We start from the raw sequence: 50,935 nt of genomic DNA, 5'->3' as shown, positions 1-50,935 counted from the left end.
GTATACCGATTCACTATTGACTTTACGAAGTAAAAATTGACCATTGACGGCACTAATGGTGAATGGTGAATAGTCAATTCGCTTCGCTTGTGAATTTTTATAAGTATACCGATTCATCATTGACTTTGCGCTGCAAAAATTGACCATTGACGGCACTAATGGTGAATGGTGAATAGTCAATTCGCTTCGCTTTTGAATTTTTATGAGTATACCGATTCATCATTGACTTTGCGCAGCAAAAATTGACTATTGACGGCACTGATGGTAAAATGTCATATCATATTTGAACTGAAATTCCTGTCTGTCGTGTAAATTTGTCTAACAAATTGAAGGACAATGATACAGATAGCCGTTTTTAGTGATGTGCATGGAAACCTTCCTGCACTGGAAGTTGTACTGAATGATATTGAGAAGAGGGGAATCCGGCAGAAATTCTGTTTGGGGGACCTGGTGGATTTTGCACCCTGGGGAAATGAAGTGATAGAAAAAATCAGAAGCCTGAACATTCCCTGTCTGATGGGAAATCATGATGAAAGGATTGCTTTTGATATTCCTGTAGTTCCTTTATCCAAGCATTCAGAAGAAGAAACCAATGCCAGATTTGTTGCGATAGATCACTCTAAAAAACACATTTCAGAACCGAATAAAAAATTTCTTGCTGAACTTCCTTTTCATTTAAAATTAAACTATAAAACAGGGAATAAGCACTGGAATATTCAATTGGTTCATTCCAGTCTTGAAAGCAATGATACTTACTTATACGAATCAGAAAATGATGAGGTTTTTAACGCAATGCTGGAAAGGGCAGATGCTGATCTGATGGTAATGGGACATACTCATTTATCTTTTAAAAAACAGTTTGAAAATGATACCTGGGCTGTCAATTGTGGTTCCGTAGGCCGTTCTAAAGAAGAAAACAGATTGGCTTCTTATTTAGTATTGACTTTAGACGAAGAAAAAATTACCCCAGAAATTGTCCAATTATCCTATCCGATTGATGAAACTGTCCGCCAGATAAAGGAAAGCGGGATTCCGGATTATTATGCTTCCTTTCTGAAGAATGAAAATGTATTAATATTATAATTATTTTGTAATTTTGCATTATAATATTAATAATTAAGTCATGGTTAATTTAGAATGGTATCGTACTTTTAAGGCGATCTATAAAACCGGGACATTGACAGGTGCTGCGGATGCTTTATTCATATCACAGCCGGGTGTAAGCCTTCATTTAAGCTCATTGGAAGCTTATGTAGGTTATAAGCTGTTCGACAGAACCGGTAGAAAAATGATTCCGACAGAACGAGGAAAAGTATTGTTTAATGCAGTAGCTGAACCAATCACCAAGCTGGAAGATGTAGAAAAGAATTTTCAGAAGTCTACTGAGAAACATACTCCGACAATCAGCGTGGGTATGTGTTTTGAGACTTTTCAGACCACCCTGGAACAATATGTTTCTTCCTTACCCTTTAATCTGATTATCAGTTTTGGAGAATATCCTGAAATGCTGGATCAACTGGATAAAGGAATTCTTGATCTTATTATTACCCCGAAAAAAGGGTCTTCACCTAATATTGAACATGAAGCGTTCTCTTCAGAACAAATTATTCTGGTAGGAGGGAAAGATGTGGATAAAGCAGCTTTCAATAAGGTTTTAAAAACAAAAAATGCCAAACAGATAGAGGAATGGCTGAAAAATGAAAAATGGTACGGAACCACGGGAGACATGGAACATCTTTTCCAGTACTGGATATTGAATTTTGGTCATAAACCCAATTTCCGTCCTAATTATATTGTTCCTAACATGAACTCAATCATCCGCTGCCTCAAAGGTGGAACAGGATTAGCTGTTGTTCCTGATTTTCTATGCAGAAATGATATTGAAAACGGTGATATCCAGTTGATTTGGGAAGGAAAGAAGAAATTTGAAAATACGCTTTACTTCGGTTGTCGCAAGAAAACCAATTATCAAACTGAAATAGAACATATTAAAGGATTATTTCGCAAGGTGATGGCTTAATAAAACCATATCTATCATCTGTAAACCGTTTTCATAGATGGGTGCTGGATAATTTTCAATAAAGAAATCCTTCAGAATTCCACTTTTAATGAAACCGTTTTTCTCATAAAATCTGATCTGTTGGAAGCCGGTATCCGAAGTTCCAACAGTCAGTGTTTTATAATGATTTTCTTTCGCAATTTCTTTTGCCTTATCTATCAGGATCGTTCCAATACCTTTATTCCTGTAGCTTTCAATGACGGCAATGTTTTTAATTTCCAGTTCAGTATGGGTCTTCTTGTACAACGCCATTACAGCAATGTTTTCAATACCGTCATGTAAAAGATAGATCTCAGAACTAAAAATATATTGATTGATAGCTTCTTGTGTTTCATCAGCCAGAAGCAGTAAATGATAAGGGATTTCTGAATCCGAATTTAGCTTGTTGAAGGTGAAATTTTCCATTTACAGGCTCATATGGATAATTGGATACTCTTTTCCTGAACCATCTTTTTCCGATCTTCCGATCTTTTTAAAGCCCATTTTTTCATAAAACCCGATCGCCTGAGGATTTTGCTCATTCACATCTACTTTGGTCAATCCCGTTTTCTCTTTCATGAACTGATAAAGTGTTTTTCCATAGCCTTTTCCACGAGTGTCATTGTGAATGAAAAGCATTTCCAGATTGCCCTCTGCTACGGAGGCAAATCCTTCAGCTTCGTTGTCTTCAGTAAGTAAATAGACTTCCAGGTTAGGAAGATAATCTCTTGGAATAACCTCTTTGAAATAATTGAAATCCTCTTCAGCAAGAAAATCATGAGTTGCTTTTACTGCCGATTCCCATATTTCCATAATTCGAGGATAATCCTCTGCATTCGCCAGTCTGATGTGTTGTGACATGATGTTTAATTTAAACAAAAATAAAGAAAATAGCGATGGTATACCAGCAGGAACATAATTTTGCAACCAGCAACCAGCAACCAACAACCAGCAACAAGTAACCAGCAACCAACAACCAGCAACCAACAACCAGCAACTCAAAATTTTTTAACAGGAACAGTAAAATTGGTAGGCAGAATTTCCGATTTTTTATTGCAAATTTGTTTATCACTTTATATTAATCATTAAAATAAAGACTTATGCAAAAGAAAACCTATACAGGACAACCTGTGGTAACCTTAAATAATGGAGTGGATATTCCGGCTTTAGGCTTTGGAGTATGGCAGATGGAAGATCTGAAAGAATGTGAAAATGCAGTAATCAAAGCTATTGAAACAGGATATAGAATGATAGATACTGCTGCTATTTATCAGAATGAAACAGCGGTAGGTGCTGCCGTTAAAAATAGCGGTGTAAACAGAGATGAATTGTTTATCACATCAAAAGTATGGGTTCAGGATCATGGATATGAAAAGGCAAAAAGTGCTTTTCAGAGAACATTAGACAGATTACAGATGGATTATCTTGATATGTATCTAATCCACTGGCCGTATGGAGATTTTCTGGGAACATGGAAAGCGTTGGAAGAGTTATATCATGAAGGGAAAATTAAAGCCATTGGGGTGTGTAATTTTACCGTCGAGAAACTTGAGGAATTAAAGGCTAATTCAACCGTTTTACCAGTGATCAATCAGATTGAACTGCATCCTGTATTCCAGCAGAAAGAATTACAGGTGTATGACAGAGAAAATAATATTGTAACTCAGCCCTGGAGCCCGCTAGGAAATGGTAATGCCAACCTTTTAAGCAATCCTGATCTGAAAGCGATTGCTGAAAAATATGGCAAAACTGTAGCTCAGGTCATTCTGAGATGGCACTTACAGGAAGGTTTTGCTGTAATTCCGAAATCTGTGACCCCTTCAAGAATCGAAGAAAACTTTAATGTATTTGATTTTGTGCTGACAGAGGATGAAATGAATGTTGTACGTTCTTTAGATACCGGAAAAAGATTGTTCTTTGATCCTAAAGATCCGGAATGGGAGCAAAAAATGCTAAATTCTGTAGCGGATATTTAATAGAAATAAAGAGTAAGAATATACCCACGGATCTCACAAATTACACAGGTTTTAATCCATATAATTTGTGAGAACTGTGGGCTTTTTAAATCAATAATAACCCATGACTGCAAAAGAATTCATAGAAACACTCTTGTTATTCAAGAATGAAAAAGAACTCAATAAAGCTGAGAAGTTTTTCAAAGGAAATGATGGAGTTACCAAGAGTTTCGGAGTGAAATTCGGGGATGTCTTTACTACGGCTAAAGAATTTTCGATGATGCCTCTGGATGAAATCAATAAGCTCCTTGATAGTGATTTTTATGAAGTAAGAATGGGGGCAGTAAGCATCATGGATTTCCAGGCAAGAAGTAAAAAAGTATCTGAAAATCATAAGAAAGAGCTTTTTAATCTGTATCTCAACCGCCATAACCGTTTGAATAACTGGGATTTTGTAGACAGAGCAGCCTGCCATGTTATTGGAGAATATCTCATTGATAAATCCAGGGATATTCTGCACAAGCTTGCTTATTCCGATAGTCCATGGGAAAGAAGAACTGCCATTGTAAGCACGCATGCATTTATCAGAAAAAATGATGTAGAAGATACTTTTGCTATTGCAGAAATCCTTGTTCATGACCCGAATGAGCTGGTGAATAAAGCAGTGGGAAGCTGGATCCGAGAAGCAGGAAAAAAAGACAAAAAGAAATTACATGATTTTCTCAGTACCTACGTGAAAACAATGCCTGCTGTTACATTTTCTTATGCCACAGAAAAGCTTGATCCTGAATCAAAATTACACTATAAAGAACTCAGGAAAGCAAAATAAATCCTGCTTTGTTCCATATACAATAGATGTTTATCAACAACTCTAAACCTTAAACCTTTAACTTTAAGTCTTATTCTGAGCAATATCATATCATTGAATAAGAGGTATTGCCTGATTCTTCGTACATTTTAATAAAAATAATTCTTATGTTTTGGCCGGATACAATCAGTAAAAAACTAGGGATACAATATCCTGTTATTCAGGCTCCGATGTTTGGAGTGAGCACCGTTCAGATGGCTGTTGCAGCTGCAAAAGCAGGCTGTATCGGATCACTGGCACTGGCTGACCTTTCTGCAGATCAGTCTGTTGAATTGATCAGAGAGGCGAAAAAATTGACAGATAAACCTTTTGCTGCCAATATATTTGTTCATCACATTCCGGAAATAACTGATGCCTTAAAAGAAAAGTATGGTAAAACCAAGCTTTTTATTGAGCAGCTGGCAAAGGAAAATGCGATTGAAGTACATCTCCCGGATCTTGAAGAAATCAGTGTAAACGGCTACCATGATCAGGTGGATGCCATCATTCAGGAAGACTGTAAAATTTTAAGTTTTACTTTTGGAAATCTGGATGATCCGAGTATTCAGAAATTAAAAGAAAACGGAGTTACCCTTATCGGAACCTGTACTTCTGTGAGAGAAGCCTTATTACTTGAAAATTCCGGTATTGATATCATCTGCGTTCAGGGAATAGAGGCTGGAGGGCACAGAGGAAGTTTTGAAGCAGAAAATATTCCGCAGATCGGAGGATTATCTTTGCTGTCACAGATCTATGAACAGGTAAAAGTTCCTTTGATTTATGCTGGAGGGATTTATGGAGCGAAGACATTGCAGGCTGTTAAAGATTTAGGAGCACAGGGTTTTCAGGTGGGCAACCTTTTACTGGCTTCTCAGGAAAGTGCTTTGCAGCCTTTTGAAAAAGAAAGATTGAAAAAGGTAAGAGAAGAAGAAGTTGTTCTGACGAAGAGTTTTTCCGGAAGATATGCCAGAGGCGTGAAAAATCAATTTATAGAAACAGTTGAAAATTCAGAATATATTTTACCTTATCCTTACCAGAACAAACTGACCAATGCCTTACGTAAAGCAGCAAAATCTTTGCAAAATCCGGAGTTTGTAGGAATTTGGGTAGGGCAGTCTATCCACCCATATAGCGAACTTTCTACAGAAGAAATTCTGAAAAAACTGATCAAAGAATGTGAAAGATAAATCTGTATGTTTTAATTTGATGATAATTTTATATTTTCGTACATCAATATCATTGATCTGCCCCAATATAAAACTAAAACCAATAAAAAACATCCATGAAATATTCAGAAGGAATTAAGAGATCACTTCCATTCGGGTATCTTTTTCTCGTTATAATGGGAATTTTAAAAGAAAGTGTCTTCTACTATCAGATCAATATTAATATTCTAAAATATTCAACAATAATGGATATTCTGATAAGCCCGATTGCTACTTTAACGGCTCATCCGGTTATCCTGATTGCCCTGATTGTTATCGTCGTATTTTCATTTGCTTTTCCCTCTTTTTTATCCAAACAGGCCAATAAAAATAAACGTTGGGCATTCCAGATGGCATCTCTCAAAGGACATGAAAATATGAGCAAAGAGGCTATTGAGAATCATTTTACCAATATGTTTGTGAAATTTCTCGCCATGATGCTACTGTCTTTCTTTGTGGGAATAGGTTGGGGTGAAGGACTTGGGCTCACCAGAAAGATAAGGGAGAACAAGCTTAAATATGACTATAAATTAAACTATGGGGATGATAGCTTTGAGCAGGTGCATCTGATAGGATCGAACAGCATGTATTATATTTATCTGGCAAAAGGAAATAAAACGATAAAAATAGCACCGTTGGGCTCCATAAAGAGTATTGAGCTGACCAATAATAAAAAATTAAGCGACAATTAGAAAGCATACTTCATAAAAAAAGCTTCAGAAATAGAATCTGAAGCTTTTTATTTATTTTGTTAAATCAAGACCGCCGAAATTTCCGGAACTCATCATTAAATAAACACCGTTTGTTTTATCTAATGTATTCCAGTAGGCGTGAAGATCTTCAGCATTTGTGAAAACTCTTAATTTTTCATTTTTGAATTTTTCCTTGATAAACTCAGGAGAAATAGGTTCTATTCTCTTGATCTTCAAAGCATCTTCAGAATAGAAAACAATGGCTTCTTCCAGACCATCCATGGCGTGGTCATATTGTTCAAGGAAAGCCGGATTTAAGCTGGAATAGGTATGAAGTTCCAGAAATCCATATTTCTTATCATTTTTAAATTGCTCTGCAAATGCTTTTACAGCAGCCTTTACCTTGCTTGGTGCATGCGCAAAGTCTTTGTATAATATTCCTTTATCTTCTCTTTCTACTTTTTCAAGACGTTTCGATGCTCCTTTGAAACTCATAATCGCCTCATAGAAATCTTCATCCATAATGCCAAGCTGTCGGCAGATATGTCTTGCTCCTTCAAGGTTCAATAGGTTGTGGGCTCCAAAAACAGAAAGCGGAACATCTCCCATTTCGGTTTTTAAATATACTTTACCATTATTGATTTCGTATTCAGGAGTTTTATAAGGGATTTTTCTGAAATAGTTCTCTGCATTTTCCACTACTTTTACTACTTCCGGATCTTCTTCGTTGTATACCAAAACTCCTCCGGCAGTAATACTTGCCACAAACTTTCTGAACTGATCGATATAATCATCAAAGGTTTTGAATACATTGATATGATCCCATGCGATGCCGCTCATTAAAGCGATGTTCGGCTGATACAGTAAAAATTTTGAACGAAGATCGATAGGAGAAGAAAGGTATTCATCACCTTCCAATACCATGAAATCATTATCCTGAGTCAGTTTTACCATACAGTCGAATCCTTCAAGCTGAGCTCCTACCATGAAATCCACATCTTTCTGATGGAAATTCAACACGTGAAGAATCATTGAAGTAATGGTAGTTTTACCATGTGATCCTGCAATGACTACTCTTGTTTTGTTTTTAGACTGTTCGTACAGAAATTCAGGATAAGAATATATTTTCAGTCCCAGTTCTTTTGCTCTTGCCAACTCTGGATTATCCTGATGGGCATGCATTCCAAGAATAACTGCATCAATATCCTGAGTGATTTTTTCCGGGAACCAGCCCATTTCCTGAGGCAGAATTCCTTTCTTTTCCAATCGGGATTTCGAAGGTTCAAAAATAGCGTCATCAGAACCTGTCACCTGATATCCTTTGTCTTTTAATGCAATCGCAAGATTATGCATGGCGCTTCCGCCAATGGCAATGAAGTGGGTTTTCAATTGTATTTACTGTTTTTTAACATTAGTAGTAATGATCTGCTGGAAAGCCTCAATAATATTGTTCCAGTTGGTCTGGTAATTCGGAATAATCATACTGGCATCCGTTTTACTGCCTTCATTAGGACCTTTCTTGATATTGATGGACGTGGAAATATTGTCGTACAATTTTTTGCGGTCTTCCTGTATCCTTCTGAAATTATTCTGAGAAAGAACCTGATCCAGTTTCTTTAAATCTTCATCAGAAATTTTAAAATCCTGTTTGTATTTCTTTCCCTGTCCTTCAAAAGAGTAGTGTACAGTATTCCCTTTTATAAGCAGGTTTTCATAAACTGGAGCATAGCCTCCGCTTTTCGAATAGCTGATATCAAAATCCGAATATATCTTTTGGCTGTTGCATGAAACTAATACTATGATTGCGAATAAGATTCCAAGTATTTTGTTCATAATTTTTAATTTACTTTAATTATTTGAGTCCTTTTGTTCTAATTTTTTAGCTTTAAGTTCTTCATCATAACTGTGTAATACATTGAAGTCTTCTGTCTGCTCAATGGCAGTCATAATCTTCAATAAAATTTCCGGTGCTTTTTCATTATCATAATCAATATCCAAAGGCGCTTTAAATTCCATCGTAGGTTTTACACCGGTTACCTTTACGCGGAGTCCTTTTTTATCAAAAGCTCTTCTGAAGCCATTTATTTTGATTGGAATCACAATGGGGCGTTGGTTTTTTACCAGTTTGGCAGTTCCTCTTCGTCCCTGTGCAAAAGCCGATGTAGTTCCTTGAGGGAAAGTCGCTACCCAGCCATTGTCCAATGCTTTCATAATATTATCTACCTCACTCATATCTACCATTCTGTTGACATTCTTCCCTTCAGCTCTCCATGTTCTTTTTACCGTTACAGCGCCTGCAATTTTGAATATCTTGGGAAGAATACCTTTGTTCATGGTTTCTTCAGCCGCTACATAGTAAAAATCAATCTTTGGATTCAGTAGATAGATCGGGTTTTTTATCGTATTTAAATATCCGTTATTTACAGCACAGAAGGCATGATACATGGCCGCCACATCTGCAAAATAGGTCTGATGGTTGGATACAAAAAGTACGTTAGAGTCCGGAAGATCCACAAGGTGTTCTGTACCGGTTATTTTTAACTTATTAAAGCCGTTGAATCTTCTGTATGATACAACTCCTAAAATAAAAATAATAAACCTTTTCAAAAAATAAGGGGTTCCGAATGCATCGGTGAAAATATTTTTTTTCGCCATCTCTCAATTAAACACGGTAGTGCAAAGTTACATTTTTTTCAGCAACTGACTGAATTCACTTAATATCATTGCTGTAGCACCCCAGATGATGTATCCGTTGAAATTAATCACCGGAACGTCATGTCCGCCTGCACTGGGCAGAGCCATAATTTCCGGGGTATCCGACAGGTTTAAAAAGGAAGTGATGGGAAATTCTATGGTTTCCACAGCTTCCGTCTGCTGAAGAACAAAGGCCGGGTTCTTTTTTGTATAAGAAATGTAGGGATATACATAGAAATTGCTTGGCGGAATATAAATAGGAGACATTTCTCTGATGATCCTTACATAATGTTTATCTATTCCGATTTCTTCAGAGGTTTCCCGAACCGCCGTTTCAGCAAAATCACTGTCCATCTCCTCACGCTTCCCCCCAGGCAGGGATATCTGCCCGCTGTGTCTGTCGTGTTCATTAATGGTTCTTTGAATCAAGGGAAAATACCACTCGTTGTCTTTCAGATATAAAACAATATTGACAGCTGCAAATTTGGGATTTTTTGACAATACTTCATCATAAGTGAAAACGGGACGGTAGGGAGGCGAGAATACTCCATGTGCGTGCTCACCGGGAAGTTCCACGCTTTTTATTTTTCTCAATAAATCTTTTCCAAAATTTTCCATAGCTCAAATTTAGCAATATATCTTGAAGAAATAAGTGCCTTAACATTAATTAACCTATGGGAAAGACTGCATTGTAAGCGGAAATTTTTGCTTCTTAAACCCAATGATATATCGTTAATGATAAAACAGAACATATTTCAACTTTTAAGCGTTAATTTTTAATTCAAAATTGATTTTCGGTTGTGTAAATAAATTTGAGCAATAGTTTCTACCAAAAGCTTAAAACCCTGTACTGTGATGTTTTAAAAATATAAAATCCCGGATTTATTCAGAAAAAATCATCATTGAAGAAAAATCAATATTCACTACTGATAGATTTGATTGAAAATCAACAAGTTGTGATGGGGTTTTCCCGTAACGGTAAATAATGACCTGTCGAACTGGAAACCGTGATTTTCAAAATTTACACTTTGATGGTGGTTTTTCATTTTGTCGGGGAAGCTACCTTTGCCTTACTATTAACCAATTAATTTTTACTAAGATGAAAAATTTACTTACAGGTGTACTTACACTATTCGCAATGAGTTTCGGATTCGCACAATTCAATATTGATGTGACTACTCAAACAGGAAACTTAAATGTTGCTACAGTAGACCAGACAGGTCTTTTGAACATCAATTCTCTAACACAAACAGGGAATCGTAATATGGCAGATATTGACCAGGTAGGAATTTTAAATGTCAATAATGCACAAAGTATCGGAAACAGAAACTCTATAGATGTGGATCAGGTGGGTATTGGAAACTCAAATGAAGTGATGCAGTTAGGAAACAGAAACTCTGCTTCAACATGGCAGCTTGGAGTACTTAACTCTACAGAACAAACTCAGATCGGAAGAAGAAATGAAGCTTCTTCGGTACAGGTTGGATTAGGTAACTCTGTCCTTCAATATCAGGATGGAAGAAGAAATGACGCTTCTGCTATCCAGGTAGGTATTGGGAATGATGCTTATCAAATTCAGCTGGGAAGAAGAAATGATGCCAGCGCCCTTCAGATAGGTGCTAATAATGTTCTTGTTCAGTATCAGGATGGTAATGATAACAGCGCTACTCATGCTCAAGCCGGAACAGGTAATATTGCCGCTTCAGTTCAGGTAGGAGATGATAACACCTCTGTAGGATTACAGGTAGGTAATGCCAACCAACTTTATCAATTCCAGATAGGAGATTCTAACACTGCTATTGACCTTCAGATGGGTAACGGTAACTTTACCTGGGTAGCACAAAGCGGTGATGGCCATATCCATGTTGGAACTCAGATGGGTAATGGAAACTCTATGATTGTGAATCAGTCGAATTAAGCCCTATAACAAAATACTGTAAATCTTAGAAATTGTAAAGGAGAAACTGCAGTGTTTCTCCTTTTTCACCTTCGATTTTCTCCGATTTGTTATTCATGTAATTTTAATAAAATAGGCTATGTTTAACTTGAGATGGAGTGTTTTGGCTCTTTTCACAATGTTGCCACTACATGCACAGGAAATAGACTGGGATAAGGTAAACAGCAATACAATCTTTAATCTTATAGCCAGACAGCAGACTGATCAGAGTTCTTATGGATCCGATATCATTCAGATAGGAGATTATAACAATGCCGAACTTTCCCTTAACGCCCGAACGAATATTTTAGTAAAACAGCTGGGAGATTTCAATACCCTATATTTTATCAATTCATTTACAGATAAAGAAACAAAAGCTGCTATTACTGCACAGGGAAACAATAATATTATTGATGTTACAGGAAGCAACAGTATTTCGGATGGAATTCAGATTAATGTAAAGGGAGATAATAAAACAGTCTTCATGAGAAATTATTAAAACACAGATGATGAAACTTTTATATTCCCTTAGCTTGGGTACTTTTTTTAGCTTCCTGTCTGTATGGACATATGGACAGGAAGATAAGAAAGTAAACGCCAGGATAGAGAGCAGTCTCCTTGAAAACCAGGTCAGGTTAAAAGCAGTTGTAGTTAATAACACTGCAGTGTATAAAGAACTGAATTACCTTTTGGTTTCTATTAAAAAAGGAAATGGTGGAAATCTCTCCAACAACCAGCAGAGTGGTAAATTTTCCGTCAATCCCAATGAAGTAAAGGTATTATCGGAAATCAATGTGAATCTCGAATCAAAAGATGCTCTTAAAGCCTTCCTTTATATCAGGGATGAAGAAACCCAGAAGCTGATTGCCAAAGACAGTCTGGAACTGAACAGCGACCTTTTTAAAAAAAAAACAGCTAAGATAGAAGAAGATGCTGCTTACGAGCTCAGAGGACTTACTATTGATGAGACGAAAACCAAGGTGGGAAAAGACTTTTATGACATGTTTTACATGCAGTACAGTCAGCTTCCTGATAAGAGCAGCAGCGTTATTACCATTACAGAGCTCCCTCTTCGTGGAACAAGTGGTCAGATTACTATTCAGATGGAAGATAAAATTATTTACAGTTTTATAACCAATCCGTCAGAAGATTATTTAAAAGAACAGTTGAGCTACAGCTTAAAATATATCAAAGAATTTAATGCCAAGAAAAATCTTATAAAAAATGAATTCATCTATTAAAAATGTCCGCCATGAAAACCTTTATCATTATTTTGACCTTTATTGCGGGTATTTTCTACGGAAAATCTCAGCAGCTCGTCTATAAGCCGGTAAATCCAGCTTTTGGAGGAGATACATTCAATTACCAGTGGCTTTTAAGCTCTGCTAATGCACAAAACCCATTTGATGAAAAAAATGATTACAGCGACTTGCTGGATCGTGTGAATTCCCTTGATAGTTTTACCCAGAGTCTTAACAGACAGATCCTCAGTGAGCTTTCAAGAAAACTGTTTGATGAACAGTTTGGTGATGGAAACATAAAACCCGGAAATTACCTCTTCGGATCCCTTTATCTACAAATTACCAATACTAATCAGGGACTTTTAATCAATATTTTGGATACCAGTAATGGCGATCAGTCCGAGATCGTAATTCCGAAATAGGAAATAACTAAAAATAAACTTACCATGACAACCTACACTTATACCAGAATCTTTTTCTGCACCTTCCTGCTATGCATTCTGCAGGCCTGTAGTTCAATATTTGGTTTACCTTCGGATCCCGAAAAACCAACAATGGGAGAGGTTACTTCTTCCACCGCAGAATTAAAAAATCTTCCCCTTCCCAAAGAGAAGATTGTAATAGGAGTCTACAAATTCAGAGACCAGACCGGCCAGTATAAACCATCTGAAAATGGAAATAACTGGAGTACGGCAGTTCCTCAGGGAACCACTACCATTCTCATAAAAGCCTTAGAAGACAGCCGCTGGTTTATTCCTATTGAAAGGGAAAATATCGCGAATCTTCTCAATGAAAGACAGATCATCCGTTCCACCAGACAGGAATATATCAAGGATGCAGACAAAAACAATCAATCACTTCCTCCTCTTTTATACGCTGGGATTCTTCTCGAAGGCGGCGTTATTTCTTATGACAGCAATATTCTGACCGGAGGACTTGGAGCAAGATATTTCGGTATCGGGGCTTCCACACAGTACCGCCAGGACAGAATTACCATCTACCTTCGCGCTGTCTCTACGCTTAACGGAGAAATTCTTAAAACGGTTTATACTTCTAAAACCATTCTCTCAACCAGTGTTAACGGAAGTTTTTTCAGATATATTGATACGGAAAGACTACTGGAGGCTGAAGTAGGGCTTACTCAAAATGAACCCGTTCAGCTCGCTGTAACAGAAGCTATCGAAAAAGCTGTAAAAGCCCTCATTGTAGAAGGAATCAGAGACAAAATATGGGGGAAAGCAATAGATGACAATGGCGGCTATCAAAGTTTAATCAATGAATACAACAGAGAACAGGAGCAAAATAACGGCAGAGTTGTTGGAGGCAGATATCCGCAGGATTACAGACAAAAAGTATCCGTATTTGCGAATGTTGAAGGACAGAAAGTGAAAGATGACTATGTAGGTCCTAAAATGAATGTGGGAGGAAAAATAGGATTCAAATACTTCCTTACTCCTTATCTGAATATGGAACTGAATGCAAGTTATTTTACCCTTGAAAACTCAAATATTGTGAAAAGAAACTACTTCGGTCCTGAAGTGAATCTGGAATACATACTTTTCCCGAAATACAGATTCAGTCCCTTCTTATATGGAGGAGCAGGAGCGATGTATTCAAAATATAAACCCCAATATAAAGCACAATTCGGTGGTGGTCTGGAATATATGATCAGCAAGAATTTCTCACTGAGAGCCTCTGCCCAATATGATCTTGGCTTCAAAGACGACTGGGAAGGCCTTGTAAATGGAAAAAGGAAAGATCAGGCTTTGCGCTTTGGAATAGGAATCAACTTTTACTTCGGAAACAAATAAAAACACGAACTATGAAAACTATAATTAAAATACTCAGCATATTCATCTTTGCTTTTTGTCTGTTTTCATGTAATGAAGACCTTGTAGAACAGGCTCAAACAGGAATGTTAAAAGGAAAAGTCGTAAAAAGAGGTAGCAATGTGCCGCTTTCTAATGTGAAGATATTTACCAATCCTACGACACAAACGGTGTTCAGCGGTACAGATGGTTCATTTGAAATCGCTGCCATGCCGGTAGGGAATTATTCTCTAAAAGCAGAACTTTCAGGATATATTACAAGCTTTCAGTCAGTCAATATACAAAATCAAAATCAGGTAGTAACGGTAGTTTTTGAGATGGATGATGATACTTCATTGAATTCTCCTCCCGCTACACCACAGTTGCTAAGTCCGATAGATAACGCAGTAAATCAACCTTTGAGCGTCGAATTAACCTGGAGCGCAACAGATCCCGATACAGCAGATGTATTAAGATACAGTCTGACAATTAAAAATAATCTTGACACTAATGTGATTCAGGTTAATGATTTGACAGCAAACCACTATACGCTTTCAAATCTGAAGTTTGGTGTAAGTTACTTCTGGCAGGTGTCTGTTTCGGACGGCATTCACCAGCCAGTTTTAAGCTCTATCAGTAAATTTACCACCAATACAGTTCCCGCTAACAGGTATCATTATACTCAAAAACAAAATGGAAACTTTGTGATCATTTCCAGTGATGACCAGGGAAATAACTTCCAGTTTACCAATTCTTCCTACAACAGCTGGCGACCCCGCAAAAACAATAATGCAGGTCTCATTGCATTCCTTCGTACAGAAGGTGGAAGTACCCATATTTATACCGCAAATCCGGATGGTTCCAATCCTTTTAAAGTAACTACAGTTGCTGTTGCAGGCTTTAATAATTATGAAATGGATTTTGCATGGAGTACAAATGGTAAGGAACTTATTTATTCCAACTTTAATAAACTCTATAGAATTAATAAGGATGGAAGCGGCTTGAGCTTAGTATACACCACTCCGGACGGAAGTATGATCTCCGAATGTGACTGGAGCTACGACGGTAGTAAAATAGCATTGAAAACCAATGATTATAACGGATATAATACTAAAATTTATGTGATAGACATTAACGGAAGCGTTCTTAAAACGGTATTGTCTGGTACTGTAGGTGCCAGTGGAGGTTTGAACTTTTCTGTAGATGGACAGCTTCTTCTGTTTACCCGTGATGTCTCAGGATACCTGGATGGAAGTGGAAATTACCGCCAGCTGGATTCACATATCTTTGTCTATAATCTTGTTACAGATGCCGTGAGTGATATTTCTGCAGAAAGCGAAAAAGTGATGGGAACCAATGATCTTGATCCAAGATTCTCACCAAACAATGCCCAGATTATCTTCATGAATACCTCCAATGATAATATTTCGCAGAAAAGTGTAATGGTCATTGACCTCAATAGTACGATGACAGATCTTACAAGGGCAACACTTTTCAGCAATGGAGAAATGCCGGATTATGAATAAGATAAAAAGTTCAATATTCAATATTTAAAGTTGATAAAGTTCAAAGTCCAAGGTTTTAGTTTAAAAGTTGGGGCATGAGATAAGCATCTGAGCTGTTTAGATATAATAGTAAGGTTAAAGTAAAATAAGCTTTTTCATTTTTCACTATCTGATCTCTGCCTCGCTTTTTTATCTTAGTTGATTTTGAATCATGTAATAATAAATATTTGTCTGAAGGATTATGGAAATTGGGTTCAGACATAAAAAATTCCAGACTTTGCAAAGCCTGGAATTTTTGTGTGATTCATAGAAGTCTTTCAGTCGATGATGTGATTTTCTATCGCATATTTTACGATTCCGACTGAGTTTTTCGCATTGAGTTTCAAAAGAATTCTTTTTCGGTGTGTTTCTACCGTATTGATACTAATAAATAATTTTTCAGAGATATCTTTACTGCTGCATCCGTCACATATGAGTTTGAGAATTTCCATTTCGCGACGGGTGAGAGGTTCTTTGATGTGAGGATTGGGTTTTCCCTGTTCACTGCTGATAAAATTGATCATTCTTTCCTTGGCATGGTCACAGATATAGATCTCATTAAGAAGTAAAACATTGATGGATTTAAGAAACTCATCATAGGTGCAGTTTTTATCCAGATAAGCTTTAATACCTTTGTTGAAGAGTTTTCGGATATCAATCACATCATAAGAGCTGCCAATGATCGTAATCTTGGTATTTTTATGTTGTGAAATAATACTCTCCACCAACTTGCAGATTTCCGTAAGCATAAGCATATTGGAGCTCATAACAAGCATTTCCGGAGGTTCTTCTTTTAAATGTTTGGAGAGGTTTTCTAAAGAATTACAAATATCTATTGTGCTGAAAATTTTGCTTTGTGTAAGCAGTCTTGATAAGCCTTCTGTATAGAGCATAGGTTCATCAAAAATGGTCAATCTTGGTTTCATCATGGTTTGTTTTATTTATATAAAAATAGGAAAAAAACTTTACATTTTGAATAAAATTGTTAAAAATTTTCAATTTATTGTGTTTTTATTAATAGTAAAACGTTATTTTTATTGATTTTTTATTAAATAATTCTCTTTTTGTGGAGTTTTTTAGAGTTATTTCTGTTAAAACATAGTGTTCATCATTGTTTTTGAATGAGAATCTTAATGGTTTTTGGATTTAACTAACATTACGGGGATATGCTTTACCGGAAAATTAACTGAATTGGCAATGAAACAATATTCGTTCGCTTTATGATGAAGCTGCTCTGCTTTTTCTACCATAGATTCTTCTGCAACAGTTACCGTAGGATGCAAAGTTACCTCTGTAAAATGACCGCTTCCACTGGCTGTTTCTGCCATGATACCTGTTGCTTCATCAGTATACTCTGTAACAATAATACCTGCTTCAGAACAGAAATGAAGATACCAAAGCATATGACAGGAAGAGAGGGAGGATAAAAACATCTCTTCAGGATTATGCTTCGTTTTGTCGCCACGGAAAGCAGGATCTGATGAACCTTCGATAACAGCTTTATTTTCCACTGAAATGGTATGGCTTCTTTCATAGTCTCTATAACCGCTGGTTCCTGTTCCCTGGTTTCCTGTCCATTGAATGGTGATTTTGTAATGGTGATTTTTCATAGATAAAAGATAAAAGATAAAAGATAAAAGATAAAAGATGTTGTTAAAATTCAATAGGGGTGGGCTTTAGCCCAGCCTATACATACAAAAACATCCATTGGCTTTAGCCAAAACTTAAATTGTCAATAATATTCTATACTTATAAATATAAAACAAAAAAACCTCCAGTACAACTGAAGGTTTTAAATTTTGTCTTAATTAGAAAATTCTATCAATTCTTCTTTTTTGGAATTGTAGATTTTATATTCTAAATATTTAAAAGAATCCCTTGGAACAATGGTTACCCATTTTTTGTATTTGATAAACCATTTCATCTGGATACTTTTGATGCCTTTTGTAAGGTAGGCTTCCACAAATGGGTGTACATGCAGGTAGATTTTTCCTTTTTCTTTCTGCAAAATGTTTCTTAAGGTTTCACCCATTCTTTCCACGATAACAATAGGAGCTACAATTTCTCCGTCTTTGTTCGGGTTTTCTTCTTTGGTGTCGATCTGTTTTTCCGGACGGTTTCTTTGTCTGGTGATTTGGATCAGTCCAAATTTACTTGGAGGAAGGATTTTGTGGCGAGCTTTATCGCGCTTCATTTCCTCTTTAAGATGCTCGTAGAGATCTCTTCGGTGATCAGAATTGGGCATATCTATGAAATCGATAACAATGATTCCTCCCATATCGCGGAGGCGAAGTTGTCTTGCGATTTCAGTAGCGGCCATTTTGTTCACTCTTAGCGCATGTTCTTTGTTGACAGCAGTTCCGGTAGTAATATTATTTCCGGAGTTGACGTCTACAACGTGAAGTGCTTCTGTGTGTTCAATAACAAGATAGGCTCCTTTAGAACTTGGAATGTTTACGTGTTTTCCGAAGCTCTGTTTAAGCTGTTTTTCAACATTGTAATATTCCAGAAGAGGAATATGAGAATCATAAAACTGGACAATATTTTTCTTTTCAGGAGCAATTACTTCTACGTAATTTTTCATTTCGTTTACCATTTGCTCATCATCGCAGATGATATTCACGAAATCCTGATTAAAATTGTCTCTTAAAATAGCTGAAGCTTTGTCTTCTTCGCTTAAAACTTTAGACGGAACTTTATTTCTCTGGATGTTTTTGAAAGTACTTTCCCATTTCTGAACCAGCTGGTTCATATCATTATGAAGGTCGGCTACTTTTTTTCCTTCCGCTACCGTTCTGATAATAACTCCGAATCCTTCAGGCTTAATGCTGTCGATAAGGGTTCTTAGTCTTTCTTTTTCCTCAGAACTTCTGATCTTTTTGGAAATAGAAACTTTGTTGTCGAAAGGAATTAAAACCAGAAAACGTCCTGTTAATGAAATCTGGGTAGAAATTCTTGGACCTTTGGTAGAAATAGGTTCTTTGGTAATTTGTAACAGAACCAAGTCATCCTTGGCAATTACTTTGTCTATAGTTCCGTTTTTGTCTATTTCGGGTTGTATCTCGAAATTCTTTAAGCTCGAAGTGCTTTGTTTTTTAGAAATAGTATCTTTTAAAAACTTTCTGTACGTAAGATACTGAGGTCCCAGATCCTGATAATGCAGAAATGCATCTTTGTCATATCCGATATTGACGAATGCTGCATTCAGATTGGGGGCTAGTTTTTTTACTTTTCCTATAAACAGATCTCCAACTATAAAATCGCTTTTGTCTTCTTGCTCATGAAGTTCACATAGTCTTCCGTCTTCCAGCAGCGCAATCTTTGTAAGATCATCTTCATGCGAAACTATTAGTTCTTTCTTCATTTTTTAATAAGATAAAATTGTTAAGATTATAGGAAGTGGATGTTTTTACTGATTAATTCATCTATTAAATATAAGGATTTTGAATGAAAACCATTATATGTTTATTAAAATAATATTTGAAACCCTCCGTTTTCCGCGGAATCTTATAGTTGCAAACAAAAATATAGTTAGTGAACTTTAAAAATTTAAATCCACCAACTATATTATTATATTGTAAATCTCGAGAAAAAGAGATTATTTTTTCTTATGTCTGTTTGCTCTTCTTCTTTTCTTTCTTTTGTGAGTAGCAACCTTGTGTCTTTTTCTTTTCTTTCCGCTTGGCATAATTTTAATTTTTTAGTAACTAGTTAATATTCAGTTAATGTTCTTATTTTACTGCAACTTTAGTTTTTACTTTCTCAACAAAAGATTTTGAAGGTTTGAAAGCAGGAATGTTATGAGCAGGAATCTCAATTGCAGTGTTTTTAGAAATATTTCTTCCTGTTTTAGCAGCTCTTGTTTTAATGATAAAAGATCCAAAACCTCTTAGATAAACGTTATCCCCATTATACATAGAAGTTCTGATCTCCTGCATAAAAGCTTCTACAACTTTCTGTGTTTCATTCTTTTCTGTTCCCAACTTATTTGAGATGGTGTTTACCAATTCTGCCTTTGTCATTTCCTTATTTTAATTTTAAATTTTAGGTGTGCAAATTTAGTTAAAAAAATTGAATACTAGCAAATTAGTGGCAAAATATTTTTATTCAAAGAGTTGGACTTTTTATGTATACACTATATTAAGGCAGGCTTGTGATAATTTAACAATAAAATAATGTTACCGGATAAAGGTACAAAAATTTAACGAACAAAACTTAATAAAAGCTGATTATAACAGGTTCTGCAGGGTTTTTAAGTCTTTGTCATTACATTTTGAGATCACCTTGTCGGTCCCATCCATTACCCGAAATTGAAATTTTTTAACGGGAATCAGAATTTTTTATAAACTGGAATTATAATATCCGTTTTCTACACAAAAACGGATAAGGTGAAGCTTGGTTTTTAGTCCCAGCTTTTCTGTAAGTCTGTTAATGTAAGTATCAATTGTTCTGGTGCTCAGATTAAGTTTTTCAGCAATTTCTTTATTGCTGAACCCCTCATAACAGAACCTCATAAGCTGTATCTCCGCTGGTGAAAGCTCTTCCTGTCCTTTCTTCTGTCTGTCCATATATTCCTGAACGGCAAGTGGCTGCTGCTCCCATTCTTTGGAATAAGCCTGATAGTCAAAATCTTCAGAGGCTATGCTTCCTTTAATAATATCCTTTATAATCGTACTTTTTTTCTGACAATAATAGATGTTGGGAATTTTGGAAAGGATTTCGGCCATATCTTCCTGATAAGTGCCGGAATAGGTAATAATAGGGGTTTCTGTATTGTTTTTCCTGATGTACTTAATGGCTTCAATTCCACTTAATACCGGCATGAAGAGTTCTATAATGAAAACATCTTCCTGTCTTCTGTAGATTCTGTTTACCAGCTCATGTCCATTGTTACAATCATTCAGAAGCATATAGAAAGGATTTTCCATGAGTGTTTTGATCATTATTTTTTTAAAATAAAAATCACTGTCTGCAATGGAAAAACGTACGGTATTAGATAATATTTTACTCATTCTTAATATCGATTTGGCGAATGATATTTAAAATTTAGAGGTCTAATTTATGAAAAACTTATCAAAGTGAAAATTAATATTAATTTAATCAGGGTTTTCACGAAACGCACCTGGGGGAAATTACGTATTGTGCATAAAATTTTTTTTTTATATTTTCACAGGCCAAACAAATCGCAAATTATGTCTTCTAACAGGGAAAAAAAATTAAACAAATCTGACGTCAGAACGGGCATTTGGAAGTTTATTCTGTCATTTGTCGTTTTGTCGGTTGTATCTTTTGCTTGCTTATTTCTCTTCTTTAAGAGTTATGATATACAGCGGGAAGGGATTAGCCGCGAAGCTGAAGCCTACAAAGAACTGATGCTTCGAAGTGACGTGCTTAAGGATCACATTGATGATATTTACGATAAAATGAACCAGCTTAGCATTAATAAGGTGGAGAATGAGGTGTTTCTCAGAACCAGTATTATGGATAACGTGAGAGATGCCAAAAATATTATGGGTAAAGACAGTGTGCAGAGCTTTAAACATTATGCTGTACTGATGAAGCAGATTGTACCGATGATGACTTTAAAAGCTAAGATCATTGAAGTGGAATATCAGAAGAAAACCGTTTTAAGGGATCTTGATGAATGTATGGGAAAAATCAAAGTGACGAATAATGAGCTTAGAAAAGATCCCACGAGAAATTTCACCGGAAGTAAAAGAAGAAGATAAAAAGAAAAGATATGCAAGGACAAATCACATTATCTAAGAAAGAAAGGCATTATCAGTTTTTTTATTTAATACTGATGCTGGTGACTGCCATGTTATTTTTGGGAGTCATCTTTTTAAAAGGATTTGAATCTCCCTTTTCTGATGAAGATGTAAGAGGAATTCAGAATCTTGAACAGAAAGCCGAATTTGAACAGCACCAGAAAGTTGTTCTTCCTATCATGGACAGTACATATACCATGATTACCAAGCTGACCAATGACGGGCCGCAGCCTTTTATCGAAAACAATATTCAGCTGGGGGTGAATGACCTTAACAGCTATTTTAATAACACGGACGTTGTGGATATCCGTAAAGATGCCTATCCGCAGATCGCCAAATTCTATAAAATGTACTTTGATGACAAAAAAGTCATTTCAACAACCTCTGAAGACATTAAAATTTTCCAGAAGCAGGTAGATGAATGCAGAATCGGATTTAAAGATAAGCAGAATAAGCTCTATCAGCGCGAGCAGGATCTGAAAGCAAGAATGCAGTAAGCAAATAAATACTAGGAATTTTATATAAAACACATCACAATTATTAACTATGAATTATTTTCAAAAGAACAAGAAAAACATTATTATCGGTGTTATTGCAACATTGCTGATCGCAGCACTGGTTGCTCTGTGGCTGCAGAAAAAAGTAATACACTCAGCCGATGATATTGTTGGGGTGGTTTATCCGTCTTCACTGGCGGTAGGAGACACGCTTTTATTCGAAGATAAAACCCAGTTTGCCAAAACCAAAAGATGGAATTTCGGAGATGGGACAACTTCTGATAAAAACAGCGGTATTCACTTCTATAATAAACCAGGATATTATCAGGTGATTTTGATCGTTGACAATAAGTACACGAAATCTTTCCCTGTAATGGTAGGCGCAAGAAGCGTTCAGAAACCAAAAGATACGGCAATGTCTAAGACCACTATCGAAGCCGTTACTCAGGCGATGCAAAATGAGAATGTAACATTCCGTGCCATTTCTGACGCCAAACAGTTTGCATGGAAATTCGGAGAATCAGGAAATACAGATGCTAAGGATAAATTCACCATCTATTCCTATAAAAAACCTGGAGAATATCTGGTAACCCTTTACACAGAACAAAGCCAGGATCCTATCTATCACCGCATTAAAATTCTTCCGGCTTATGATGCTCTTGCAGAAGATGAAGTTTCAGTAGAAGACTCTTATGCAAAAGTAGACAACGACTTTAAATATCATTTGCAGCAGATTGCTAACGGGAACAGTTTCAACATGCACTACAATTACCTGTTGAAAACCTATCTGTGTAACAATGAAAATACAGTGGTAAAAGTAAATGACAGCAAAGTAAATAACTTTTACATGTATTGTGCAGGACTTCAGTTTGACAAAAATACGGTGATCCAGACAGTAAAAGTAAACCTGGATGATACGCAGAACTGTGTAACTAAAGTAGATATCAATCAAAGCAAATAATTTCGTCCGGTCTTACGGATGTGCCAATCATAAAAAGATTAAATAGGATGAAAAATAAATTTCCTCTAGCAGCATATTATATAGGGTTAACAGTATTATTGACGAGTTGCCAGGTAAAACTGCCGTCAAAGAAAACCCCGGAGCCTTCACAGTATGGGCAGGTGGATGCTTCCCCTGTCGTTAACGGTTATCCAAAAAAGTCAGTTCCATGGATTGTTATTTCAGACAGATCAAGAAATACGGCTTATTTGGATAAAGATGATGAGAAGTCTTACAAAGAAGTAAAATTCCTTGAACCTTTAATGGTTTTAAAACATAGAGACGGAATGGTAAAAGTAGCGGAGTATGTTCCGGATGCTTTAATGAAAAAGGTTTCATCAAAATCAGTCAAAACATATGGCTGGATTCCGGAATCAGACCTTCTTCTTTGGAATAACGCTTTAAAAAGTGACAAAACAGGTTATCCTGTAAGAGTGGCAGTAGTACCCAATAACAGCGAAGTCATCAGAAGTGCTGAAAGATACTACAAAAATGACTCTATTATGGTGTTTAATTCACCGAGTCTTATTGAAACAGCCAATGTAAAAATTCCTAACGGACAAATTGTATACGTATACAAAATGGCCGAAAACAACAAACGTTTCCTGGTAGGTAAAAAACCGTCTGTTGATATGGACAGTATCAACAAAGGACTTTATGGTTGGGTAAGTTCAAATGTAATTTCCAGCTGGGGAGAACGTTCTGCTATCAAGCTTAAAAATACAACCGGAATTAACGATTCGGCACTGGGAATTCATGAAGGACATCCTGGTGGATCTGCTTCAGATGCAGATAATAAAACAGCCGTTCTTCTTACCGACGTAAACAAAAGAACACCGCTGGAAAATATCTTTCCTGTAAATCTTCCTTTAGAAGAAACTCCAACTCCTGATTCCAAGACAAAATATTTCACCAATATTTTAGATTACAGTAAGAACTTTGTGTCCAATGTATTGGGTGAGCCCATCTATTTTGACCGTTACAGAGAGATCACTGAAAGAGATAAAAATATCAATATTGTTTTTGCATTAGACGTAAGTGCTGCCAACGCACCTTATGCCCCTATCGTAAAATCTTTATTGCAGGATCTTCAGCTTAGATTTGAAAAACCATCTTATTTTAGTAATGTTAAATATGGAGTGGTTCTATACAAAAACAATCCTTGTGGAGAGAATATTTCAGTATCCAACTTAAGTACAGATTACAGCAAAATCACGTCATTTATTGATCAGAAAACAAATGAAATGAACTGCGCAAGCAATAATGGTTACCAACCGGTAGGAGAGGCTCTTACTGCTGCAGGAAACCTTCTTTCAAATGTTTCTGATGAAACCAATATTGTAGTCACTGTAGGAACTTCTGCCAACCAAAGCGGAAATATGTACAGTGTAATCAGCTCGCTGACACAAGCTCAGGCAAGGTTGATTATGTTCCAGACCAGCGCAAGATCATCCGATACCTACAATGATTTTGTATTGATGGCTGAAAATGTAGTGACCAATACGGCTAAAAATATTGCTGAACTTAAAAAACAAAAGATCATCAATCAATATGATGTTCTTACCAAAAATAATTTCAGCCTTGTGGAAGGTGATGCAGGTTTCTTCTCTTTAGCTTATCCTAAACAGAGTATGTCTCAGGGCTTTGTCATTTTCCCTAAAAAAGGTGATATTACCACTCCGGGATTCCTGAAAAAATCTGTTGACAGCCTTATTGCACAGGTTACTTTAGATAATCAGACGGTTGATAAATCATTGAATGAATATTTCCATTCATCAGTAGGAGCAGGAAGAACAGATGTAGATTTAAAGTATAAATATCTGTATCCAGGACTTACTAATCCTGTTTCTGCCGGAATTGCCGCTCAGTTGATCAACTATGGAAGCCCATTCCTTGTGAAAGGGTATATTCCAAAAGAGCTGAAAGAGTTTACACCGGGAATAGAAAAGGGAATCCTTATTTCAGAATCGGAATATGATAACTTAAAAGCTTTCTACTCGGAAGTTTACAGAAATACTCAGGCTGACCGTGCAGACTTTAATCAGGCAAGAGCCGTGAAAGAATATGTGAAGCTGTTGAAGAAATATAATCCTACGATAAAATTCTTAGATAAGGGAGCGCTTTATGAGCTGCCAATGTCTTATGCTATCGGAATGAGTACAGGATTTGATCTTTCTGAAGAAGAGCTGATGGCTAAATATAAACTGAAAGGTTGGAAAAAATCCAAAATCGTTCCTAGTGAGACGGTGAAAAATTATTTCCAGCACTATAAAAACTTAGCAGACAGAATGCTTGCCAACAGAAATAACCCTGCTGTAAAAATTCAACAGAACGGGCAGACTTTCTACTGGCTTAATGAATACTTTACCCCATCAAGAATTCCGACAGAACAACCGGAATACACAAAACATTAAGAAATTCATTTTATGATATCAAAAGCAGGAGTATATACTTCTGCTTTTTTTTGTGCTGTAAAGTGAGGCAGTATATATTAATTAATTTTAAACCTTAAATTTTGAGCCCAAAACTCTATTTATTTCTCTTTCATGTGGAAAAATATTTTTTATCTAAAAATAGAGATATAATTTAAAATACTGTATTAATGGTTGTTATAGTAGTGTTCGTAAATCAATTGTCGTAGAATTACGACAACAAATCGTAGAACTACTACAATTTTGCAGATTTATAGGGAAAAGTTTTTTTTAGCAGAAAAGAGCCTCTATATTTGCTAACACAATCACCACATCACAAAATATTACTAACGATTAAATTTACTAATCATGGCCGAAAGAAATTCAAGAGGAATCTTAAAATTTAACAACGGGCAAGGGCAAAAGCTGTTAAAAATGAATTACAGCGTTTCCAGATCTACGGACGTTTCAGGACGTGTAGCATCGGATCCTTCTAACGCACTGATCAAGGTTACAGTAGAAGCTACTGAAAAATCAGACATCCTTGAAAGCTTGTTAAATGGTAAATACAAGCCGACAGTAGGTGAGATCACTTTCAACAAATCTCACGAAGAAGGAACACTGATTACGCTGAACTGGCAGAACGGATATGTAATCCAGCATCAGGTAGACTTTGATGCCATCGACAGCAACAGTATGTTGATCACCTTTGTCATAAGTGCTGAAACTATTGACTACGGTACTTCTCAATACGCTGGGCTATGGCCATCCAGCTAAAATTTACACACATTATCAACATTCATAAGAAAGAAGACTGTCCCTATTTAAGACGGTCTTTTTTTGCCTGAATGAAAAACGATACAAAGGATTTTTGTTTTATAAAAGGCTTATATAGTGCCTGTTATATAAAATAGTATTATCTTTAAAACAAACACAAACACAAAGCATATGAAAACCGAATCGAAACCAAAAGGATCTTCCTTCCGTCCGTCACAGAATGCAGACGGAATATCCGAGAATCATCATGCAGGCATCAATCGCCTGGTTAAGTTGTCACTGGTTATAGAAGGTAAAATTATTAAGTACTATAAACATTTCACTCTTAAACAAAAAGCAAATCATCATCACGAATTCAGTCTTACCCTTGCTCACGATGCATTGGGGGACAGGCAGAGCCATACTCTTGAAGAAGCCAATAAATTTCTTGGAAAACGCCTTACAGCTGTTATTTCTTACAAAGATATTGAGAAGAGCCCGGAAAGGAATTTCATTGGAATCATTACCAAAGTAGGTTTCAGCCAGGAGAAAATGAGTCTTGGGAATATTGTCCTCTCCGGATACAGTCCAACCATTTTACTGGATGGTGCTCCACACATTCAAAGCTTTGGCGGCGGACAACCCGTTAATATGGGAATCATAGCCAAAGAAGTAATAAAACAGGGAATAGATAAAGAACGATTCGATATAAGAGTTGATACCAATGATTATTCTCAGATCATTTACAGCAGCCAATATAACGAAACCCATTACAATTACCTGGCGAGAATGGCAGAAGCTTATGGGGAACAATTCTATTATGATGGAGAAGTATTGCACTTCGGGAAACTTCCGCCACAGAATAAACCTATAAAACTGCTCTACGGAAGCAATGCAGATAACATCAGAGTAGAACTGAAAGCGGTACATACAAAACCCCAATATTATGGCTATAACAGTAGTAAAAACGAAAAACTGACTTCCGGAGAAACTCCGGTAAATCATTTAGGTGATCTTGCCCGTACAGCGTACAGCCACAACGATAAAATATATAAAACTCCGGCGCTTCAGGTTGCTCCCATTAAAGCAACCACCCATCTGGATGTGGAACATTCCCAAAGAAGCACTTCAGGAAGTGAAGCGGTCAATGTATTTTCAGTTTCCGGTTCTACAACGGTCCCTTTCTTACATCCGGGCTGTGTTGCGGATATTCATATGAGAAAACCCGATAGTAATGAAACTTCCTATTTCACCAAGGTGATGGTAACGGAAGCTGTTCATGAAATTGATACCATCGGTCATTATACAGGAACTTTTGAATCTATTGCTGCAGACACAGGATTTCTGCCCAAACCTGAATTTACTGTACCCGCTGCACAGCCACAAATTGCAACGGTAATTTCTAACATCGATCCGGAAGGCCAGGGAAGAGTTCAGGTAAGATTCGACTGGCAGATGAATGATACTACTCACTTTGTTAGGGTAATGAGCCCTGATGCAGGAGGAACAGATCAGATCACTCAAAACAGAGGATATGTAGCTATTCCTGAAGTAGGAGATCAGGTGATGGTTAATTTCGTACATAGTCATCCCGACAGACCTTTTGTAATGGGAGGAATGTTTCATGGAGGAATAGGCCTTGGCGGCGGCGCAGACAACCGTATAAAATCTATCCAAACGAGAAGCGGTCACCGAATTGTTTTCACAGAAGACGAAAGCATCATTATTACAGATAAGAGTGGTAATGAGATTCATCTGGATACAACAGGAAGTAATATTAATATCACGGCACCGGAAACTATGACTCTGAACTGTAAGAATATGAATATCAATGTGGGGGAGAATATGACAACAACGGTGGGAATGAATAAATCGGACAGTATTGGATTAAATAATACCGAGACTGTGGGAGCTATGAAACTTACTTCGGTCATAGGAAATGTAAGTACATTCATTACGGGTAAGCTTACTGAGATTATTGAAGGAGACGTACACAGTGAAACTAAGAAGGAAAGAAATGAGATTTCGGAAAAGGAAATTAACATTACCTCCAATGCTTCCATCAATAAACACGCCCAGCAGGAAGTACAGAACAACAGCGGAGAGAGATCTAAAGCCTATTAATTATGAGCAGAACAAGAATTGTAAAGGGTACCTACACAAAAATCTCTCAGGAAGATCATAACATGTATTCTCAGGAGAGTATTATTTCACGTGCCATGAAATGGATTTCTGAAAAGGGTAATGCTAAAGGAGTGAGCCATAATACACCGCAATCTCCACCACTACAACAGTTTATACAATTGATTGTACAATTTAGACCGAATAAAAACTGGAAAGGAGAATTTGGGTTTGATTGGATGAGAATAGGTGATACCAGCCTTTTTAATGATCAAAAGTTTAGTGATATTATAGCTTATCAGTATGAGGATGTTAAATTTACTACGAAAGTAAAAGATGGTAATAAATATAAGGGATATTTTAAGGTTGATGAAACAATGTTTAATAACCTAAAAAAAGAATATAGTCCTTTCTCTATTTTATGGAAAACGAAAAAAGATAAAAATACAGGCAAAGATATTCCGGAAGAATATTTTATACCGTGGTTATCCATTACAAAAGATAAAGAAGTTAAGATTACTTTTTTTGCAGAAATACAACATGAGGCTGATTATTTGGAGTTTACCAAATCTGATTATTTTACTTTTACTCCTAATAAAATTGAAATAAAAGGTAAAAAGAAAATAGCTTTGAACGATTATGAAGTGACAGTCAAGTGTATAAAAGAGTTTACAAGTAATCAGACTATAGAGTTAAAGGCTTTTAAAACTGAAGCAGGGGCAACCGTTGAATCAATTGCAGGAAAAATAAATGTCTGGGCAAATGATAATACTAAACAAAAGAAAAAAGATGTTGTATTTGTGGAAATAAAAACTCCAGAATTATCTACCGGATCAGGAAAGAATAAACCTAATGCTAATGATGGGAAAGATAGGGTTAATCAATACCTTGGGCAAGCATATATTCAGTTATCTGATCAGTCAGATATTGTTGAATTAGATTTAACGTCAGATAAGAATTTTGTGGATTTTGTGACCAATGGTGAGGTAGATTCTGATAAAAACAGCGGTGGAAAAGAATTACAGGATTATTTGAAAGCTCAATTGGAAAAGGCCTATCCTAAGAAATACACAAAGCATTTCAAAGCATTTTATTTTGCTGAACATGGGTACAGTGCAGGAGGAGGATATGTTTCTGGGTATTCAAATTATGGAGCGGATTATGTGGTGGTATTTAAAAGCAAAAACAATCAGACAGCGGCCCATGAGTTTCTTCATTCTATGAATTTAGCCCATACATTTGCAAATAAAGAAGCATCTTCTCATGCCTTATTTACTTATGAATATAAAAAGACAGATAATTTACTTGACTATTCACATCATGGAGGAAATGATAATAAACGATGCTCATTATATTATTGGCAATGGAAAAAAGTCAATTCATCTATAAAATAGGTAGTTATGAATAAAATAATAATGTTAATGTTAATGTTAATGTGGTTGAGTATATTTATACAATGCCAATCTCAAAAAAAAGATAAATATATGATACCAATTGTTGATAATAAGTATGAAAAATTTGATATTGAAAATTTTCAAAATAAATCAGTAAGGGGATACTTAAAAGTACGAGAAAATAACAATACTTATATTCAGGATTTTCAATCACCAGGTTATAGAGAAATGATTTATAATGATAATTTGTTTTATAAGGTTACTAAATTTTTCTATGAAAATGGTAATATTGAGAAAAAAGGTTGCTTGTTTAATGAAGGATCGGTAGCTGGTATTTGGTATTATTTTGATAAATCAGGTAAAATTGTAAAAGAAGAAAATACAGATGAAGGCTATGAATTCAAACCTGAAGATATTATTGTATACTGCGAAAAAAATAAAATTAATCTTTCAAAAGGTTATCATGACTCAGGTTATCAGACAAGAGTACTAAAACAGGAGTTTGAAGGCAAAAAAGTATGGCGGATTTCTCATCAGACCAGTGGTGATACTATAGAAGAAATTATTCTGGATGGTAAAACAGGAAAAGAGCTTCAAAAGAAGACAGTACCATTTTATAACCCATAATTGAATTGAATATAGATAAGAAAATAAACTAAATAACCTTAAAACATCAATGAACAAAATCACAGATCATCTGAAATATTTGTCCAAACTATCTGCAGTATTCCTACTCAACGTGTTGAAAATTTACGCAATTGGAACCATTTCGACCATTATTGTACTAGTCCTGGGAATCTATATCTTATCAGAAAAGCTGGGGCCATCATTAGGGCATAGTGGTGCTGGAGGATTTTTGATAACCACTATTATTGCTCAACCTGTTTCAGCAAGTATTTTCTACCTGTTGATGATTATCGCCCCGTTTTTTACAGTCGTTTTTGCCACAAAATATGCAATGTCTGTAGTCATTAGTAAATTGCTTCAGGACCATTCCAAAACCATTGTAATTCCGTTTATAGATAAGATCATTAGTACCTTTAAAGCCAAACAGCCTACGGTAATCCGAACCAGTGCAGACTTTGCTATTGCAAAAGTTAAACTGTTGAATGAATTCAGAACCAGCTCTGAAAGCAGAATTTTAAAAAAGATCTTAGGCTATGCCTTAAATAAAATCAAGTTTGATGAATTGAACCTCGGTGATGACAATGCAGACTTCTCCGAAATTATCAAAAAGACCTTGATTGAAAAATTATATGAATTAGCAGAGCCATCAGCCATGCTGTTCTATATCTACATAGGGCTTCAGTGGTTCAGTCTGGTTTTATTATATCTTTTGAATATTTAAAACAAAAAGAAGGTTTACAACAGTAATTGGTCACAAAATCCTATTATCGGAACTGTCTCTGGAAACAAAAAAATACGGTTATTACTTCTCTAATTGAAGAATTAACTATCTTTATCTCATTTAGAATAAAATTTTTAATTTTAGCAGCATAAAAAGAACAACTTTTGACTTCCTGATAAAAGGGATGAGAATACAGATCAATACCATCAAATCTGAAGAACACTAAAACAGAACGCAAATATATTAATATAAGAAAATTATAAATGGGAGTACTAGTAACCAACGAAACCGTAAAGCAACTATTTCACATTGCTCAGTCGATAGCGAAGGAAAATTATAATGGAACTTATGGAGGACCACATATCCTGCAGGCTTTAATGCATAAAGATATCGGACTTAATGAATTCCTGAAAAGTATAGATAAAGATCCCGGCTATTTCTACGAATGGGCAGATGTCCGTATTGAAGAATATCCTAAAACCAATCACCTGCCGGATGAAGTAGGTCAGGATGATGCTATAGACACCCTTATAGAAGAAGCAGATGATATCCGTTTAAAATTAGGATTGGATGAGATCACTCCCATCTGTATTCTTACCGCAATTGTAAAACCACAGGTTGTATTTTCACTTCAGCAGCTGAAATCACTTCCGCTGAGAGAACATGAAATTTTCAATCTGTACAGAAAAGATACCCCATTTACCGTTTCAGAAGACGGAGATTTTTCATCATTATTTTCAAATGGTACATCAGACTATTCAGACTCTTCATTTCCTTCCATTAAAAGCTACTGTGTAGACAGAACAGCACAGGCCAGAAAAGGAGAAATCGAAAATATCATCGGCAGAGATAAAGAATTGAGAATGCTGGTGGAAATACTTTGCCGAAGAAGTAAACCGAATGTCATCATCATTGGAGAGCCTGGAGTAGGGAAAACTGCATTGGTAGAAGGTTTTGCTACTGAAATTATCAAAGGAAATGTTCCTGAAATGCTTAAGAACGGTACCCTTTTAGAACTGGACACTGGTGCCCTGTTAGCAGGAACTTCTTATAAAGGTGAAATTGAAGACCGACTGAAAAAAGTTATCAATGAATGCAAGAAAATTGAAAAAGCCATTCTTTTCATTGATGAAATTCATACCCTTTTAGATCCGAAAGGAAGCATCGGAAACGTTGCCAATCTTCTGAAACCAGAGCTTGCCAGAGGAGAAATTACCGTAATTGGAGCAACTACTCAGGAAGAATACAGAAAAATTATAGAGCCGGAGCAGGCTTTCAACCGTCGTTTTGAAGTGTTAACCGTTCTTGAACCGGATGAAAAGACTTGCGTAAAAATGATTGACGTACTTCTTGATGGCTATAAAAAACATCACGGTATTGAAGTCGAAAAAACAGCTATTCCCGAATGTGTACGTCTGGCAAAAAGATATGCAAAAGGCAAAAAATTGCCGGATGCCGCTATTGATTTATTAGACAGAACAATGGCAGCCATCAAGATGCTTGATGAACTCTCAGAAAAAGAACTTAACAGCTGGAAAGAAAGCTATGATGCTATTTTAACAGAAGAATATGCAGACAGCAAAGATAAAGCAGATGAACTGATCTGGACTTACAACTTACTAAGAGACAAAATAAGCCCAATCCTATGGGGTTCTTTGAGTGAGCAGCCTGCGATTGATAATTCTATGCCGGTAGATCAGATTCAGAAAATCATTGAAGATACGTATGCTGAGCTTCTACAGCATGCCGCCAAAAAAAGAGAAAAAGTAGACAGGCTGGAACTGGCAGCGGTAATGGCCGCTAAAACCAATATCCCAATCGGGAAGATCCAGGCTCAGGAAAAAGAAAAACTCCTGAATATGGAATCCCTTCTACTGAACAGAGTTGTAGGACAGGATCATGCATTAAAAATCCTTTCTGATGCTATCGTTGAAAACCGAAGCGGATTGAATAAACCAGGACAGCCAATCGGGTCTTTCTTCCTTCTGGGACCTACCGGAACCGGTAAAACAGAGCTGGCAAAGTCTATGGCGGAACTGCTTTTCAATGATGAAAAGGCAATGGTACGCTTTGATATGTCAGAATTTAAAGAAGAACATTCCGCAGCGTTATTATATGGAGCGCCTCCGGGATATGTAGGATATGAGGAAGGAGGTATGCTGGTGAACAAAATCAGACAACAGCCTTATACCGTTGTATTATTTGATGAAATTGAAAAAGCCCACCATTCTGTTTTTGACGTATTCCTTCAGATTATGGACGAAGGAAAGGTTCATGATAAATTAGGTAAAGAAGGAGATTTCAGTAATGCCCTGATTCTGTTTACCTCCAATATCGGAAGTGAAGAAATTGTAAAACAGTTTGAAGAAGGAAAAATTCCGGAATCATCTTCACTAATGCAGATTATGTCGAACTCCGGACGATTCAGACCTGAGTTTTTGGCAAGAATTACAGAGATTATTCCTTTCGCACCAATCACAGAATCCATTGCAGAAAGAATCTTTAATATTCAGTTGAAATCACTTCATACCTCATTAACGAGATTAGGAATTGCTTTAAAAATTACTGATGATGCCGTAAGAAATCTTGCATTAGGAGGATTCAGCAGCAAATATGGAGCAAGACAGATCTCAGGAGTCATCCGTGCACAGCTTGCCAGACCGATTTCCAAAATGATTGTTAGAGAAGAAGTAAAATCCGGACAAACCATTCATGTAGATTGGAATAACGAAGAAGAAAAATTAAGCTGGAAAGTAGATTAAGTATAAAGTAAGAAGGCAGATCTGCAAACCGCGTTTTGCCTTTTTTGCTTATAAATAAAATTAAAATGAAAACGATTGTCAGAAATATCTTTACAGGTTTACTCTTATTGGGAACTGTTGTTTTTGTAAACGGACAGTTTCTTACCGCTTCCGATACTTCGGAAAGCAGTGTGAAAAAGTACAAAGGTATCATTAATGCCAATAAAGATCTGGTAGAATTTATTGAACAGTTACTTCTTCAGAAAGGACTTCCCAAGCATTTGAGAAACCTGGCTCTGATTGAGTCCCATTTTGATAGAAATATTACCTCTGGAGCCGGAGCTGTAGGAGTCTGGCAGTTTATGACTGCACATGCCAACCAGTATGGGCTTACAGAACAAGGACGTACCGATCTTTATAAAAGTACCAAAACAGCCGCTATCTCTTTGAGTAATCTTTATAAAAAGTATAACAACTGGGTGACAGTAGTAGCTGCTTATAACTGTGGTGAAGGAAATATTGCCAAAGCAATGGAAGCTGCAGGTTCCTCGCAGTACCATGAGTTTTATAAATACCTTCCCGGAGAAACCATTAATCACGTGAAAAAATACCTGAATGCATGCTATGCTACGGGAGAACTTCAAAGTGTATTGAATAACTATAATTCTTCGAGAATCAATAAGATTTTCTTTGAGGGAGATCGAAAAGAGACTGCAGCAGCACTTTCAGAAACAGAGATCAATGCCGGATTCAATCTGAACATTGTGGCTGCTGAATTAAATGTGGACGTAGAGAAAATTCTTGCCTGGAATCCGGGAATTGTAGAAGAACTCCAGAGAAAAGGAGAAAGTCCTTTCTATCTTCCCATCGATCTTATGCCTGATTTTCTGCTGAGAAAAAATAAAATACTGGTTCGTTCCATAAAAGAAGGTGGAAAGACCCAACAGTAAAATAATGTCAGATAAAATAAAAAGCAACCCGTGTCACTGGTTGCTTTTTTTATGATAGAAATCTGTTAAAGCTATCCTAACTTTATATTAAAGAAATCTTAATATTTCTCACTGAGGTGTAAAATTATTGTTTTTCTTGTTAATTTTCAATCAGTTAAAACCCTTTGCTGATGCTGTTTTAACTAAGTTCGTTAAATCCTTTGTCGTAGAATTACTACAAGAAATCGTAGAATTACTACAAATTTTCAGATTTCCCTTCAAAAGCTTTTTTTAGCAGAAAAGAGCATCTATATTTGCTAAACACAATCACCGAATCACAAAATATTAACGATCAAAATTTACAATCATGGCCGAAAGAAATTCAAGAGGAATCTTAAAATTCAACAACGGAGAAGGACAGAAGCTGTTAAAAATGAATTACAGCGTTTCAAGATCTACAGACGTTTCAGGACGTGTAGCATCAGACCCTTCTAACGCACTGATCAAAGTTACAGTAGAAGCTACTGAAAAATCAGACATCCTTGAAAGCTTGTTAAATGGTAAATACAAGCCAACAGTAGGAGAAATCACTTTCAACAAATCTCATGAAGAAGGAACATTAATTAATTTGAAATGGGAGAATGGATATGTGATCCAGCACGAAGTAGATTTCGATGCAATAGACAGCAACAGTATGCTGGTAAGCTTCGTCATCAGTGCTGAAACGATTGACTACGGTACTTCTCAGTACGCGGGGCTATGGCCTTCAGCAGGTAAATAAGCCTATTCATCATCTTAGTAAAAATAAAATTGGTACAGAACAGTACACTCTTCCGAGTATACTGTTCTGTTTTTTTGTTTAAAAGCATTTCGGAAACCATTTTCCAAAAAAGAAAATGACGTGTGTATAAGAGATTCATCAATAGTTTAATCTCTTTCTAAAATTGAGAAAAAAAGCAAGCGGAAACAACAAAAAATAACCAGACCTTCAGAAGATCTTTTTTTATATAAATAAGTAAAATCAGTCCGTTTTATTTCTCTTAATGGTGTAATAATTTATAAGTTGTTGATGATTTTTAATGGCTTTTAAAATATTTATTTATAGAGTGTTGTGTTTTTATTTAAATCTAATGTCGTAGAATTACGACATAAAATCGTAGAACTACGACACCAAATCGTATAATTACGACACTTTTTCAGATTTCCCTTCAATTGCTTTTTTTTCAAAACCAAGGGCTTTATCTTTGTTATATAATTATTGAATTACAATTTATTACTAACGATTAAAATTTACAATCATGGCAGAAAGAAACTCAAGAGGAATCTTAAAATTCAACAACGGTGAAGGACAGAAACTGTTAAAAATGAATTACAGTGTATCAAGATCTACAGACGTATCAGGACGTGTAGCATCAGATCCTTCTAACGCATTAATCAAGGTTACAGTAGAAGCTACTGAAAAGTCAGACATCCTTGAAAGCTTGTTAAACGGTAAATACAAGCCAACAGTAGGAGAAATCACTTTCAACAAATCTCACGAAGAAGGAACATTAATTAATTTGAAATGGGAGAATGGATATGTAATCCAGCACGAAGTAGATTTCGATGCAATAGACAGTAACAGTATGCTGATCAGTTTCGTAATCAGTGCTGAGACTATCGACTACGGTACTTCTCAGTACGCAGGACTATGGCCTTCTTCAGGTAAATAATCCAATCAACTTAAATAAAAAAAGGAACAGTATACCATCGGTATACTGTTTTTTGTTTTTATCGGTCACAGAAAAACATTTATAAATAAATAGTTTAGAAAAAATTCACAAGCATCATCATACCCTGCATTCCATATCCCGACTCACGAAATTCACCCCGAAACCCTTCCACAGACTTCCAGTTTTTACTCCTATTTTCTTATATTTGTTCATTATTCAAAATATGGACGCAACACAAGATAAAAGGCTGTTTCTCATCGATGCCTATGCGATGATCTTTCGTGGTTATCACGCAATGTATAAAAGCCAGCGATTTACAAATTCAGGAATTGAAACCACTGCTATTTTTGGTTTTATGAATTCATTGATTGAATTGATCAGAAAAGAAAAGCCAACGCATTTAGCTGTTGTTTTTGATGTAGGACAGGCAAGTGTTCGAACAAACGATTACGCAGACTATAAGGCCAACAGAAGTGAAACTCCTGAAGCTATCAAGATTGGTGTTCCATATATTCATCGAATTTTAGAAGCGATGCATGTTCCCCGTTTGGGAGTTGAAGGATATGAAGCTGATGATGTCATCGGAACGATTGCATGCAAGGCTGAAAAAGAAGGATATACTGTATTTATGGTAACTCCAGATAAAGATTTTGGACAACTGGTTACAGATAAAATTAAAATTTATAAGCCTGGTTATAAAGGCGGAGAAATCCAAATACTTGGTGTTGAAGAGATAAAAGCTAAATATGAAATTGAAGATCCTAAGCAGGTTATTGATTTCTTGGCTATGATGGGTGACTCTTCGGATAATATTCCGGGACTGGAAGGAGTAGGAGAGAAAACGGCGATGAAATTCCTGAAAGAATTCGGAAATATCGAAACTTTGCTGGCCAATACAGATAAGCTGAAAGGAAAACTGAAAGAAAAGGTAGAAGCTTCAGCAGAGCGTGGTATTTTATCTAAAAAACTGGCAACCATTATCTGTGATGCTCCCGTAGAATTCCATCAGGAACAATATGACCTGGAAACTCCGGATTTTGAAAAAGTAAAAGAAGTCTTTGATGAAATAGAATTCAGAAGACTATATGAGAATCTTTATAGAGCCTTTGCTCCTGCTGCTACAGAAACCGTAGCGGTAAATGAAGCAGAAGCAAAAGATAAACAGACTCCTACAGTGGCAGAAGTAAAAGGACAGGCTATGCAGCTTGATCTTTTTGCCAATTTCGAAGAATTGGAACAGGCTACTTCCACAAAATCTACCATTGAACTGAACGATCATCTTTATCAGTTTATAGATAATCCCAAAGCTCAGAAAAAACTGGTAGATAACCTGCTGCAGCAAAAAGTTGTTTGCTTTGATACAGAAACGACTTCATTAAACGAACTGGAAGCAGAATTGGTAGGAATGAGTTTCTCCTATAAAAAAGGACTTGCCTATTACATTCCTCTTTCTGAAAACAGAGAAGAAGTTTTGCAGACGCTGGAGATTTTCAGACCATTTTTTGAAAAAGAAGACCTGTTGAAAATTGCCCATAATCTTAAATACGATTATAAAGTTTTACAACAATACGACATCACCGTTAAAGGGGCTATGTTTGATACCATGATTGCCCATTATCTGTTGAATCCAGACGGAAGACATGGCATGGACTATCTTTCAGAAGTATACCTGAACTATAAACCGGTATCTATTGAAACGATCATTGGGAAAAAAGGTAAAAAACAAGGTAGTTTCAGAGATGCAGATGTGAGAACGCAGACGGATTATGCCGCAGAAGATGCTGACGTAACATTCCAGTTGTATGAGCTTTTTGCCCCACAACTGAAAAAAGAAAACCTGGAAGAGCTTTTCTATAATATTGAAATGCCTTTGATGGAAGTGTTGGCAAAAATGGAACTGGCAGGAATTTCTCTGGATGAAAAATGGCTGGCACAGGAAAGTGTTGACCTTGAAAATGATCTGAAACAACTGGAAGCGAAGATTTTTGAACTTTCAGAAGAAGAATTCAATATGAATTCACCTAAACAGTTGGGGGAGATTCTGTTTGAAAAGTTACAGCTGGATCCAAAAGCTAAGAAAACAAAAACCGGACAATATGCAACCTCAGAAGATGTTCTTCAAAAGTTATCTTCAAAACATGAGATCATCAAATATATTCTGGAATACAGAACGTATCAGAAACTCAAATCAACCTATGTAGACGCTTTGCCTTCACAGATTGAGAAAAAAGATAACAGAGTACATACCAATTTCTCACAAACCACTGCTGCTACAGGCCGTTTGGCGAGTGTAAACCCGAACCTGCAAAATATTCCGATCCGAACGGTGAGAGGACAGCAGATTCGTGGAGCCTTTGTTTCAGGAGAAGGAAAGAAAATTATTTCTGCCGATTACTCTCAGATCGAACTTCGTTTGATTGCTGAAATTTCAGGAGAGGACAATATGATCAAAGCCTTCCAGAATGGAGAAGATATTCACGCTTCCACGGCAGCGAAACTATTTAAAATTCCATTGGAAGAAGTTTCCAAAACCCAGAGAAGCCAGGCTAAAACCGTAAACTTTGGGATTATTTATGGACAGGGAGCTTTTGCGCTGGCAGAACAAACCGGATTATCGCGTACTGAAGCCAAGCAGATGATTGAAGCCTATTTCGAAACCTATCCGAAATTAAAGGAATACATGGCAGAACAGGTGAACAAAGCACGTCAGTTAGGGTATGTAGAAACTATTTTAGGAAGAAAACGCCACCTAAAAGATATCAATTCCAACAACTTTGTGGTAAGAGGTCATGCAGAAAGAAATGCTGTAAATGCTCCGGTTCAGGGAAGTGCCGCAGATGTTGTAAAGCTTGCCATGATTAAAATAGACAGGGAACTTGAAGAACAACAGCTAAAAACAAAAATGCTGCTTCAGGTACATGACGAATTGATATTTGAATCTCCGGTGGATGAGATTGAATCAGCGTCAAAACTGATTAAAACTGAAATGGAAAATGCCTTAAAAACACAGGTTCCGCTATTGGTAGAAATTGGAGTAGGGGATAACTGGCTGGAAGCTCATTAATCAATACTGTAAATCAAACCTTAAATAAAAAACTTCCGTCTTTTGGACGGAAGTTTTATTTTAATGTCAATTGGATTGTTAGAATAATTTTATTTTATCATTCTAATGATAGCCAAATCATCTGTTGGCTTTACACCATAATGATGTTCCAGCTGTTTAAGTTTTCTGTTGAGCATATCTTCCGTTTCATTATTTTTCTGATCAATCATTAAATATTCCATAAAGTTGATTTCTTCATCGGAGTCTGTCTTTTTAATTTTTGAAAAGCTTAAAATACCATCAGTCGCAATTGAAACATCCTTTAAATGATCAAAAAATATTTTCTGAGACTGAGCAGAATACCAATCTTCAAAATTTTCATGAAGATGATAAGCCAAATAATCAGGTTTATTATTACGGTCAAATTCTGTAATACTTCCATTGATACAAACAACTCCATCACCAATTGCTAAAATGATTCCTTTGTCTGTTGTGTTGTCGTAAAGTAAGATAGTAAGAGTAGTCAATAGCTCTTTTTCATCCAGCATCAGATGATTTTTAACAAATAGAAGTTCTTTGAATAATCCTCTTATGATTTCTCTGAGTTCCTCTTCCAGACTATCTTGGCTGTCTTTTTTATATAATGCTTTGTATCCAGCTTCAATAATGATTTTACGTAGAATTTTTCCAGCAAGTGTTGAAGCAAAATGACTATCCATAGCAGTAGAACAGCCATCCATTATGGCACATACAATCTTATCTGAACCGATTTTTTTGATGAGGAAATCATCTTCACAGTGATTAATATGATAATCCCCGATTTGTAGAGTAGAATATAAATTCATTGGTGCTAAATTACTCCTATTTTCAAGAAATCACTTTATTATTTCCATGCTGTTTATATTATAAAAATGGCAACAAGTGATTTCATAAATCATTTGTTGCCAGTGCTTGTATATCCGTTTTTCTCTATTATTTAAATATCGTATTCTATTTCTCCTACATAATGCAGTGCAAAATCATCATTTTCTACGGAAATAGGATTGGGAATAACAAATCTTGTAGCAAAAATGATCGCATTTATAGGCGTATCCAGACTGAGTTCATTCAATTTTTTCTCTAAGATTGGAATCCATTGGTCTGCATAAGAATATTCTGCAAATTTGTCATAAAGACTAAGGCTTTCATCCTCAAAACCATATTCTATAAAGTCATCGTCAAACCACTTGATATTCTGTGATTCCGCGAATTTGGAAACATACTGATCGTCATTCTCTTCTTCTATATAATAATTTTCATCTTCTTCTACAAAAGCATAAAAGTCTTCTTCATTTTTAAAATATCCTAACCAGAAGTGTGAAATTTCTTTATCCATAATTTTATATAAGTATTATTTTTTGATATTTTTTAGCAGGTGAGATTTTTCACCGCTGATAAGCATACCGGTCATGATAGCGAAACCTGCGGCATCTCCTATATTAACATTGATTTTTTCTGAAAACTGCTGAATAAAATCCCCGTTATTAAGATCATAGAGCCTAAATAATGAATTTCCAAAAGTCATTCCCATAGATTGGTTAACATTGAACACAACCGGAAGCAGCAATAAATCCGCACTACCGAATTTTTCTTTAATATAATTCATTTCCTCAGTACTGATAATAGTGGTAAGACTGGGAAACATTTTTACTTCTTTAGATTTATAATCTTTTTCAGCGACTTTCTTTAAAATATCCATCACTTTTGCATCCATATTAGCACGCAAAACGGCTACATCATTAAATTTTAATTGAAGAGTATCCTTTAAAATTTTCTTTGTAATGACATCATTGTCTTCAAAATTGTTGATAATAGGTACAAAAGCCACCGTTGATCCATCGCTTTTAAAAGAATAGTTTTCATTAAACACTTTTTGAGCTTGGAAAAATGTCATTCCGGATAGCATCGTAAACAAGGCGAAAATAAGGTTTTTCATAGGGTATTTCTATTACAGTCTCTTTGTTGATTGTCTTTGGTAATTCTTTTATATAAGAGAATGGTTACTATTAAAATGTAATATTACAAAAGTTTTTTCGTGAAATAAATTTTTTGGGGTGACAACACAAAATCTGCGCAGCAAAAATAGTTCCTTAATGGTAATTTATTGTAAATTTATTCTTAGTTTAAATTTTAAAAAATGGATTTTCTTCAGGATCATTATGCTATTAAAAATGAATTGCTGCTTATCCTTATTTCTGTTATTTTAGGACTGTTCATTGGTGCTGAACGTGAATACCGTAATAAATCTGCCGGTCTCAGAACTTTTATTCTGGTGTGTTTCGGTGCCTGCCTGTTTACGATACTTTCTATAAAAATAGGGGTTGCCAATCCCGATCGTCTTGCAGCCAATATCATTACGGGAATCGGGTTTCTGGGAGCAGGCGTTATTTTTAAAGGAGATAATAAAATTGAAGGAATTACTACCGCAACAACCATTTGGGCCACAGCTTCTATTGGAATGGCTGTAGGTTCCGGCTATGTTTATATTGCATTGTTGGGAACTGCTTTGGTTTTGATTGTTCTGAGTGCCTTAACCTATCTTCAGAGCTTTATTGATAATTATAATAAAGTAAGAGAATATAAGATTGCTTTAACGAATGCGGAGGATATTCAGTATTGTGAGACGATCTTCAAAGGCCATCATTTAAGATATCAGATGCTTAAACAACAATATTCAACGGGAAATCTAACCGTTATCTGGAGACTGACAGGAAAAAATATTCATCATGAAGAAATCATCAAACGGCTGATAGATGATCCCAAGATCTCAGCCTATCAGTTTTAACGGATAAAAGCAAAAAAATAAAGGCCTGAGCCTTTATTTTTATTTTTTCTTGAAAATGTAAAGATCCTTGTTGGGACCGTCAATCTCTTTTCCTTCCATATCCAGCTGGATCAGCATATTCTCTCCAACCTTATATTTATAATTGGCTGATTTGCCTTTTAACGTAATCATACTTCCTGTAGCATCCCATGCAAAAGTTCCTTTATCCTGGTTCTTTGAATTTCTGTCAAGATATTCTTCAGTAATGCTGAATGTTTTATCATTGTTCAATGTTAAAGAAGTCTTGATTCCCGGACAGTCAGCACATGGAACAGTTGCTTCATACGTACCGGCCCAGTCCAATGCATTTTCAGAGGTGTCACCCGCAGCTGTAGGCGTTGCTTTAGTGATGCTGTCTGCAGCTACAGGCTGAACTGCTGTTGCAGAATCTGTGTTAGCCGTTGTTTCAGTGGTTTCTTTTTTAGTACATGAAGCTAAAAATAGAGTTGATACCATTCCCAACATGAGCATTTTGCTTTTCATCATAATAAATAATTTAAGTATGTTTTTAATAATAAAGTTACTTCCAATAAACAAAAATTAAGCCAGAGGGAGGTGGGAGCTTAATGTTTAAAGTTTAATGTTTAACGTTTAATGTTGCTGGTTGATAGTTGATAGTTGTCAGTATACGGTTCTGGTTTATTTTATACATTAAATGAATTTTCTGCTTTTCCTTCATTAATACATTTTACTTTTTACAAAAATCTACTCTTAACAACTTTTCCGCCCGTTTTATAAAGTCTATTCTTATTTTTCTTCGTAAATTGGGGCAAAATTTTGATTATGACAAAAAAGATACTTTTATCTGTATTTCTTTTGCCGGCTGCAATGGCATTTGCGCAACAATATGGAGGAATGTGGATTCCTACAGAGCTGAATGAAAAGGAAATGAAGGATTTAGGAATGAAGATTTCTGCAAAAGATATTTTCAATCCTCAGAAGCCAAGCATTAAGGATGCGGTTGTACAGTTTAACGGCGGATGTACTGCAGAAATTATTTCGCCTAAAGGATTGCTTTTAACGAACCATCACTGTGGTTTTGGGCAGATTCAGGCACATTCTACAGTTCAGAATGACCTTCTTTCGAATGGATTCTGGGCAAAAAATACAGAAGGAGAGCTTCCTAATCCGGGAGTAAAAGTGGATTTTATTGTAGATATAAAAGAAGTTACTGATCATATTTTAGAAGGAACAGATAATCTTACAGAGCCTGAACTGACTAAAAAGATCAACAACAATATTGAGGTGTACAAAAACTCTCAGAAAATTGAATCTTACCAGTCGATCATGGTAAAACCTATGTATTATGGAAACAAATACTATGCTTATACCATCGAAACGTATAAAGATATCCGTCTTGTAGGAGCACCGCCTCAAAGCATCGGGAAATTCGGGAGTGATACAGACAACTGGGTTTGGCCTAGACACACCGGAGATTTCTCTATGTTCAGAATCTATGCAGATAAGAATAACCGACCTGCAGAATATTCAAAAGATAACGTGCCTTACGTTCCTAAACACTACTTACCGGTTTCTATAAAAGATAAAAACGAGAACGATTTTACTTTTGTATTCGGATTCCCGGGAAGAACTACAGAATATCTTCCTGCAGTTGGTGTTGAGAAAATCATGAAGGATATTGATCCTGCAAGAATTGCGGTACGTGATGTTGCGTTGAAAACATTGGACGAAAAGATGCGTGTTGACAATGAAACACGTATTAAATATGCTTCAAAATATGCTTCAGTAGCTAACTACTGGAAAAAGTGGATTGGTGAAGTAGAAGGATTGAAAAAATCCAATGCTGTAGAAAAGAAAGTAATGTATGAAGGTTCTTTGGTGGCTAAAAACCCGGAGATCAAGACTACTTTGGATCAGTTGAATAAACTTTACAATGATCAGGCTCCTTATGCATTAAACAATGCGTATTATACAGAAGTAATCAGAAATGCAGAGACTTTGAAACTTGCCGGTGATTATTATGATTTTGTAGCTTCTGTAGAAGCCGGAAGAATGGATGAGAAGGAACTTTCAAAGTTAAAATCAAAATTAACTTCTTTCTATAAGGATTACAGTGCAGAGCTTGATGCTAAAGTAACCGCAAAGTTATTGGCTTTATATGTTAATAAAACTGCACCACAGTTTTTACCAGCAGGATTCAATAAATATAAAGATGAGAATGCTAATATTCCAGTAGTGGAAGATATGTCTAAAAACTCTATTATCACAGGAAGAACTGTGGTAAACGGAGGAGCATTGACTGCAGATATTGAGAAAGCATTTTCTAATCAGGATAAACTGATCAAAACGTTAAAGAAAGATCCTATTTATCAGCTGTATGTTTCTATGAGAGAAACCTATATGAAAACTGCTGATCCACAGTATACTTCACTTCAGGCAAAAATTGATGCTTTACAGAAGAAGTTCATGGCACAGCAGATGCAGACGGATAAAGACAGAAAGTTCTTCCCGGATGCGAACTCTACGCTTCGTGTAACGTATGGTAAAGTAAAAGGTTCTACTCCTAGAGATGCGGTTTCTTACGGATACCAGACTCACCTTGCCGGAGTAATGGAAAAATATGTTCCTGGAGATTATGAATTTGATGTTCCAAAGAAACTGATTGATCTTTACAACAAAAAAGATTTCGGAAGCTATAAAGATAAAACAGGTGATGTTCCTGTAGGATTTACTGCTACCAACCACACAACCGGAGGAAACTCAGGAAGCCCTGCTCTTGATGCCAACGGAAACCTTGTTGGATTGAATTTCGACAGACAGTGGGAAGGAACAATGAGTGATATCAACTATGATCCTCGTTTCAGCAGAAACATCATGGTAGACACGAAATATATCCTTTTCATCATCGAAAAGTTCGCTGACTCAAAGTGGCTTGTTGATGAAATGAAGATTATAAAATAATTTTTAAAAGTTATATCTTTAAGAATCTATTTAAACCGAGTTTTAAATAGATTCTTTTTTATTTTAAATAAGATGAAAGACAGGATCATCAATGTACTGGCAGCCTTCGAATCTGAAAATATCGGGAAATCTTTTCCGCTGGATTACTGTCTGCCACTTTATCACAGTGTTTCCGACAAAGAACTTCCTCATTTAAAACATGTGATCCGCTATAAGAATACCAGACAGTTTGAAGAAGATCTGGATCATATGGCAAAGAATTTTCAGTTTGTCGACTGGCAGGAATTCAAGGAATATAAAGCTGGAAATTTTAAACCCGCAAAAAAGATTGCTTTGCTCACTTTTGATGATGGCTTCAGAGAGTTTTATGATGTAGCGGTGCCTGTGTTGGAGCGTAAAGGAATTTATGCCTGTAATTTTATCAATCCTGCTTTCATAGACAATAAAGAGATGATGTTCAGATGCAAGGCAAGTTTGCTTGCGGATGCTGCTGAAAAAATAAAAACCATAGATCCTGAAATTTATTTTATCTTTTCGCTGAAAAACGCAGACAGGAGCATTTTACAAAAGAAAATTTTATCTATAAATTATCAGGAAAAAGATATTCTGGATCAGCTTGCAGAAAAATTTGAAATAGATTTTAAAGCATATTCCCAAGAATATAAGCCTTATTTAACCACAGCAGAATTAAAAGAACTTACCCGTAAAGGCTTCGGAATTTCTTCGCACAGCTGGGATCATCCGAAATATGGAGATTTATCTCTGAAAGAACAGATGGAAACAACGGATAAGACTTTTGCTTATTTAAAAGAAAATGGCTTCCTGTACGAAAGTTTCGCCTTTCCGTTTACCGATTTTGAAGTAAAGAAAGACTTTTTTGATGAGCTCTATAAAAATGAGGAAATCTACTGCAGCTTTGGATGTGCTGGGATAAAACTAGACAGTATAAAAAGAAATTTTCAGAGAATTCCAATGGAAATGGGAGAGAGCGGAGCACAGATATTAAAAAAGGAAATGGCTTATTTCCGACTGAAAAAGCTCATCAATAAAAACATGATTATAAGAAAATGATAACCCTGAAAACATATAACAGAAAAGAACTGGAAGATTTTATATCAACCGGAGATTTTCAGCAATATGATTTTCTTCCCATTACAAAGCATCGTGCCCAGTCTCATATTCAGAATCCAAAGGCATCAGACGAGGATACACTTCTTATTCTTGCTTTTTATGAAGAAAAACTTATCGGTTATGTAGGCTGTTTTCCGGATTCTTTTATCATTGATCGAAAAGAAATCCGATATGCGTGGCTCAGTACGTTGTATGCAAACCCCGAGTACAGAAAAAAAAGACCGGCAAAAGCATTGCTTAAAAAAGTTTTTGAAGAATACGAAGGGAGAATTGCCATTACAGAATTTACCAAAGAAGCAGAAGCGCTTTACAATATAATGGGCGTTTTTGAATACGTTTTCCCAAAAGAAGGAAAGCGGTATTACTTCAGAACCGATGCTGCTAAAATGATTCCGGAGAAAAAACCGGAAACCCAGTCATTGAAACCTATTTTTCAAATCCTTGATGCTACGGCCAACGGACTTATTTCAATAAAGAACCTGATTGTGTCAAAACCCAACTTCAAATATGAAGTTCTGGATCAGATTGACAAAGAAAGTGCAGATTTTATCAATGGATTTTCTGGGAGACGTGATGCAGATGAAATCAATACTTTTATCAATCATCCCTGGGTTTTGGAGGGTGAAAAAGATGAAAAATACCTTTTTTCCAGTTTTGCCGATACATTTAAATATTTCTGGATTAAAATTTTCGATCAGGATCAGAAAATTAAAGCCTGTCTCTTGTTGCAGCTTCGTGATGGATATCTTAAAATTCCTTACTTTTTTCCGAATGGTGATGCAGATGAGGTTGTCCGGTTTTTAAATTACTTTATTGTTACCCACAAAGTGAAAGGTTTTACCTCTTATCAAACTGTTTTGAACAAGGAAATACAACAATCAAAAGGGCTTTCCCCTATCTACGAACGTGATTTCACAAGAGCGTATCTGTTTCATAAAAATCTTCTGAAATTACTTCCCGATAATTTTAACCCAAACTATCAGGATGGAGACGGAGATTGTATGATGACGTAAAAGAATGAGAAATGATGAATTATAAATTATCATTCATCATTTATAAAAAATAAACCGCCTGATAACACTATCAGGCGGTTTGTTTTTTTAATGTCCGAAAATATCTTTCAGGCTTACTTCTTTAAATGTTCCCATTTTATTGACAGCTTCCATATCAAGATTCTCTTTTTTACCGATAATGGCTGTATTAAAATGTATTGATTGGACTTCTGTCTGATAAAACTGTTTGATACCTTCAAACTCCAGGCTCTGGATCTGTTCATAAATATTCTTTCTGAAATCATGATGAATATTGAGCTTCTGCAGTCTTAAGGTATTAAAAAATATATTATTTCGGGTAACCCTTGTTGAAGCAATCTGCTTCAGCGCTGCATTTCTGGCATTCTCAAACTGAATAGGTACTTCGGGAAGTTCGTTCATCAGTTCGTTCAGGGTATCCACTGCAATCATTAGTTTGTCAGGCTGTGTTCCGATATAAGTGGTTACATAGTCAGGGTGCTTCAGCTCAGAGTTGGCTGCGTAAGAAACATAGGCTGAATAGGCAAGACTTTTACTTTCACGCATTTCCTGGAAAACAATCGAAGATAATCCTCTTCCAAAATATTCATTGAAAACATTGATCTTTCCAAAATGAAGTGGGTTCACTTCGTTTCCTTTACCAATCTTGCTCATTTCCATCTGAACCATATCATAGTTGATGAAATTGACATGTCCTCCCGTTGCAGGTTCCGGATATTGCTTGGCTTCGGGTATCTGAAGGCTCTCAGTTTCTATATACTGGCCGATATATTCTTTGAAGTTTTCAAAATTTTTACCGTAGAAAAATACCTGGTAAGGATATTTGAAAAGCTTTTTCATTCTGTCTGTGAATACTTCAGAATTGCTGCTTTCAAGCTCTTCCCTGGAAATGACATCCGTAAAACGTGAGTTGCTGCCCAGTTTTGTGTAATTGTTTAAAGCAGTTATAATACGGTTTTTATCTTTCTTGATAGCCTGACGGTTTTCCAATACTGTACCCACAAACTGATTGTAGATTTCCTGATCAGGTTTTACATCCTGCATCCAATGCTGTAAAAGAGCAATTCCTTTTTCTATATTTTCTTCCAGTCCGCTTAGAGATATAATCAGCTGGTTGTTTGTTGTTTTAAAATCATTGCTGATTCCGATTTTGAAAAATTCCTTTTTCAAATCTTCCGGTGAATGGGTATCTGTTCCCAAATACTGCAGAAGCTGAGTGGAAATTCCTAGATCCCTGTCATTATCACTTCCCAAAGGAAAAATAAAATGCAGCTGGGCAATATCGTTATACTTATTCTTTACGAAGCTTAGTTTCTTTCCGTTACGCTGATCTGTGATAATTTCTTTCTGATAATCGATAAACTCAGGTTTAATATCCTCGGTTTTATCCGCTAAAATATCTTTTAAAAATTCAGATTGTGTATCACGGTTAATTTTAACAGGAGTGATTCCCGGGTTGTCAACCCTGATCAATTTGTCATTTACCCCTTTTTCTTTATTGATAACCACATAGTTTTCTTTGAAAAAATCATGGGCAAAATTCACAATATCTTCTTTAGTGAAAGAAGCATACTCATCCATTTCATTCAGTTCTTCTTCCCAGGTTCTTCCTTTTATATAAGAATCATATAGCGTGGTAGCAAGACCTTCAGCTGTTTCAAGGCCTTTCATTCTCTGAAGTTTGAAATCATTAATGATGGCGGGAAGCATCCAATCCGGAAAATCTCCTTTCTTGATCAGTTCAATTTCGTCCAGTACCATATTCTTTGCTTCCTCCAGAGTTTGTGTTTCCTTAGGAACAGCAACGATGGAAAAATATCCATACTGTCTTAACCCCACAGAAAAAGCCTGAGCCCAAAGCATTTTCTGAGTCTGATTAATATGCAGATCCAGTAATCCGGCTTCCCCTCTGTTGCTGAGTATATTCGCTATTACATCCACCAGCATAGCTTCTCTTGTTCCATAGCTTTCTGTTCTCCATGCCAGCTGAGTGCGTGGAGTAGTAGGGCTTTTCACTGTTCTTGTTACAACTTTTGTAATAGGTTGTTCAATAATTGGAGTCTTCTTAGGAAGTTCCTTATAAGGTAATGTGCCGAAATAGTGATCGATTAACTGAATGGTCTTATCAAAATCAAGATCCCCAACCAATACCATGGCATAATTATTAGGAACATAATATTCATCGAAATATTTGTGAATAGCCTTCATTGAAGGATTTTTTAAATGCTCCGGCCTTCCCAGTGTCGTTTGCTGCCCATTAGGATGAGTAGGAAAAAGAGCATCCATCAGTTCGGAACTCACAAGTCTTGTATCATTGTCCTGCGCCCTGTTAAACTCCTCATATACGGATTCCAGCTCGGTATGGAAAAGACGAAGTACAATTTCAGAAAACCTTTCCTTTTCTATTTTCAGCCATTTTTCAAGCTCGTTGTTCGGAATATTATTTTTGTATACCGTTTCATCAAACCAGGTGTGGGCATTGGTTCCACTCGCTCCCAGAGAAGAAATCGCTTTGTCATATTCATTGGCAATGGCATATTGACTGGCTTCCTGAGAAACTTCATCAATCTTTTTATAGATTTCCTTTTTCTTTTCAGGATGCTGTTCTGCTTTATGCGCTTCATACAATGCCGAGATCTGGTCGAGAAGTTCCTTTTCCTTTTCCCAGTTCTGAGTTCCAATACGAGAAGTTCCTTTAAACATCATATGCTCTAGATAATGAGCAAGCCCTGTATTATCAGCCGGATCATTATTGCTTCCTGTCCTTACGGGAATGAAGGTCTGTATCCTTGGAGCATCAAAATTTTGAGCAAGAAAAACCTTTAATCCATTTTTCAAAGTATAGATTCTGACGTTATTCTCGTCATGTGTTACCGTAATATATTCGTATTGGTTTTTATCCGTATGTACCGTTTCCTTATGTTGTCTGTCTGTCATATATAAAACTCATTTCATTCCTTAGAAACCGGAATGCACTACAAATGTAAGGAATCAAAAAAAAGTGTTGACTCTTTTTTATCATTATTACATCTATTGTTACAGTTGAAAAGGTGAATCATGAGGCACAAACAGTTTTTACTAATGCAGTTTCCTCTTATATATTATATAATGTACCCCCTTTATTATTTATGACTGTCTATAGAAAATGGGCATTTATTTCTCAGGAGCTATTTCCTGCTATCCATTTCTACTCCTCGCGCCTGCACGCTCCCACGCTCAGACCCACCCACGCTCCAACCCAAGCTGCGGGGTAACCATTTCTATCAGGGCTAGGGGAGAAGAGGGAAAGGAATTATAAATTATAAATG

At 36.1% G+C, this 50,935-nt stretch carries 46 protein-coding genes; 30 read left to right on the top strand and 16 right to left on the bottom strand.

All coding sequences use genetic code 11. The features are described from left to right. Positions 1–336: 336 nt before the first annotated feature. Positions 337–1,083 carry a metallophosphoesterase family protein gene (locus CQ022_RS21155; protein ID WP_105684456.1) on the top strand — a complete coding sequence of 249 codons (747 nt, stop codon included), beginning with the start codon at positions 337–339 and terminating at the stop codon, positions 1,081–1,083. 40 nt (positions 1,084–1,123) lie between these two features. Then, positions 1,124–2,020, top strand: a complete 897-nt coding sequence (locus CQ022_RS21150) for a LysR family transcriptional regulator (RefSeq protein ID WP_105684455.1) — start codon at positions 1,124–1,126, stop codon at positions 2,018–2,020. On the opposite strand, the gene CQ022_RS21145 is transcribed toward CQ022_RS21150, so the two are convergent. Continuing rightward, complete coding sequence (locus tag CQ022_RS21145; RefSeq protein ID WP_105684454.1) at positions 1,997–2,464, bottom strand: GNAT family N-acetyltransferase; 468 nt, start codon at positions 2,462–2,464, stop codon at positions 1,997–1,999. The genes CQ022_RS21150 and CQ022_RS21145 overlap by 24 nt on opposite strands. Beyond that, the gene (locus CQ022_RS21140) at positions 2,465–2,899 is read right to left on the bottom strand and encodes a GNAT family N-acetyltransferase (protein ID WP_105684453.1); all 435 of its coding nucleotides are present in this window, start codon (positions 2,897–2,899) and stop codon (positions 2,465–2,467) included. Between the two features lie 239 nt (positions 2,900–3,138). Here CQ022_RS21140 and CQ022_RS21135 point away from each other — a divergent pair, with 239 nt between their 5' ends. The 4 genes from CQ022_RS21135 (at position 3,139) to CQ022_RS21120 (ending at position 6,737) form a co-directional block, all read left to right on the top strand. Beyond that, entirely contained in the window at positions 3,139–4,014 is an 876-nt protein-coding gene (locus tag CQ022_RS21135; protein WP_105684452.1) for an aldo/keto reductase, read from the top strand. A 103-nt stretch (positions 4,015–4,117) separates the two neighbouring features. Next, positions 4,118–4,822 (top strand): DNA alkylation repair protein, encoded by a 705-nt coding sequence (locus CQ022_RS21130; protein WP_105684451.1) that lies wholly within the window; start codon positions 4,118–4,120, stop codon positions 4,820–4,822. A 146-nt stretch (positions 4,823–4,968) separates the two neighbouring features. After that, entirely contained in the window at positions 4,969–6,027 is a 1,059-nt protein-coding gene (locus CQ022_RS21125; protein ID WP_105684450.1) for an NAD(P)H-dependent flavin oxidoreductase, read from the top strand. A gap of 95 nt (positions 6,028–6,122) precedes the next feature. Further along, the gene (locus CQ022_RS21120; RefSeq protein WP_105684449.1) at positions 6,123–6,737 is read left to right on the top strand and encodes a hypothetical protein; all 615 of its coding nucleotides are present in this window, start codon (positions 6,123–6,125) and stop codon (positions 6,735–6,737) included. A 51-nt stretch (positions 6,738–6,788) separates the two neighbouring features. On the opposite strand, the gene CQ022_RS21115 is transcribed toward CQ022_RS21120, so the two are convergent. The 4 genes from CQ022_RS21115 to CQ022_RS21100 are packed head-to-tail and all read right to left on the bottom strand — an operon-like array spanning position 6,789 to position 10,049. Next, positions 6,789–8,126 (bottom strand): UDP-N-acetylmuramate--L-alanine ligase, encoded by a 1,338-nt coding sequence (locus tag CQ022_RS21115; RefSeq protein WP_105684448.1) that lies wholly within the window; start codon positions 8,124–8,126, stop codon positions 6,789–6,791. Between the two features lie 6 nt (positions 8,127–8,132). Beyond that, a complete protein-coding gene (locus CQ022_RS21110; RefSeq protein WP_105684447.1) occupies positions 8,133–8,570 on the bottom strand; it encodes a hypothetical protein in 438 nt (145 codons plus the stop codon). Positions 8,571–8,585: 15 nt separating this feature from the next. After that, entirely contained in the window at positions 8,586–9,392 is an 807-nt protein-coding gene (locus CQ022_RS21105; RefSeq protein ID WP_105684446.1) for a lysophospholipid acyltransferase family protein, read from the bottom strand. 27 nt (positions 9,393–9,419) lie between these two features. Continuing rightward, the gene (locus tag CQ022_RS21100; RefSeq protein WP_105684445.1) at positions 9,420–10,049 is read right to left on the bottom strand and encodes an NUDIX hydrolase; all 630 of its coding nucleotides are present in this window, start codon (positions 10,047–10,049) and stop codon (positions 9,420–9,422) included. Positions 10,050–10,530: 481 nt separating this feature from the next. Here CQ022_RS21100 and CQ022_RS21095 point away from each other — a divergent pair, with 481 nt between their 5' ends. The 6 genes from CQ022_RS21095 to CQ022_RS21070 all read left to right on the top strand — a co-directional run bounded on the left by CQ022_RS21095 (position 10,531) and on the right by CQ022_RS21070 (position 15,942). After that, positions 10,531–11,349, top strand: a complete 819-nt coding sequence (locus tag CQ022_RS21095) for a hypothetical protein (RefSeq protein WP_105684444.1) — start codon at positions 10,531–10,533, stop codon at positions 11,347–11,349. 118 nt (positions 11,350–11,467) lie between these two features. After that, a complete protein-coding gene (locus tag CQ022_RS21090; protein ID WP_105684443.1) occupies positions 11,468–11,866 on the top strand; it encodes a hypothetical protein in 399 nt (132 codons plus the stop codon). A 7-nt stretch (positions 11,867–11,873) separates the two neighbouring features. Continuing rightward, the gene (locus tag CQ022_RS21085; RefSeq protein ID WP_228421844.1) at positions 11,874–12,608 is read left to right on the top strand and encodes a curli production assembly/transport protein CsgE; all 735 of its coding nucleotides are present in this window, start codon (positions 11,874–11,876) and stop codon (positions 12,606–12,608) included. 11 nt (positions 12,609–12,619) lie between these two features. Further along, positions 12,620–13,030, top strand: coding sequence for a curli production assembly/transport component CsgF (locus CQ022_RS21080; RefSeq protein WP_105684554.1), 411 nt, complete (start codon positions 12,620–12,622; stop codon positions 13,028–13,030). Positions 13,031–13,054: 24 nt separating this feature from the next. After that, positions 13,055–14,419 (top strand): CsgG/HfaB family protein, encoded by a 1,365-nt coding sequence (locus CQ022_RS21075; RefSeq protein ID WP_105684442.1) that lies wholly within the window; start codon positions 13,055–13,057, stop codon positions 14,417–14,419. A gap of 11 nt (positions 14,420–14,430) precedes the next feature. Continuing rightward, positions 14,431–15,942, top strand: a complete 1,512-nt coding sequence (locus CQ022_RS21070; RefSeq protein ID WP_105684441.1) for a carboxypeptidase-like regulatory domain-containing protein — start codon at positions 14,431–14,433, stop codon at positions 15,940–15,942. 296 nt (positions 15,943–16,238) lie between these two features. On the opposite strand, the gene CQ022_RS21060 is transcribed toward CQ022_RS21070, so the two are convergent. From CQ022_RS21060 to CQ022_RS21040, 5 genes are all read right to left on the bottom strand, one after another. After that, positions 16,239–16,889, bottom strand: a complete 651-nt coding sequence (locus CQ022_RS21060; protein WP_228421842.1) for a response regulator transcription factor — start codon at positions 16,887–16,889, stop codon at positions 16,239–16,241. A gap of 201 nt (positions 16,890–17,090) precedes the next feature. Further along, a complete protein-coding gene (locus CQ022_RS21055; protein WP_105684439.1) occupies positions 17,091–17,570 on the bottom strand; it encodes an OsmC family protein in 480 nt (159 codons plus the stop codon). A 194-nt stretch (positions 17,571–17,764) separates the two neighbouring features. Beyond that, positions 17,765–19,324, bottom strand: coding sequence for a ribonuclease E/G (locus CQ022_RS21050; RefSeq protein WP_105684438.1), 1,560 nt, complete (start codon positions 19,322–19,324; stop codon positions 17,765–17,767). A 367-nt stretch (positions 19,325–19,691) separates the two neighbouring features. Continuing rightward, positions 19,692–19,982: an HU family DNA-binding protein gene (locus CQ022_RS21045; protein ID WP_002984212.1), complete on the bottom strand. Its 291-nt coding sequence runs from the start codon at positions 19,980–19,982 to the stop codon at positions 19,692–19,694. Between the two features lie 318 nt (positions 19,983–20,300). Beyond that, entirely contained in the window at positions 20,301–20,972 is a 672-nt protein-coding gene (locus CQ022_RS21040) for a response regulator transcription factor (RefSeq protein ID WP_034697153.1), read from the bottom strand. A gap of 180 nt (positions 20,973–21,152) precedes the next feature. Between CQ022_RS21040 and tssO the strand changes: the two genes are divergently transcribed. From tssO to polA, 14 genes are all read left to right on the top strand, one after another. After that, positions 21,153–21,689 carry a type VI secretion system TssO gene (gene tssO, locus CQ022_RS21035; RefSeq protein WP_105684437.1) on the top strand — a complete coding sequence of 179 codons (537 nt, stop codon included), beginning with the start codon at positions 21,153–21,155 and terminating at the stop codon, positions 21,687–21,689. Positions 21,690–21,700: 11 nt separating this feature from the next. Beyond that, positions 21,701–22,225, top strand: a complete 525-nt coding sequence (locus tag CQ022_RS21030) for a type VI secretion system transmembrane protein TssO (protein WP_105684436.1) — start codon at positions 21,701–21,703, stop codon at positions 22,223–22,225. Between the two features lie 49 nt (positions 22,226–22,274). After that, positions 22,275–23,186 (top strand): PKD domain-containing protein, encoded by a 912-nt coding sequence (locus CQ022_RS21025; protein ID WP_105684435.1) that lies wholly within the window; start codon positions 22,275–22,277, stop codon positions 23,184–23,186. Between the two features lie 47 nt (positions 23,187–23,233). Beyond that, on the top strand, positions 23,234–25,639 hold the full coding sequence (gene tssR, locus CQ022_RS21020; RefSeq protein ID WP_105684434.1) for a type VI secretion system protein TssR domain-containing protein: 2,406 nt from the start codon (positions 23,234–23,236) through the stop codon (positions 25,637–25,639). A 366-nt stretch (positions 25,640–26,005) separates the two neighbouring features. Beyond that, positions 26,006–26,413: a type VI secretion system tube protein TssD gene (tssD, locus tag CQ022_RS21015; protein WP_105684433.1), complete on the top strand. Its 408-nt coding sequence runs from the start codon at positions 26,006–26,008 to the stop codon at positions 26,411–26,413. A gap of 171 nt (positions 26,414–26,584) precedes the next feature. Next, the gene (locus tag CQ022_RS21010; RefSeq protein WP_105684432.1) at positions 26,585–28,516 is read left to right on the top strand and encodes a type VI secretion system Vgr family protein; all 1,932 of its coding nucleotides are present in this window, start codon (positions 26,585–26,587) and stop codon (positions 28,514–28,516) included. Between the two features lie 2 nt (positions 28,517–28,518). After that, entirely contained in the window at positions 28,519–29,907 is a 1,389-nt protein-coding gene (locus CQ022_RS21005) for a hypothetical protein (protein WP_105684431.1), read from the top strand. Between the two features lie 6 nt (positions 29,908–29,913). Then, the gene (locus CQ022_RS21000; RefSeq protein WP_105684430.1) at positions 29,914–30,534 is read left to right on the top strand and encodes a hypothetical protein; all 621 of its coding nucleotides are present in this window, start codon (positions 29,914–29,916) and stop codon (positions 30,532–30,534) included. Positions 30,535–30,583: 49 nt separating this feature from the next. Continuing rightward, positions 30,584–31,255, top strand: coding sequence for a hypothetical protein (locus CQ022_RS20995; RefSeq protein WP_123864465.1), 672 nt, complete (start codon positions 30,584–30,586; stop codon positions 31,253–31,255). Positions 31,256–31,518: 263 nt separating this feature from the next. Beyond that, the gene (locus CQ022_RS20990; protein ID WP_105684428.1) at positions 31,519–34,017 is read left to right on the top strand and encodes an ATP-dependent Clp protease ATP-binding subunit; all 2,499 of its coding nucleotides are present in this window, start codon (positions 31,519–31,521) and stop codon (positions 34,015–34,017) included. 65 nt (positions 34,018–34,082) lie between these two features. Further along, positions 34,083–34,946 (top strand): lytic transglycosylase domain-containing protein, encoded by an 864-nt coding sequence (locus tag CQ022_RS20985; RefSeq protein WP_105684427.1) that lies wholly within the window; start codon positions 34,083–34,085, stop codon positions 34,944–34,946. A gap of 346 nt (positions 34,947–35,292) precedes the next feature. Continuing rightward, a complete protein-coding gene (gene tssD / locus CQ022_RS20980; protein ID WP_105684426.1) occupies positions 35,293–35,706 on the top strand; it encodes a type VI secretion system tube protein TssD in 414 nt (137 codons plus the stop codon). 517 nt (positions 35,707–36,223) lie between these two features. Next, the gene (gene tssD, locus CQ022_RS20975; RefSeq protein ID WP_105684425.1) at positions 36,224–36,637 is read left to right on the top strand and encodes a type VI secretion system tube protein TssD; all 414 of its coding nucleotides are present in this window, start codon (positions 36,224–36,226) and stop codon (positions 36,635–36,637) included. Positions 36,638–36,860: 223 nt separating this feature from the next. Continuing rightward, positions 36,861–39,701, top strand: a complete 2,841-nt coding sequence (polA, locus tag CQ022_RS20970; protein WP_105684424.1) for a DNA polymerase I — start codon at positions 36,861–36,863, stop codon at positions 39,699–39,701. 89 nt (positions 39,702–39,790) lie between these two features. Here polA and CQ022_RS20965 read toward each other — a convergent pair whose 3' ends face one another. The 3 genes from CQ022_RS20965 to CQ022_RS20955 all read right to left on the bottom strand — a co-directional run bounded on the left by CQ022_RS20965 (position 39,791) and on the right by CQ022_RS20955 (position 41,655). Continuing rightward, positions 39,791–40,525 carry a protein phosphatase 2C domain-containing protein gene (locus CQ022_RS20965; protein WP_105684423.1) on the bottom strand — a complete coding sequence of 245 codons (735 nt, stop codon included), beginning with the start codon at positions 40,523–40,525 and terminating at the stop codon, positions 39,791–39,793. Positions 40,526–40,656: 131 nt separating this feature from the next. After that, complete coding sequence (locus CQ022_RS20960) at positions 40,657–41,055, bottom strand: immunity 22 family protein (RefSeq protein WP_105684422.1); 399 nt, start codon at positions 41,053–41,055, stop codon at positions 40,657–40,659. Between the two features lie 15 nt (positions 41,056–41,070). Next, positions 41,071–41,655 carry a hypothetical protein gene (locus tag CQ022_RS20955; RefSeq protein WP_123864464.1) on the bottom strand — a complete coding sequence of 195 codons (585 nt, stop codon included), beginning with the start codon at positions 41,653–41,655 and terminating at the stop codon, positions 41,071–41,073. A 201-nt stretch (positions 41,656–41,856) separates the two neighbouring features. On the opposite strand from CQ022_RS20955, the gene CQ022_RS20950 reads away from it, so the two are divergent. Continuing rightward, positions 41,857–42,504 (top strand): MgtC/SapB family protein, encoded by a 648-nt coding sequence (locus CQ022_RS20950; RefSeq protein WP_105684420.1) that lies wholly within the window; start codon positions 41,857–41,859, stop codon positions 42,502–42,504. 39 nt (positions 42,505–42,543) lie between these two features. Here the strand turns inward: CQ022_RS20950 and CQ022_RS20945 are convergent, their stop codons facing one another. Continuing rightward, on the bottom strand, positions 42,544–43,029 hold the full coding sequence (locus tag CQ022_RS20945) for a copper resistance protein NlpE (protein ID WP_228421840.1): 486 nt from the start codon (positions 43,027–43,029) through the stop codon (positions 42,544–42,546). Positions 43,030–43,326: 297 nt separating this feature from the next. Between CQ022_RS20945 and CQ022_RS20940 the strand changes: the two genes are divergently transcribed. From CQ022_RS20940 to CQ022_RS20930, 3 genes are all read left to right on the top strand, one after another. Then, positions 43,327–45,465 carry a S46 family peptidase gene (locus tag CQ022_RS20940; RefSeq protein ID WP_105684419.1) on the top strand — a complete coding sequence of 713 codons (2,139 nt, stop codon included), beginning with the start codon at positions 43,327–43,329 and terminating at the stop codon, positions 45,463–45,465. A gap of 72 nt (positions 45,466–45,537) precedes the next feature. After that, the gene (locus CQ022_RS20935) at positions 45,538–46,536 is read left to right on the top strand and encodes a polysaccharide deacetylase family protein (RefSeq protein ID WP_105684418.1); all 999 of its coding nucleotides are present in this window, start codon (positions 45,538–45,540) and stop codon (positions 46,534–46,536) included. After that, complete coding sequence (locus CQ022_RS20930; RefSeq protein ID WP_105684417.1) at positions 46,533–47,609, top strand: GNAT family N-acetyltransferase; 1,077 nt, start codon at positions 46,533–46,535, stop codon at positions 47,607–47,609. Before CQ022_RS20935 ends, CQ022_RS20930 begins: the two co-directional genes overlap by 4 nt. Positions 47,610–47,696: 87 nt before the next feature. On the opposite strand, the gene CQ022_RS20925 is transcribed toward CQ022_RS20930, so the two are convergent. Next, positions 47,697–50,564 (bottom strand): M16 family metallopeptidase, encoded by a 2,868-nt coding sequence (locus tag CQ022_RS20925; RefSeq protein ID WP_105684416.1) that lies wholly within the window; start codon positions 50,562–50,564, stop codon positions 47,697–47,699. Between the last annotated feature and the right edge of the window lie 371 nt (positions 50,565–50,935).

Origin of the sequence: Chryseobacterium culicis (genome assembly GCF_002979755.1) — a bacterium.
GTDB classification, from domain to species: Bacteria; Bacteroidota; Bacteroidia; order Flavobacteriales; family Weeksellaceae; genus Chryseobacterium; species Chryseobacterium culicis_A.
This window is presented reverse-complemented; position numbering and strand designations above follow the sequence as displayed.

Excerpts from the sequence above, each read along its gene's own strand:
- CQ022_RS21125 (WP_105684450.1), top strand. The coding sequence starts at position 4,969 with ATGTTTTGGCCGGATACAATCAGTAAAAAACTAGGGATACAATATCCT.
- CQ022_RS21055 (WP_105684439.1), bottom strand. The coding sequence starts at position 17,570 with ATGAAAAATCACCATTACAAAATCACCATTCAATGGACAGGAAACCAG.
- CQ022_RS21080 (WP_105684554.1), top strand. The coding sequence starts at position 12,620 with ATGAAAACCTTTATCATTATTTTGACCTTTATTGCGGGTATTTTCTAC.
- CQ022_RS21060 (WP_228421842.1), bottom strand. The coding sequence starts at position 16,889 with ATGATGAAACCAAGATTGACCATTTTTGATGAACCTATGCTCTATACA.
- polA (WP_105684424.1), top strand. The coding sequence starts at position 36,861 with ATGGACGCAACACAAGATAAAAGGCTGTTTCTCATCGATGCCTATGCG.
- CQ022_RS20995 (WP_123864465.1), top strand. The coding sequence starts at position 30,584 with ATGAACAAAATCACAGATCATCTGAAATATTTGTCCAAACTATCTGCA.
- CQ022_RS20950 (WP_105684420.1), top strand. The coding sequence starts at position 41,857 with ATGGATTTTCTTCAGGATCATTATGCTATTAAAAATGAATTGCTGCTT.
- CQ022_RS21090 (WP_105684443.1), top strand. The coding sequence starts at position 11,468 with ATGTTTAACTTGAGATGGAGTGTTTTGGCTCTTTTCACAATGTTGCCA.
- CQ022_RS21045 (WP_002984212.1), bottom strand. The coding sequence starts at position 19,982 with ATGACAAAGGCAGAATTGGTAAACACCATCTCAAATAAGTTGGGAACA.
- tssD (WP_105684433.1), top strand. The coding sequence starts at position 26,006 with ATGGCCGAAAGAAATTCAAGAGGAATCTTAAAATTTAACAACGGGCAA.
- CQ022_RS20925 (WP_105684416.1), bottom strand. The coding sequence starts at position 50,564 with ATGACAGACAGACAACATAAGGAAACGGTACATACGGATAAAAACCAA.
- CQ022_RS21120 (WP_105684449.1), top strand. The coding sequence starts at position 6,123 with ATGAAATATTCAGAAGGAATTAAGAGATCACTTCCATTCGGGTATCTT.
- CQ022_RS21110 (WP_105684447.1), bottom strand. The coding sequence starts at position 8,570 with ATGAACAAAATACTTGGAATCTTATTCGCAATCATAGTATTAGTTTCA.
- CQ022_RS21085 (WP_228421844.1), top strand. The coding sequence starts at position 11,874 with ATGATGAAACTTTTATATTCCCTTAGCTTGGGTACTTTTTTTAGCTTC.
- CQ022_RS20945 (WP_228421840.1), bottom strand. The coding sequence starts at position 43,029 with ATGATGAAAAGCAAAATGCTCATGTTGGGAATGGTATCAACTCTATTT.
- tssD (WP_105684426.1), top strand. The coding sequence starts at position 35,293 with ATGGCCGAAAGAAATTCAAGAGGAATCTTAAAATTCAACAACGGAGAA.
- CQ022_RS20985 (WP_105684427.1), top strand. The coding sequence starts at position 34,083 with ATGAAAACGATTGTCAGAAATATCTTTACAGGTTTACTCTTATTGGGA.
- CQ022_RS21050 (WP_105684438.1), bottom strand. The coding sequence starts at position 19,324 with ATGAAGAAAGAACTAATAGTTTCGCATGAAGATGATCTTACAAAGATT.
- CQ022_RS21100 (WP_105684445.1), bottom strand. The coding sequence starts at position 10,049 with ATGGAAAATTTTGGAAAAGATTTATTGAGAAAAATAAAAAGCGTGGAA.
- CQ022_RS21135 (WP_105684452.1), top strand. The coding sequence starts at position 3,139 with ATGCAAAAGAAAACCTATACAGGACAACCTGTGGTAACCTTAAATAAT.
- tssR (WP_105684434.1), top strand. The coding sequence starts at position 23,234 with ATGAAAAATAAATTTCCTCTAGCAGCATATTATATAGGGTTAACAGTA.
- CQ022_RS20960 (WP_105684422.1), bottom strand. The coding sequence starts at position 41,055 with ATGGATAAAGAAATTTCACACTTCTGGTTAGGATATTTTAAAAATGAA.
- CQ022_RS20930 (WP_105684417.1), top strand. The coding sequence starts at position 46,533 with ATGATAACCCTGAAAACATATAACAGAAAAGAACTGGAAGATTTTATA.
- CQ022_RS21025 (WP_105684435.1), top strand. The coding sequence starts at position 22,275 with ATGAATTATTTTCAAAAGAACAAGAAAAACATTATTATCGGTGTTATT.
- CQ022_RS21095 (WP_105684444.1), top strand. The coding sequence starts at position 10,531 with ATGAAAAATTTACTTACAGGTGTACTTACACTATTCGCAATGAGTTTC.
- CQ022_RS20955 (WP_123864464.1), bottom strand. The coding sequence starts at position 41,655 with ATGAAAAACCTTATTTTCGCCTTGTTTACGATGCTATCCGGAATGACA.
- CQ022_RS21030 (WP_105684436.1), top strand. The coding sequence starts at position 21,701 with ATGCAAGGACAAATCACATTATCTAAGAAAGAAAGGCATTATCAGTTT.
- CQ022_RS21145 (WP_105684454.1), bottom strand. The coding sequence starts at position 2,464 with ATGGAAAATTTCACCTTCAACAAGCTAAATTCGGATTCAGAAATCCCT.
- CQ022_RS21075 (WP_105684442.1), top strand. The coding sequence starts at position 13,055 with ATGACAACCTACACTTATACCAGAATCTTTTTCTGCACCTTCCTGCTA.
- CQ022_RS20990 (WP_105684428.1), top strand. The coding sequence starts at position 31,519 with ATGGGAGTACTAGTAACCAACGAAACCGTAAAGCAACTATTTCACATT.
- CQ022_RS21130 (WP_105684451.1), top strand. The coding sequence starts at position 4,118 with ATGACTGCAAAAGAATTCATAGAAACACTCTTGTTATTCAAGAATGAA.
- CQ022_RS20965 (WP_105684423.1), bottom strand. The coding sequence starts at position 40,525 with ATGAATTTATATTCTACTCTACAAATCGGGGATTATCATATTAATCAC.
- CQ022_RS21155 (WP_105684456.1), top strand. The coding sequence starts at position 337 with ATGATACAGATAGCCGTTTTTAGTGATGTGCATGGAAACCTTCCTGCA.
- tssO (WP_105684437.1), top strand. The coding sequence starts at position 21,153 with ATGTCTTCTAACAGGGAAAAAAAATTAAACAAATCTGACGTCAGAACG.
- CQ022_RS21150 (WP_105684455.1), top strand. The coding sequence starts at position 1,124 with ATGGTTAATTTAGAATGGTATCGTACTTTTAAGGCGATCTATAAAACC.
- CQ022_RS20935 (WP_105684418.1), top strand. The coding sequence starts at position 45,538 with ATGAAAGACAGGATCATCAATGTACTGGCAGCCTTCGAATCTGAAAAT.
- tssD (WP_105684425.1), top strand. The coding sequence starts at position 36,224 with ATGGCAGAAAGAAACTCAAGAGGAATCTTAAAATTCAACAACGGTGAA.
- CQ022_RS21070 (WP_105684441.1), top strand. The coding sequence starts at position 14,431 with ATGAAAACTATAATTAAAATACTCAGCATATTCATCTTTGCTTTTTGT.
- CQ022_RS21105 (WP_105684446.1), bottom strand. The coding sequence starts at position 9,392 with ATGGCGAAAAAAAATATTTTCACCGATGCATTCGGAACCCCTTATTTT.
- CQ022_RS21040 (WP_034697153.1), bottom strand. The coding sequence starts at position 20,972 with ATGAGTAAAATATTATCTAATACCGTACGTTTTTCCATTGCAGACAGT.
- CQ022_RS21010 (WP_105684432.1), top strand. The coding sequence starts at position 26,585 with ATGAAAACCGAATCGAAACCAAAAGGATCTTCCTTCCGTCCGTCACAG.
- CQ022_RS21005 (WP_105684431.1), top strand. The coding sequence starts at position 28,519 with ATGAGCAGAACAAGAATTGTAAAGGGTACCTACACAAAAATCTCTCAG.
- CQ022_RS21000 (WP_105684430.1), top strand. The coding sequence starts at position 29,914 with ATGAATAAAATAATAATGTTAATGTTAATGTTAATGTGGTTGAGTATA.
- CQ022_RS21140 (WP_105684453.1), bottom strand. The coding sequence starts at position 2,899 with ATGTCACAACACATCAGACTGGCGAATGCAGAGGATTATCCTCGAATT.
- CQ022_RS20940 (WP_105684419.1), top strand. The coding sequence starts at position 43,327 with ATGACAAAAAAGATACTTTTATCTGTATTTCTTTTGCCGGCTGCAATG.